Annotated in this window: 52 protein-coding genes and 1 pseudogene (1 of these 53 running past the window's edge); 33 read left to right on the top strand and 20 right to left on the bottom strand. The window is 50.7% G+C overall.

Annotated features, from left to right (window positions below; translation table 11 throughout):
• Window positions 1–669: the beginning of an arginine--tRNA ligase gene (gene argS / locus D5398_RS00265; protein ID WP_120505849.1), read on the bottom strand. Its footprint begins 1,065 nt before the window's first position; only the first 669 of its 1,734 coding nucleotides appear in the window; its start codon is at window positions 667–669; its stop codon lies beyond the left edge, outside the window.
• A 218-nt stretch (window positions 670–887) separates the two neighbouring features.
• On the opposite strand from argS, the gene D5398_RS00260 reads away from it, so the two are divergent.
• Window positions 888–1,457 carry a VOC family protein gene (locus D5398_RS00260; protein ID WP_162940695.1) on the top strand — a complete coding sequence of 190 codons (570 nt, stop codon included), beginning with the start codon at window positions 888–890 and terminating at the stop codon, window positions 1,455–1,457.
• Here the strand turns inward: D5398_RS00260 and D5398_RS00255 are convergent.
• Complete coding sequence (locus tag D5398_RS00255; protein ID WP_120505848.1) at window positions 1,454–2,602, bottom strand: MalY/PatB family protein; 1,149 nt, start codon at window positions 2,600–2,602, stop codon at window positions 1,454–1,456. The two genes, D5398_RS00260 and D5398_RS00255, sit on opposite strands and share 4 nt — an antisense overlap.
• Before the next feature lie 113 nt (window positions 2,603–2,715).
• On the opposite strand from D5398_RS00255, the gene cutC reads away from it, so the two are divergent.
• Window positions 2,716–3,474 (top strand): copper homeostasis protein CutC, encoded by a 759-nt coding sequence (gene cutC / locus D5398_RS00250; protein WP_120505847.1) that lies wholly within the window; start codon window positions 2,716–2,718, stop codon window positions 3,472–3,474.
• 399 nt (window positions 3,475–3,873) lie between these two features.
• On the opposite strand, the gene D5398_RS00245 is transcribed toward cutC, so the two are convergent.
• The 6 genes from D5398_RS00245 to D5398_RS00220 form a co-directional block, all read right to left on the bottom strand.
• Complete coding sequence (locus tag D5398_RS00245; RefSeq protein WP_120505846.1) at window positions 3,874–4,077, bottom strand: hypothetical protein; 204 nt, start codon at window positions 4,075–4,077, stop codon at window positions 3,874–3,876.
• 172 nt (window positions 4,078–4,249) lie between these two features.
• Window positions 4,250–5,221: a tRNA 5-methoxyuridine(34)/uridine 5-oxyacetic acid(34) synthase CmoB gene (gene cmoB, locus D5398_RS00240; protein WP_120505845.1), complete on the bottom strand. Its 972-nt coding sequence runs from the start codon at window positions 5,219–5,221 to the stop codon at window positions 4,250–4,252.
• Window positions 5,218–5,961 (bottom strand): carboxy-S-adenosyl-L-methionine synthase CmoA, encoded by a 744-nt coding sequence (gene cmoA, locus D5398_RS00235; RefSeq protein ID WP_120505844.1) that lies wholly within the window; start codon window positions 5,959–5,961, stop codon window positions 5,218–5,220. Before cmoA ends, cmoB begins: the two co-directional genes overlap by 4 nt.
• Window positions 5,962–6,077: 116 nt before the next feature.
• The gene (locus D5398_RS00230; protein WP_120505843.1) at window positions 6,078–6,473 is read right to left on the bottom strand and encodes an MAPEG family protein; all 396 of its coding nucleotides are present in this window, start codon (window positions 6,471–6,473) and stop codon (window positions 6,078–6,080) included.
• 108 nt (window positions 6,474–6,581) lie between these two features.
• Entirely contained in the window at window positions 6,582–7,400 is an 819-nt protein-coding gene (locus D5398_RS00225) for a DUF72 domain-containing protein (RefSeq protein WP_120505842.1), read from the bottom strand.
• A gap of 85 nt (window positions 7,401–7,485) precedes the next feature.
• Window positions 7,486–8,061: a hydrolase gene (locus D5398_RS00220; protein ID WP_120505841.1), complete on the bottom strand. Its 576-nt coding sequence runs from the start codon at window positions 8,059–8,061 to the stop codon at window positions 7,486–7,488.
• A 335-nt stretch (window positions 8,062–8,396) separates the two neighbouring features.
• Here D5398_RS00220 and aspS point away from each other — a divergent pair, with 335 nt between their 5' ends.
• The 6 genes from aspS (at window position 8,397) to ruvB (ending at window position 13,756) form a co-directional block, all read left to right on the top strand.
• Complete coding sequence (aspS, locus tag D5398_RS00215) at window positions 8,397–10,193, top strand: aspartate--tRNA ligase (protein ID WP_120505840.1); 1,797 nt, start codon at window positions 8,397–8,399, stop codon at window positions 10,191–10,193.
• Entirely contained in the window at window positions 10,193–10,639 is a 447-nt protein-coding gene (gene nudB / locus D5398_RS00210) for a dihydroneopterin triphosphate diphosphatase (protein WP_120133487.1), read from the top strand. Before aspS ends, nudB begins: the two co-directional genes overlap by 1 nt.
• A gap of 25 nt (window positions 10,640–10,664) precedes the next feature.
• A complete protein-coding gene (locus D5398_RS00205) occupies window positions 10,665–11,408 on the top strand; it encodes a YebC/PmpR family DNA-binding transcriptional regulator (RefSeq protein ID WP_120505839.1) in 744 nt (247 codons plus the stop codon).
• 108 nt (window positions 11,409–11,516) lie between these two features.
• Window positions 11,517–12,038 carry a crossover junction endodeoxyribonuclease RuvC gene (gene ruvC / locus D5398_RS00200; protein WP_120133488.1) on the top strand — a complete coding sequence of 174 codons (522 nt, stop codon included), beginning with the start codon at window positions 11,517–11,519 and terminating at the stop codon, window positions 12,036–12,038.
• A gap of 87 nt (window positions 12,039–12,125) precedes the next feature.
• Window positions 12,126–12,740, top strand: coding sequence for a Holliday junction branch migration protein RuvA (gene ruvA, locus D5398_RS00195; RefSeq protein WP_120506641.1), 615 nt, complete (start codon window positions 12,126–12,128; stop codon window positions 12,738–12,740).
• Window positions 12,741–12,748: 8 nt separating this feature from the next.
• Window positions 12,749–13,756, top strand: a complete 1,008-nt coding sequence (gene ruvB / locus D5398_RS00190; RefSeq protein WP_120505838.1) for a Holliday junction branch migration DNA helicase RuvB — start codon at window positions 12,749–12,751, stop codon at window positions 13,754–13,756.
• 63 nt (window positions 13,757–13,819) lie between these two features.
• On the opposite strand, the gene D5398_RS00185 is transcribed toward ruvB, so the two are convergent.
• Window positions 13,820–16,198 carry a glycoside hydrolase family 3 N-terminal domain-containing protein gene (locus tag D5398_RS00185; RefSeq protein WP_120505837.1) on the bottom strand — a complete coding sequence of 793 codons (2,379 nt, stop codon included), beginning with the start codon at window positions 16,196–16,198 and terminating at the stop codon, window positions 13,820–13,822.
• 261 nt (window positions 16,199–16,459) lie between these two features.
• On the opposite strand from D5398_RS00185, the gene D5398_RS00180 reads away from it, so the two are divergent.
• The 9 genes from D5398_RS00180 to D5398_RS00140 all read left to right on the top strand — a co-directional run bounded on the left by D5398_RS00180 (window position 16,460) and on the right by D5398_RS00140 (window position 26,786).
• Window positions 16,460–16,975, top strand: a complete 516-nt coding sequence (locus D5398_RS00180; protein ID WP_120505836.1) for an RrF2 family transcriptional regulator — start codon at window positions 16,460–16,462, stop codon at window positions 16,973–16,975.
• A 154-nt stretch (window positions 16,976–17,129) separates the two neighbouring features.
• Window positions 17,130–17,792, top strand: coding sequence for an FMN-dependent NADH-azoreductase (locus D5398_RS00175; protein ID WP_120505835.1), 663 nt, complete (start codon window positions 17,130–17,132; stop codon window positions 17,790–17,792).
• 307 nt (window positions 17,793–18,099) lie between these two features.
• Window positions 18,100–19,974 carry a PTS beta-glucoside transporter subunit IIABC gene (gene bglF / locus D5398_RS00170; RefSeq protein ID WP_120505834.1) on the top strand — a complete coding sequence of 625 codons (1,875 nt, stop codon included), beginning with the start codon at window positions 18,100–18,102 and terminating at the stop codon, window positions 19,972–19,974.
• A gap of 22 nt (window positions 19,975–19,996) precedes the next feature.
• Window positions 19,997–21,394 (top strand): glycoside hydrolase family 1 protein, encoded by a 1,398-nt coding sequence (locus tag D5398_RS00165; protein ID WP_120505833.1) that lies wholly within the window; start codon window positions 19,997–19,999, stop codon window positions 21,392–21,394.
• A gap of 141 nt (window positions 21,395–21,535) precedes the next feature.
• Window positions 21,536–22,942: a carbohydrate porin gene (locus D5398_RS00160; RefSeq protein ID WP_162940694.1), complete on the top strand. Its 1,407-nt coding sequence runs from the start codon at window positions 21,536–21,538 to the stop codon at window positions 22,940–22,942.
• Between the two features lie 124 nt (window positions 22,943–23,066).
• Complete coding sequence (licT, locus tag D5398_RS00155) at window positions 23,067–23,915, top strand: BglG family transcription antiterminator LicT (RefSeq protein WP_120505832.1); 849 nt, start codon at window positions 23,067–23,069, stop codon at window positions 23,913–23,915.
• 230 nt (window positions 23,916–24,145) lie between these two features.
• Window positions 24,146–25,627 carry an L-asparagine permease gene (ansP, locus tag D5398_RS00150; protein ID WP_120505831.1) on the top strand — a complete coding sequence of 494 codons (1,482 nt, stop codon included), beginning with the start codon at window positions 24,146–24,148 and terminating at the stop codon, window positions 25,625–25,627.
• A 155-nt stretch (window positions 25,628–25,782) separates the two neighbouring features.
• The gene (locus D5398_RS00145; protein ID WP_120505830.1) at window positions 25,783–25,980 is read left to right on the top strand and encodes a hypothetical protein; all 198 of its coding nucleotides are present in this window, start codon (window positions 25,783–25,785) and stop codon (window positions 25,978–25,980) included.
• Complete coding sequence (locus tag D5398_RS00140) at window positions 25,980–26,786, top strand: hypothetical protein (RefSeq protein WP_120505829.1); 807 nt, start codon at window positions 25,980–25,982, stop codon at window positions 26,784–26,786. The genes D5398_RS00145 and D5398_RS00140 overlap by 1 nt, the downstream gene beginning before the upstream one ends.
• Before the next feature lie 20 nt (window positions 26,787–26,806).
• Here the strand turns inward: D5398_RS00140 and D5398_RS00135 are convergent, their stop codons facing one another.
• Window positions 26,807–27,496, bottom strand: coding sequence for a fumarylacetoacetate hydrolase family protein (locus tag D5398_RS00135; protein WP_120505828.1), 690 nt, complete (start codon window positions 27,494–27,496; stop codon window positions 26,807–26,809).
• Between the two features lie 92 nt (window positions 27,497–27,588).
• A complete protein-coding gene (locus D5398_RS00130) occupies window positions 27,589–28,383 on the bottom strand; it encodes an SDR family NAD(P)-dependent oxidoreductase (protein ID WP_120505827.1) in 795 nt (264 codons plus the stop codon).
• A 112-nt stretch (window positions 28,384–28,495) separates the two neighbouring features.
• Between D5398_RS00130 and D5398_RS00125 the strand changes: the two genes are divergently transcribed.
• Window positions 28,496–28,942 (top strand): winged helix-turn-helix transcriptional regulator, encoded by a 447-nt coding sequence (locus tag D5398_RS00125; RefSeq protein WP_120505826.1) that lies wholly within the window; start codon window positions 28,496–28,498, stop codon window positions 28,940–28,942.
• Window positions 28,943–28,989: 47 nt separating this feature from the next.
• On the opposite strand, the gene D5398_RS00120 is transcribed toward D5398_RS00125, so the two are convergent.
• The 5 genes from D5398_RS00120 to D5398_RS00100 are packed head-to-tail and all read right to left on the bottom strand — an operon-like array spanning window position 28,990 to window position 36,024.
• Window positions 28,990–31,017, bottom strand: coding sequence for a CocE/NonD family hydrolase (locus tag D5398_RS00120; RefSeq protein WP_120505825.1), 2,028 nt, complete (start codon window positions 31,015–31,017; stop codon window positions 28,990–28,992).
• The gene (locus tag D5398_RS00115; protein WP_120505824.1) at window positions 31,014–32,657 is read right to left on the bottom strand and encodes an ABC transporter ATP-binding protein; all 1,644 of its coding nucleotides are present in this window, start codon (window positions 32,655–32,657) and stop codon (window positions 31,014–31,016) included. The genes D5398_RS00120 and D5398_RS00115 overlap by 4 nt, the downstream gene beginning before the upstream one ends.
• Window positions 32,654–33,481 carry an ABC transporter permease gene (locus D5398_RS00110; protein WP_120162685.1) on the bottom strand — a complete coding sequence of 276 codons (828 nt, stop codon included), beginning with the start codon at window positions 33,479–33,481 and terminating at the stop codon, window positions 32,654–32,656. Before D5398_RS00110 ends, D5398_RS00115 begins: the two co-directional genes overlap by 4 nt.
• 12 nt (window positions 33,482–33,493) lie before the next feature.
• On the bottom strand, window positions 33,494–34,441 hold the full coding sequence (locus tag D5398_RS00105; RefSeq protein WP_120505823.1) for an ABC transporter permease: 948 nt from the start codon (window positions 34,439–34,441) through the stop codon (window positions 33,494–33,496).
• Window positions 34,441–36,024: an ABC transporter substrate-binding protein gene (locus D5398_RS00100; protein ID WP_120505822.1), complete on the bottom strand. Its 1,584-nt coding sequence runs from the start codon at window positions 36,022–36,024 to the stop codon at window positions 34,441–34,443. Before D5398_RS00100 ends, D5398_RS00105 begins: the two co-directional genes overlap by 1 nt.
• 218 nt (window positions 36,025–36,242) lie before the next feature.
• Here D5398_RS00100 and D5398_RS00095 point away from each other — a divergent pair, with 218 nt between their 5' ends.
• The gene (locus D5398_RS00095) at window positions 36,243–36,518 is read left to right on the top strand and encodes a CBU_0592 family membrane protein (protein WP_120505821.1); all 276 of its coding nucleotides are present in this window, start codon (window positions 36,243–36,245) and stop codon (window positions 36,516–36,518) included.
• Window positions 36,519–36,578: 60 nt separating this feature from the next.
• On the opposite strand, the gene D5398_RS00090 is transcribed toward D5398_RS00095, so the two are convergent.
• Window positions 36,579–37,469, bottom strand: a complete 891-nt coding sequence (locus D5398_RS00090) for a LysR substrate-binding domain-containing protein (protein WP_120505820.1) — start codon at window positions 37,467–37,469, stop codon at window positions 36,579–36,581.
• Between the two features lie 25 nt (window positions 37,470–37,494).
• Window positions 37,495–38,913 (bottom strand): aminotransferase-like domain-containing protein, encoded by a 1,419-nt coding sequence (locus D5398_RS00085; RefSeq protein ID WP_120505819.1) that lies wholly within the window; start codon window positions 38,911–38,913, stop codon window positions 37,495–37,497.
• A 168-nt stretch (window positions 38,914–39,081) separates the two neighbouring features.
• Between D5398_RS00085 and D5398_RS00080 the strand changes: the two genes are divergently transcribed.
• A complete protein-coding gene (locus D5398_RS00080; protein ID WP_120505818.1) occupies window positions 39,082–39,354 on the top strand; it encodes a DUF1127 domain-containing protein in 273 nt (90 codons plus the stop codon).
• Window positions 39,355–39,500: 146 nt separating this feature from the next.
• On the opposite strand, the gene metG is transcribed toward D5398_RS00080, so the two are convergent.
• Window positions 39,501–41,690, bottom strand: a complete 2,190-nt coding sequence (metG, locus tag D5398_RS00075; protein WP_279634993.1) for a methionine--tRNA ligase — start codon at window positions 41,688–41,690, stop codon at window positions 39,501–39,503.
• On the opposite strand from metG, the gene apbC reads away from it, so the two are divergent.
• The 4 genes from apbC (at window position 41,684) to asmA (ending at window position 46,099) form a co-directional block, all read left to right on the top strand.
• The gene (gene apbC, locus D5398_RS00070) at window positions 41,684–42,796 is read left to right on the top strand and encodes an iron-sulfur cluster carrier protein ApbC (protein WP_120505817.1); all 1,113 of its coding nucleotides are present in this window, start codon (window positions 41,684–41,686) and stop codon (window positions 42,794–42,796) included. The genes metG and apbC overlap by 7 nt on opposite strands.
• 145 nt (window positions 42,797–42,941) lie before the next feature.
• Window positions 42,942–43,583, top strand: coding sequence for a uridine kinase (gene udk / locus D5398_RS00065; RefSeq protein WP_120506638.1), 642 nt, complete (start codon window positions 42,942–42,944; stop codon window positions 43,581–43,583).
• Window positions 43,584–43,620: 37 nt separating this feature from the next.
• On the top strand, window positions 43,621–44,202 hold the full coding sequence (dcd, locus tag D5398_RS00060) for a dCTP deaminase (RefSeq protein WP_104922419.1): 582 nt from the start codon (window positions 43,621–43,623) through the stop codon (window positions 44,200–44,202).
• Between the two features lie 43 nt (window positions 44,203–44,245).
• Entirely contained in the window at window positions 44,246–46,099 is a 1,854-nt protein-coding gene (gene asmA / locus D5398_RS00055) for an outer membrane assembly protein AsmA (RefSeq protein ID WP_120505816.1), read from the top strand.
• 102 nt (window positions 46,100–46,201) lie between these two features.
• Here the strand turns inward: asmA and D5398_RS00050 are convergent, their stop codons facing one another.
• Window positions 46,202–47,791: a TerC family protein gene (locus D5398_RS00050; protein WP_120505815.1), complete on the bottom strand. Its 1,590-nt coding sequence runs from the start codon at window positions 47,789–47,791 to the stop codon at window positions 46,202–46,204.
• Window positions 47,792–48,251: 460 nt separating this feature from the next.
• Between D5398_RS00050 and galU the strand changes: the two genes are divergently transcribed.
• From galU to D5398_RS25515, 9 genes and pseudogenes are all read left to right on the top strand, one after another.
• A complete protein-coding gene (galU, locus tag D5398_RS00045; protein WP_120505814.1) occupies window positions 48,252–49,139 on the top strand; it encodes a UTP--glucose-1-phosphate uridylyltransferase GalU in 888 nt (295 codons plus the stop codon).
• Window positions 49,140–50,131: 992 nt separating this feature from the next.
• Window positions 50,132–51,169, top strand: a complete 1,038-nt coding sequence (gene wecA, locus D5398_RS00040; protein ID WP_120505813.1) for a UDP-N-acetylglucosamine--undecaprenyl-phosphate N-acetylglucosaminephosphotransferase — start codon at window positions 50,132–50,134, stop codon at window positions 51,167–51,169.
• Window positions 51,170–51,224: 55 nt separating this feature from the next.
• The gene (rfbB, locus tag D5398_RS00035; RefSeq protein ID WP_120505812.1) at window positions 51,225–52,310 is read left to right on the top strand and encodes a dTDP-glucose 4,6-dehydratase; all 1,086 of its coding nucleotides are present in this window, start codon (window positions 51,225–51,227) and stop codon (window positions 52,308–52,310) included.
• Window positions 52,310–53,209 carry a dTDP-4-dehydrorhamnose reductase gene (gene rfbD / locus D5398_RS00030; protein WP_120505811.1) on the top strand — a complete coding sequence of 300 codons (900 nt, stop codon included), beginning with the start codon at window positions 52,310–52,312 and terminating at the stop codon, window positions 53,207–53,209. Before rfbB ends, rfbD begins: the two co-directional genes overlap by 1 nt.
• Window positions 53,210–53,253: 44 nt before the next feature.
• The gene (rfbA, locus tag D5398_RS00025; RefSeq protein ID WP_120505810.1) at window positions 53,254–54,132 is read left to right on the top strand and encodes a glucose-1-phosphate thymidylyltransferase RfbA; all 879 of its coding nucleotides are present in this window, start codon (window positions 53,254–53,256) and stop codon (window positions 54,130–54,132) included.
• 3 nt (window positions 54,133–54,135) lie between these two features.
• Window positions 54,136–54,687 carry a dTDP-4-dehydrorhamnose 3,5-epimerase gene (gene rfbC, locus D5398_RS00020; protein ID WP_120505809.1) on the top strand — a complete coding sequence of 184 codons (552 nt, stop codon included), beginning with the start codon at window positions 54,136–54,138 and terminating at the stop codon, window positions 54,685–54,687.
• A 7-nt stretch (window positions 54,688–54,694) separates the two neighbouring features.
• The gene (locus D5398_RS00015; RefSeq protein WP_120505808.1) at window positions 54,695–55,945 is read left to right on the top strand and encodes a flippase; all 1,251 of its coding nucleotides are present in this window, start codon (window positions 54,695–54,697) and stop codon (window positions 55,943–55,945) included.
• Window positions 55,932–56,843, top strand: a complete 912-nt coding sequence (locus D5398_RS00010; RefSeq protein ID WP_120505807.1) for a glycosyltransferase family 2 protein — start codon at window positions 55,932–55,934, stop codon at window positions 56,841–56,843. The genes D5398_RS00015 and D5398_RS00010 overlap by 14 nt, the downstream gene beginning before the upstream one ends.
• Window positions 56,844–57,285: 442 nt before the next feature.
• A pseudogene (locus tag D5398_RS25515) lies at window positions 57,286–57,671 on the top strand (glycosyltransferase); the annotation flags it as partial.

Below are 57,671 nucleotides of genomic sequence, written 5' to 3'. Positions count from 1 at the left end.
GTATTCGTCGCCGCCCTGTAGTTTCACCACGTAGCCACGTGCGCGTTCGGCGAAGGCTTCATCTTCGTCGTAGTTTTTCTTGGCAGCACGGTAGAATTCTTCCAGATCCGCCAGATTCATATCACCGGCATTTTCGTTCTGCACTTTTTCCAGATAGGCAATCAGCATCCCGAACTGGGTGCCCCAGTCGCCAACGTGGTTAGCGCGGATCACTTTATGACCGAGGAACTCATTGGTACGCACCGCGGCGTCGCCGATGATGGTGGAACGGATATGGCCGACGTGCATTTCTTTTGCCACGTTTGGCGCGGAATAATCGATGACGATGGTTTGTGGTTCAACCGGTGCAATGCCCAGCTTTTCGTCGTTCAGAGCGCTGTCTACGTACGCACCCACAAATGCCGGATCGAGGAAAATGTTGATGAATCCCGGACCGGCGATTTCGATTTTATTCGCGATACCGTTCAGGTCTAACAGTTCAACCACTTTCTCTGCCAGTTGTCGTGGCGGCAGACCGAGTTTTTTTGCCACAGACATAACGCCATTTGCCTGATAGTCGCCGAACTGCGCTTTGGCGGACTGACGGACTTGCGCTTCGCTGTCGGCAGATGCGCCTGCTGCGATCAGCGCCTGGCTGACTTTTTCTGAAAGAAGTGACTGAATATTCACCGAAGTACCTTTATTTAGGAATGTGGTTGTTTGCTGTTCGCCCTAATGTGGACGAACCTAAAATGATGCGTGTTTATATCATATTAGCCCCGTGACGTCAGTATCGCCGCACGCCGGAGGGCGAGGAAAACGTGATTCTGCGGCGCGTCTCTGGCAACCGGATGAAAGGCTGTGTAAATTACCCGACCCTGAAGATATGCAAACTCAAAAGAGATAGGATGCCTGCCATGAACCAAGTGCCTGAGTTACAGGATTTAGTCGAAGATATGCCGCGATTTGTCAGCGTATTGACGGCGTTTGCCGAAAAATTACAGCTCAGTCTCGGCGATTTCCATGCAGATCACATCTCAGTGCGCTGTCACCAGAATACGACCGCAGACCGCTGGCGGTCTGGGCTGGAAAAGTGCGGGCATCTGCTGAGCGAAACGCTGATTAATGGCAGGCCTATTTGCCTGTTTACCCTCAATGAGCCGCTGGTTGTCGGGCCACTGAGCATCAGTCTGGTGGAACTGCCATATCCGGGCGAGAAGCGTTATCCGCATGAAGGCTGGGAGCACATTGAGATTGTTTTACCGGGTGTCGAAGACGAATTGTATACGCGGGCGCTGGCGCTGATTGCCGATGATGCGCTGATGACGCCCGGTATAAAGCTGAAACAAAGTGCGCCCAAAGGGGAAAATGAGCGTTTGCCTAACCCGACGCTGGCGATTACTGACGGGTCAGTGACTATCAAATTTCATCCGCACAGCCTGCGCGATATTGTCGCCAGCGAGAAGGCGGAAGGTTAACGTTCGAGCGTTTGTAAGGCGGCTTCCATGCGATCCATTGCCTTTTCAAGCAGTGCACGCTGGCAGCCGAGATTGATGCGCACAAAACCGGGCGCGCCAAACTCTGCGCCACCGGAAAATCCAACACCGGCCTCGACAAAGAAACGGTAAGGATCCTGCACCGGCAGCGCGCTGGCATCAATCCAGCCGAGATAAGTGCCTTCCGGCGTCAGCATTCGCAATCCGGGCATCGCGTTGATCCGTGAAGTCACCAATTCGCGATTACCGCGTAAATAATCGAGTTGCGCACTGAGCCACTCATCTCCGTCGCGGTAAGCGGCGGTCGCGGCGACGTAAGCCAGAATATTGACGTGCGGAACAATGCCTTTGCTGGTTTCGAGGAATTTGCGGCGCAGCTGCGGATTAGGGATGATCGCCATTGACGCACCCAGACCAGCCAGGTTGAAGGTTTTCGACGGAGCCAGCAGGGTAATGGAGCGTTGTTCTGCATCGGGATTGAGCGAGGCGAACGGGATATGTTTTTGTCCCGGTTCCAGGATCAGGTCACAGTGAATTTCATCAGAGCACACCACTAAATTGTGGCGTCTGGCGAACTCCTGTTGTTCCAGCAATTCTTCGCGCTTATAGACCGTTCCGCCCGGATTGTAGGGGTTGCACAGCATCAGCAATCTTTCACTGCCATCAAGCTGGCTTTCGGCAGAGGCGAAATCGGCCGCCCAGCGCTGTTGCTTTTCAATGACATTAACCGAGGTAAACTGACGCCCTTCGGACTGCGCGGCCTGCATAAACGGCGGGTAAATCGGCATCGGCATCAGGCTGGTTTCATGCAAAGCCACGTTGGCGCGCACCGCGACGTTCAGGCCGCAAACCAGTCCGGGCAGCCAGACAATCCATTCGGGCTGAATTGCCCAGCCGTAACGATTCGCCAGGCGGCTGACCACTAAATCAATCAGTTCCGGTGGTGTGAATCCGTAGCCGAACACGCCTTCAGCGACGCGTTGCTGTAATTCTTTAATGACCTGTGGCGGAGAAGTGAAGTCGGTATCGGCGACCCAAAGCGGAATGACATCCTGATTATTGTATTTATTCCACTTAACGCTATCACTGTGACTGCGGTCTACCCATAAATCAAAATTGAGTGTCATAGTTAGCTTTCCTAAGCAAGCAGATTGGGCGGGGATGCTCATCTCAAAGCCTACGCGACATGGCCGGTTACAGACAAGTGTTGTAGCATAATGCCGTAATCAGGAGAGATCACATGACTAAATTAGAAGTGTGTTGTTACAGCGTGGACTGTGCGTTGACAGCAGAGCAAGCCGGTGCCGACCGAGTCGAATTGTGCGCAAGTCAGGCCGATGGCGGCATTACGCCGAGTTACGGCACCCTCAAACTGGCGAGGGAAAAAGTGACAATCCCGGTACATCCGATTGTACGCCCGAGGGGTGGTGACTTTTGCTATAGCCAGAGCGAATTTGATGTGCTGAAAAGTGACATCGCCTGCATTCGTGATCTCGGTTTTCCGGGGCTGGTGGTCGGTATGCTGGATGCGGAAGGGCATATTGATATGCCAAGAATGTGGGAAGTCATGGCGCTATGCGGCGATCTGGCTGTGACATTCCATCGCGCGTTCGATATGTGTCTGAACCCGAAGATTGCGTTAGAGCAGTTGACTCAGTTAGGGGTGGCGCGCATTCTGACTTCCGGCCAGCAACAAAATGCGGAAGTCGGTTTACCGATGCTTCGGGAACTCAACCAGCTGACGCGTGGTCCAATCATTATGGCGGGCGCGGGCGTGCGTCTGACGAATCTGCAAAAGTTTGTGGATATCGGGCTGACAGAATTACACAGCTCGGCAGGACGTCAGGTTCCTTCTTCAATGCGTTACCGCAAAGCCGGTGTCACGATGAGTTCTGACACGGATTTTGATGAATTCAGTCGTTATTGCGTGGACGGCGATATTGTTGCCGCAATGAAAAGCACATTGCAGTTTGACGATGAAATATCCCGCACGGCGTAATAACCCAATGATTTAACCGGGTCTCACGACCCTTATTGCGTCGCCCTGCGCAAGTACCAGGCCCCGTCACTTTGGCGGGGCTTTTTTTATTCTTATTTATTTAAAAACCAGGTGGTTAAAGCTGATATTACTGACCGGTATTAAAGCTCAACCCCAGGTCAGCAGTGCCACGCCAAGCATTCCCGCTTTTACGACCAGACACATGACAAAAAGACCTAAAACAATGACGGCGCGGTCCATGAGGAAACGAATTCTTCTGCGCATTGATTTCTCCGCGAAATAATCGCGTACTGATAAATTGGTTGGCCGAATTTATACACGAAATACTATGGGTCAATCCAATGATATAACGCCAAAACGCGAAGCTTTACAAAGGACTGTGACAGGTGGGTAACACCGCTACTTTTCGTAGAAGTTTTTTATTCTGATCGCAACGTCAATATTGGCCCAGTGTAATTCGTCTTCTTTATGTAAACTGCTGCTGCCATCTTCCCAGGAAACGAAATAGGACACGATGCCTGTTTGTGATTCGAAGGTATTCATGACGTTACCTTTGATATCTCCGGATCTGTGTTTAACGATACTGCCTTTAGGGAATTTCATGCTTCCTCCCAAAACGTTAACGACGATCTCTGTCAGAACAAACAGATAGCCTCAACAAAGGTTAGACCTTTTTACGGCGCGATGTACAGGGCTGCGTGGCTGAAAGTGGGGATAAAGTGTGAGTTTTGGCTTCCGCCAGACGCGAGGATTGTCTGGCGGAAAGGGAAGAGTGTTATGGCTTGCGGGCGATAAGCAGGGCGCGACGCGGTGCCGGATAGCCTTCGATAGTTTTGGTCGGGTCATTCGGATCGAGGAATTCAGCCAGAGATTCGCTGGTCATCCAGTCGGTGCGGCGTTGTTCTTCGAGCGTGGTGACACTGACATCTGCAATGCGCACATCGACAAATCCACACTTGATCAGCCAGTTTTTCAGTGCCGCTGCGGAAGGGATGAAATAGATATTCCCCATCTGTGCGTAACGGTCGCCAGGCACCAGCACCTGCTCGCTGTCACCTTCAACCACTAAGGTTTCCAGCACCAGTTCGCCTTCGCTGACCAGCTGGTTTTTCAGTTGCAAAAGGTGATCTAATGGCGAACGACGATGGTACAAAACACCCATCGAGAAGACGGTATCAAATGCGTTCAGCTCAGGTAACTGCTCGATGCCGAGCGGCAAAAGGTGCGCGCGCTGATCGCCGCCCAGTAATTTTCGCACGGCCTCGAACTGGCACAGGAACAACTGCATCGGGTCGATACCTACTGCCAGATGCGCGCCTGCGCCGATCATACGCCACATATGGTACCCGCTGCCGCAGCCGACATCTAAAATCGTGCGTCCTGCCAGTGAGGAGATGTGCGGAAGAACGCGATCCCATTTCCAGTCGGAACGCCATTCGGTATTGATTTCAACGTCGTACAGCGAGAAAGGTCCTTTGCGCCACGGCATCATATTGCGCAGCAGGTTTTCAATGCCTTCGCGCTGACCGGCTGGCAAAGGCATTTCCATGTTGGCGCTGACGCTGTGCAGCAAATCCAGACGTTCTGGCCGCAAAAGTGGCAGGCGGTCAACGGAGTTAAACCACAGTTTGAATTTGCCGTGCAGGGATTCTTTCTGCCATGCAGTCAGCTGGGAAGGCAGTGTATTAAGCCACGGGCTTAACGGTCCTTTGGCGATAACGCGATAAAAATCACCGAAATCAATCATTCTGCTTCTCCGGCTTTCAGCGCAATCAATGAGCCAAAGTTAAAGCACTGGAACCAGACTTCCGTATGCTGGAAACCGGCCTGATGCAGGCGGGCTTTATGCGTTTCAACGGAATCGGTCAGCATGACGTTTTCCAACATGCTGCGTTTCTGGCTGATTTCGAGTTCGCTGTAACCGTTCGCACGTTTGAAATCGTGATGCATATTGAACAGCAGCTCGCCGACGTCTTTATCTTCAAAACTGAATTTCTCAGACAGCACCAGCGCCGCGCCCGGACGCATGCCCTGATATACCTGATTCAGCAAGCGCTGACGGTCATCCGGTTCAAGGAACTGTAAGGTAAAGTTGAGCACCACCATCGAGGCATTTTTCAGCTCAATATCCAGAATATCGGATTCAATCACGGTGACCGGCGTTTCTGCGCGGAAAGCATCAATATGGCGACGGCAGCGTTCCACCATGGCGGGGGAGTTATCGACAGCAATGATTTCGCAGCCCGGAACCCTGATGTTGCGACGCATCGACAGCGTGGCAGCACCCAGCGAGCAACCCAGATCATAGACCTTAGAATCGGGCTGAACGAAGCGCTCGGCGAGCATGCCAATCATAGAAATAATGTTGGAATAGCCCGGTACAGAGCGTTGGATCATGTCAGGGAAAACTTCAGCAACGCGTTCGTCGAACGTCCAGTCGCCCAGCTTATCTATTGGTGCAGAAAACAGCGTATCTTGGTTTGCCATAGCGGTGAGTCAGGCCAAAAAGAGTGTGGGGAAAAAAGTTGAGGGCAGATTTTAGCAGATACTGGCGCAGGCAGATACCTGCGCGCTCGGGTGTTGATGCAAAACAGCGGGGCAGATCAGTCAAAGTTCAGAAATTGTGACCACGGCAAATAGATAATATTGACCACAACCATCAGCACCAGTGAGATATACGTCGCGGCCATGCCGTTACGGCGCCAGAGAAATTCACGATTTTTCAGTCCATAATAATGGAACAAGCGGCCGACGATCAGCAGGATACCGCAGGCGTGTACTGTCCAGATCGCCGCACCGTTCATTTCCATAAACAGCAACAGTAAACAGCCGATGGGCAGATATTCTACGGCATTGCCGTGTACGCGGATGGCGGTTTGTAATTCGTAGGATCCCCCGTCACCGGTGGCAATGCGGTATTGCATCCGCAGGCGGACAACATCGAACGAGAGTTTGATCAAAAGTATGGCAGCAAGCACGACGTATAACGCGCTAATCATGATGACTTCCTTGGTTAATCCCTGTTTTCCGGCGGAACACGTTCCTTCCGCTACGCGCCCATAATAACGGGGTGCCGTATCAGTGTCGTCATGAAATCATGAAAATTCTCAGAATAAGCTGTCCTGTTCCGGCCAGTCAGGTGCGGGCTGGACTGAAGGTATTCGCCGGTGTAAATCCTGCCACAGACTGCGTGCCTGCTGCGGGGCGTCGGTGCAGTCAGGTGTGTGGATAAACAGATAGGGGGCTAATCCCAGAGTTTGCCAGTCGTCGAGTTTTGTAATCCACTGACCGAACAACGGGCGGTTGGCCTCCAGGCTGTCGCCACCGATAAAACGCACAATGGGCCGCGCTGATGTCGCCAGAGCATGCAGCGGCAGTACCGGTTTTTTTCGTTTAGCGTCGAGCACTGCTTCGGTGGTGGATTTTGAGCTGTGAACAGGACGGCTGTCGAGAATGGCACGGTTTATTCCGCGCTGATGTAAGCCCTGATTCAGTGCGCGTTCTTCTTCGCCTTTATTGAAAAAATCCTGATGGCGCACTTCGACGCCGTAATCGAAACCGACGGGCAGGGCATCCAGGAATTGCCATAAGCGGTCGAGATGTACGGGCGCGAACGTGGCAGGAAGTTGCAGCCAGAGCTGGCCGATGCGTTCACCGAGCGGTTCGAGCGTGCGATAAAACAGGTCGACGTTTTCCTGACAGTTTGCCAGTGCCGCTTTGTGGCTGATATCGGAAGGGAATTTGAAACAAAAGCGGAAAGATTCCGGCGTCATATCCCGCCAGCGCATCACCACTTCTTGTTTAGGCAGCGCGTAAAAGGTGGTATTGCCTTCGACGCAATTGAAGTACCGCGCGTAATCGGCCAGATCACGCAAACCGATCTTTGCCCAGGCGTTGTGGTGCCATTGCGGTAAACCAATATACATAGTGCTGCTCCCTGTTTTCTGAGCCGGACTCCAAATAAAACGCCGCCTCAGCGGGCGGCGTTCAGGCAAGAAAATCAGGGTAACGTTACTCTGGCAGAGCGGCAAGCACTTCGGCAGTTGAACGTACGCGGCTGATACGCGGGAAGATAAACTTCACGCTGGACTGGTGATGGTCATTGTTATGCGCACTGCACGCATCTTCAGCGATCACCAGTTCATAGCCGTGTTCCCAGGCGTTGCGGGCGGTGGATTCTACGCCGATATTGGTGGAAATCCCGGCCAGCACGATGCTTTTGATACCGCGACGGCGCAGTTGCAGATCCAGATCTGTGCCGTAGAACGCGCCCCACTGGCGCTTAACGACCAGCAGATCGCTGTCAGTCACGCCCAGTTGCTCCGGGAATTCCCACCAGCTGGCCGGCAAACCGCCTTCCGGTGCTGCTGCAGGGATATCAACGGGTTGTTTCAGCGCTTCGTCGAAAGAATCCGACCAGCCCACGCGAACCATGACGACCGGCGCGCCCAGTTTACGGAAACGGGTTGCCAGTTCAGTGGCATTATCCAGCACCTGCTGCGCGCTGTGCGGGCCGCCAGCGAACGGTAAAATCCCTTTCTGTAAGTCGATCAGCACCAGTGCGGTGGTTTTTGGGTCAAGTTTCATGTGTAGCTCCCGGTTTTCAATATGGATAATGAGAGAAAGGAATCATTTACGTCGTGTACAAAGGGGATTGCGCGAGTCTATTCTAACGGGAAGACCGTAATGAGATAATTTTGTTAAATTATGTGTAGCTTGCAACACGAAAGAATTTCCGCATAAGTGTTGATGTCTTCGCACTTATCCTTCGCCGGAAATTCCTTTATAATAGCCGCCTTTTTTCGATCTGAATAAAACCCATTCCGAACGCTGCTGAGTTTTGTGGCGAGCGACCAGAGTCAATAACCGTTTCTGTGCCTGTGCGCCATGAGGCCGGGTAGTGGGATCAAAAGGATACCGTTATGCGTACTGTATATTGTGGAAAACTGAATGCGTCCAATGTGGGCCAGGAAGTAACATTGTGTGGCTGGGTTAACCGTCGCCGCGATTTGGGTGGTTTGATTTTCATCGATATGCGTGACCGCGAAGGCATCGTCCAAGTTTTCTTTGACCCGGATCAGGCGGAAGCCTACAAGCTGGCGTCTGAATTGCGTAACGAGTTCTGCATCCAGCTGACCGGTACCGTGCGTGCGCGTCCTGAAAGCCAGTTCAACAAAGACATGGCGACCGGTGAAGTGGAAGTGTTCGCCAGCAATCTGAACATTATCAACCGTTCAGAATCGTTGCCGCTGGACTCCAACCACGTCAACACCGAAGAAGCGCGTCTGAAATATCGCTATCTGGATTTGCGTCGCCCTGAAATGGCTAACCGCCTGAAAGCGCGTGCAAAAATCACCAGTTTCGTGCGTCGTTTCATGGACAGCCATGACTTCCTCGACATCGAAACTCCGATGCTCACCAAAGCCACGCCGGAAGGCGCGCGTGACTATCTGGTGCCAAGTCGTGTGCACAAAGGCAAATTCTACGCCTTGCCGCAGTCTCCTCAGCTGTTCAAACAGCTGCTGATGATGTCCGGCTTTGACCGTTACTATCAGATTGTTAAATGCTTCCGTGACGAAGATTTACGTGCTGACCGTCAGCCAGAATTCACCCAGATCGATGTGGAAACCTCCTTCATGAGCGCTGAACAAGTGCGTGAAGTGATGGAAAAACTGGCCCGCGAACTGTGGCAGGAAATCAAAGGCGTGGATCTGGGCGACTTCCCGATCATGACCTTTGCAGAAGCGATGCGTCGTTTCGGTTCTGATAAACCAGACCTGCGTAACCCGATGGAAATGGTCGACGTCGCTGACCTGATGAAAAACATCGAGTTCAAAGTGTTTGCCGATCCGGCCAACGATCCGAAAGGCCGTGTTGCTGCGCTGCGCGTGCCGGGCGGTGCTTCCCTGAGCCGTAAACAAATTGATGAATACGCGAAATTTATCGAAATCTACGGTGCGAAAGGCCTGGCTTACATCAAAGTGAATGAAGTGGCGAAAGGCCTGGAAGGTATCCAGAGCCCGGTCGCGAAATTCCTGAACGAAGCACTGTTGTCTGCGTTGATCGAACGTACCGGCGCACAAGATGGCGACATGATCTTCTTCGGCGCAGCCAGCGCGAAGATTGTCACTGACGCCATTGGCGCACTGCGCCTGAAAGTTGGCCGTGACCTGAAAATCACCAAAGAAGACATGTGGGCTCCGCTTTGGGTCATCGACTTCCCAATGTTTGAAGACACCGACGAAGGCGGCCTGAGCGCCATGCACCACCCGTTCACTGCGCCAAAAGAAATGAGCGCAGAAGAGCTGGCGGTAAATCCGGTCTCTGCTATTGCCAACGCGTACGACATGGTCATCAACGGCTATGAAGTCGGTGGTGGTTCTGTGCGTATCCACCGCAGTGAAATGCAGCAGACAGTGTTCAGCATTCTGGGGATTAACGAACACGAACAGCGCGAGAAATTCGGCTTCCTGCTCGATGCCCTGAAATACGGCACACCTCCGCACGCGGGTCTGGCATTTGGTCTGGATCGTCTGGTGATGTTGCTGACCGGTACGGACAACATCCGTGACGTCATCGCATTCCCGAAAACCACAGCAGCTGCTTGTCTGATGACAGAAGCGCCAAGCTTTGCAAATCCGGCTTCGCTGCTGGAACTGGGCATCGCGGTGGTGGCGAAAAAAGAAGTGACGCCAGACACAAATACAGAGAATAACTAATGAGCTATAAGCGTCCTGAGTCGATACTGTGCGTCATCTACGCCAGAAACACCGGCCGGGTGCTGATGCTTCAACGAAAGGATGACCCGAATTTCTGGCAGTCGGTGACCGGCAGTCTGGAAGGCGGGGAATCCCCGAATCAAACCACGCAGCGGGAAGTCATGGAAGAGGTCGGTATCGACATTGCAGGTGAAAACCTGACTCTTCAGGACTGCCACCGCTGCGAGGACTTTGAAATATTTGCGCATTTGCGCCATCGCTATGCTCCCGGCGTGACGCGTAACAAAGAACACTGGTTCTGTCTGGCGTTACCCGATGAGCGTGATGTGGAACTCACCGAACATCATGCATACCGGTGGCTCGATAAACCCGCAGCGGCAGCGTTGACGGTGTCTCCGAGTAACCAGCAGGCGATTGAAGAATTTGTAAACTATTCGGTCTGTTAAGACTTAAGACTTTTTGGAGATATTTATGGCAGGTCACAGTAAGTGGGCCAACACTAAGCACCGCAAAGCGGCGCAAGATTCTAAACGCGGCAAAATTTTCACAAAAATCATTCGCGAGCTGGTAACAGCGGCACGTTTGGGTGGCGGCGATGCGGGTTCTAACCCACGTCTGCGCGCGGCAATTGATAAAGCGCTGTCAAACAACATGACCCGCGATACTCTCAACCGCGCCATCGCACGTGGTGTGGGCGGTGACGAAGACACCAACATGGAAACCATCATTTATGAAGGTTACGGTCCGGGTGGCTCCGCCATCATGGTTGAATGTCTGAGTGATAACCGCAACCGTACTGTGGCAGAAGTGCGTCATGCCTTCACCAAAACCGGTGGCAACCTGGGTACCGACGGTTCCGTGGCTTATCTGTTCTCCAAAAAAGGCGTGATCACTTTCGCTCCAGGTCTGGATGAAGATGTGCTGATGGAAGCCGCTCTGGAAGCGGGCGCAGAAGACATCATTTCTTACGATGACGGCGCTATAGATGTATTCACAGCCTGGGAAAATCTGGGTGAAGTGAAAGATGCGCTGGAAGCGGTTGGTTACAAAGCCGATTCCGCAGAAGTCACCATGATCCCATCGACCAAAGCCGATATGGATGCAGAAACTGCACCTAAACTGTTGCGCCTGATCGACATGCTGGAAGATTGTGACGATGTGCAGGAGGTTTACCACAACGGTGAAATCTCCGACGAGATCGCAGAAACTCTGTAATCTCAGTGCCGCCGGTGGTCACCACCGGCCGGCTATCCTGTTGTCCCTCAGCAGTTTATACTCTCCCCAACTTTCCAAAAAAACGACAACACAAGGCGTTGACTGGCTATGGCTATTATTCTGGGGATCGACCCCGGTTCGCGTATTACCGGCTATGGCATTATCCGCCAGACAGGGCGTCAGCTCAGCTATCTCGGCAGCGGCTGTATCCGCACCGTAGTGGATGATATGCCGGGGCGTCTGAAACTGATTTATGCCGGTGTGTCGGAAATCATTACCCAATTTCAGCCTGATTTTTTTGCCATCGAATCCGTTTTTATGGCGAAGAATGCTGACTCGGCTTTAAAGCTCGGACAGGCTCGCGGTGCGGCTATTGTCGCGGCAGTGAATCAGGATTTGCCGGTGTTCGAATATGCGGCAAGACAGGTCAAACAGACCGTTGTAGGCACCGGCGCGGCTGAAAAAACGCAGGTTCAGCATATGGTGCGCTCTATACTGAAATTACCTGCCAATCCGCAGGCTGATGCTGCCGATGCGCTGGCGATTGCGATCACGCATTGCCACATGAGTCAGAACGCAATTCGACTTAGCTCAGACAAACTACAAATGGCGCGCGGACGTATGCGATAGCCGCCGCAACTCCATTAGGCTGGATATCCATCCAGCCTTTTTTATGATATAAACATCGCTGCTTTTGACCTGATAAGGAAAATGAACGTGATAGGCAGATTACGAGGCATTATTCTGGAAAAACAGCCCCCTTTGGTGCTGCTTGAAACCAACGGTGTGGGCTATGAAGTGCATATGCCGATGACCTGTTTTTACGAATTGCCGGAACTGGGTCAGGAAGCTATCATCTTCACGCAATTTATCGTCCGTGAAGATGCCCAGTTGCTCTACGGATTTAACGATAAACAAGAGCGCGCGCTGTTCCGTGAACTGATTAAAGTCAACGGCGTGGGGCCAAAGCTGGCACTGGCAATTCTGTCAGGCATGTCGGCACAGCAGTTTGTCAGTGCGGTAGAAAAGGAAGAAATCACCGCATTAATCAAGTTACCTGGCGTCGGTAAGAAAACCGCAGAACGCCTGGTCGTCGAAATGAAAGACCGCTTTAAAGGATTAAACGGTGATCTATTTAACAATCATACTGATATCTCGCTACCTGCATCGGCGTCGAAAGCAAAAGAATCTGACGCTGAAGGCGAAGCCGTCGCAGCCCTGATATCCCTCGGATACAAACCGCCGGAAGCCAGCCGCATGATCAGCAAAGTGGCGAAGCCGGGTGCAGAATCTGAAACGCTGATTAGAGAAGCGCTGCGCGCAGCGCTGTGAGGTAAACGATGATTGAAGCCGACCGCCTGATTTCTTCTGAGGTTTTTAGTGAAGAAGAAGTCATTGACCGTGCAATCCGCCCGAAACTGCTCAGCGAATACGTTGGGCAGCCGCACGTGCGCTCGCAAATGGAAATCTTTATTCAGGCGGCCAGACAACGTAAAGATGCGCTCGATCACCTGTTGATTTTCGGACCTCCGGGGCTGGGTAAAACCACGCTGGCTAACATTGTAGCCAACGAAATGGGCGTGAATCTGCGTACCACTTCCGGGCCCGTGCTGGAAAAGGCCGGCGATCTGGCTGCGATGCTGACCAATCTTGAGCCGCACGATGTGCTGTTCATTGATGAAATCCATCGTCTGTCGCCAGTCGTTGAGGAAATTCTGTATCCGGCGATGGAAGATTATCAGCTGGATATCATGATTGGCGAAGGGCCGGCAGCGCGTTCCATCAAACTCGATTTGCCTCCGTTTACCCTGATTGGTGCGACTACCCGCGCCGGTTCCCTGACGTCTCCCTTGCGTGATCGTTTCGGTATCGTGCAGCGTCTGGAGTTCTATCAGGTAGCAGATTTACAGCACATCGTCGGACGCAGTGCGACCTGCCTCGGTCTGGAGTTATCGGAAGAGGGCGCACATCAGATTGCCCGCCGTTCACGTGGTACACCGCGTATCGCAAACCGTCTGTTGCGCCGCGTGCGTGACTTCGCGGAAGTGAAAGGTGACGGCACCATCAATGGTGACGTTGCGAATGGCGCGCTGGATATGCTGGATGTCGATGCTGAAGGTTTCGATTATATGGACCGCAAATTGCTGCTGGCAATTATCGACAAGTTTACCGGCGGGCCGGTCGGACTGGATAACTTAGCTGCGGCGATTGGTGAAGAGCGCGAGACGATTGAAGATGTTATCGAACCGTTCCTGATCCAGCAGGGCTTTATTCAGCGCACACCGCGCGGTCGCATGGCGACCAATCATGCGTACAAGCACTTCGGGATAACCAGAGAATCTGAGTAACGGGTTTGCAGCGCATAAAAAACGGACGCCTTGTGCGTCCGTTTTGCATTTTTTAATCAGAAATTACCGGCTCACTTCACAACGACTGGTCATCCGCCAGTTGCGCGGTAACTCACGGATTTCACCTGCCAGAATCACTTTGCCCGTTGCACGAATATCCGCGCTCGATGATCCCACCTGAACTTCAACATAACCGGGCTCGACAATGCGCTTACCCGCGTGACTGGTGAAATTCAGCATGTCGGTGGGAATGCTGAAGCTGAGCGTTGCGGTTTGACCGGGTTCCAGCTCAACGCGCTCAAAAGCTTTCAGTTCCTGCACCGGACGCACCAGCGTCGCCACGCAGTCACGCAGGTAAACCTGCACCACTTCGCTGCCCGCCTGCGGTCCGGTATTGGTCACGTTGATTTTAACCGTGATATCGCCGTTTTTGATGATGACGGGCTGCTGATCGACTTGTAAATCGTGATAGTGGAACGTGGTGCCGCTCAGCCCGTAGCCAAATGGATACTTGGCACCAAAGTGGAAAGCAATCGGCGTGCCGCCACTTTTCAGTTTGTGATTGTAATAATACGGCATAGCACCGGCACTTTTCGGCACGGAGACCACCAGCCTGCCGGACGGTGCCTCTTTGCCGCTGATAAGGTCGGCAATAGCCCGCCCGCCTTCCTGACCGGGTGCAAACGCCATCAGGAACCCGGCGATTTTTTCTTCCAGTCCGCCGAGAGAATACGGGCGACCACCAGTCATGACAACAATGATCGGCTTGCCTGTCGCGACTATCTCCTCCAGTAACTGCTGCTGAACCCCCGGCAATACAAGGCTGTCCGTATCAGAGCCTTCACCGACGGTTCCGCTCTGGAATAATCCCGCCAGATCGCCGACGAACACCAGAGCGACATCACTTTCCTGTGCCAGTTTCACGGCCTGTGGGATAAGCGCGGTATTGAGTGACACTGGCGAGTTTTGCATCGGTGTCGCGGCATCACCGGGGAAGACCGGCGCACCCGCCGTGCGTTTTTCGAGAATATGACAGCCTTTGGCATAACGAATATTTTGTTCGCCATATGCAGTACGTAAGGCCTGTAACGGCGTAATGACCTGTTCCGTCTGTGCTTGCATTTCGCTGATGATCAGATGTACCGGAAAACTGTAACCGCTGAGCAAGGCCAGCGGATCGTCTGCCGTCGGGCCGATCACTGCAATTTTCTGACCGGATTTTGGTTTCAGCGGCAGGATGCCGTTATTTTCCAGCAGGGTGATGGAACGCACCGCGGCTTTCCAGGCCAGTTTAAGCGTGGCGGGTTGTTGCAGTTGAGGTTGCGGTTCGCAGGCGTAAGGCTGTTCAAACAGGCCGAGACGGAATTTTTCGGTCAGCACACGTGTAACAATTTCATCAATTTTTACCATGTCGATCAGACCACGAGATACCGCATCAGCCAGATGCTGTGCGCAATCGCCTTTCGGTAGCTCGATATCCAGCCCGGCATTGAACGACAACGCTGCGGATTCGGCGTCATCATGGCTGACCCCATGATGCTGATGCAGCAAGCTGACACCGCCGTAATCGGCAACAATCAGGCCATCGAATCCCCACTGTTCGCGCAATATTTTAGTCAGCAGGAAGTGATCGCTGTGACATGGCTGGCCGTCAATATCATGATACGCAGGCATCACTGAACCGGCATTCGCCAGCTTCACTGCCATTTCAAAAGGCAGCAGGAATGTGTCATTCAGCTCACGAAAACCCAGATGAACCGGCGCATGATTACGCGCCCCTTCGCTGAATGAATGTCCGACATAATGCTTAAGCGTGGCCAGAAGATCCCGTTTTTCGCCCTGCAAACCGCGCACATAAGCGGTTGCCATCACGCCAACCAGATAAGGGTCTTCGCCAAATGTTTCTTCGGTACGCCCCCAGCGGACATCGCGGGAAACGTCCAGTACCGGCGCCAATCCCTGATGACAACCGACGCTTTGTGCTTCATCGCGGATAGCGCCTGCAATTTGTTCCATCAGTTGCGGATCCCACGTAGAGGCGTAGCTCAGGGAAGAGGGGAAAAGCGTCGCGTCTTTGCAAAGCAGACCCACCAGGCATTCTTCATGGAACATCGCAGGAATGCCGAGCCGCGTTTCTTCCACCAGCATTTTTTGCAGCCGGTTCAGCGCCCGCACGCCTTCTGCCGGGCTGACCACGTGCGTTCCAAGCGGTCGCGTGATTTGTCCTGCGCCCAGTGCCAGCTGCTCCTCCAGCGCCAAAGTTTGTTTATGTCCGGCAAAATCATCGCTCAGATCGGACCGTTCTCGGTGTTTGCCGTTGCCGTCGAGGATCAGCCAGAACGCGTGCATCTGGGCGTATTTCTCGGCAGGCGTCATACGGGCGAGCAGATCGGCGACGCGGGTAGCGACGGGTTGTGAGGCATCCTGATACAGGTGAGTCATCTTACATCTCCTTGTTTTACCAGACGGGAACGCAGGAATAACGCGCGTGAAAACGAAATATAAACAGAAGTATTGAGAATGGACTGTGGGTAAACAATTGAGGAAACGAATATGCATTTTACGTTTTTTAATTTTGTTTCCGGTTTGTGAGCACGATCAGATTGAGGCATATCCTGCCTGATACCTGCTTTTAGTGTTATTTGGCAGGCATCTGGTGTTTAATTAGGTGTCATCTGGTCTTAGTTTGGAGCACAACCTCGTATGTCTCATATCAGCGCCGGCGTCGAATACGCCCTGCATTGCCTGTTATTTATCGCCGATCCGCAGGGAAAGGTGACGGATGCCAGTGTGCGCGATTTGTCAGAACTTCAGGGGGTGCCGTTCGATTACGTCGCTAAACTGTTCACCAAACTGCACAAAGCAAAACTTATCATCGCGACAGAAGGCGCGAAGGGCGGTATCCGACTGGCGAAACCGTCGCAGGAAATCAGCGTGCTGGAAGTGGTAGATGCCATCGATGGGCGCAAAAAGCTCTTCGACTGCAAGGAAATCCGCAACCGCTGCGCGGTGTTTGAAGACAATCCTCCGTCCTGGGCGAGTTCCGGGCTGTGTGCAATACACGCGCTGATGATTGAAGCCGATGACAAAATGCGTGAAGTGCTTGCGGCGCAAACACTCGCCGGACTGGCCTCGCAGTTTGGTCGCAAAGCCCCGCCGGAGTTCAGTCAGCAGGTGACCCGCTGGCTGGGAGATCGCGGTTCCCGTCGAATAATCTGATCCATTCTTTCAGACTTTTTTCTCACTGGCACTTGCCAGCGGGGTATCTTTGGGCGTATTTTTAACTACGACAAATACAGTCCTAGTTAATCAGTGCTGGTCAAAACAGCCTCAGTTAAAAGCGCCGATGATCATCCACGGCAAAAGGAAAAACATGAAAATTCTACACGTTGATGCAAGTTCTAAATTTCACCAGTGGTCTAATTCCCGTGCGCTGGGGCGCTATTTCATTGAACAGTTGCAACATAAGGGCGTTGAACTCGAGATTGATTATCTGGATGTCACCGAAGATGTGCAGCCACACATTTCGGCAGAATTTGTGCAGGCCACGTATACGCCTGAAGCGCAACGTACTGACCGTATGCGCGAAGTGCTGGCAGAATCTGATGCGCTGTGTCAGCGCGTGATGGAAGCGGATGCGCTGGTTTGCGCCATGCCAATGTATAACTGGACGATTCCTTCCACGTTCAAAACATTCATCGACAATATTATCCGTACCAATGTCACTTATGATCTGCATGATGACGGCAGCATTACCGGTAATCTGGGCGATAAGAAAGTGCTGTTTGTGACCACGCGCGGCGCTGATCTCGGTGAAGGCAGTCCGTTTGCTAACATGGATGCGATGACGCCGGTGCTGAAAAACGCTTTTGGATTTATCGGGGTAGAAAACCCGTGGTTTGTGGATGCTCAGCCTTTGCAATTCTCCGATGAAGCAGCGCGCGAAGCGGGGCTGAAAAAAGCACGTGAGGAGCTGGATACGGTATCCGAAGAGTGGGCGCTGAGCCTGGTTTCTGCGGATGTCACCGCAGCCTGATATAGAGTAAATCGTGTGACTGGCGCTCAGGAAAGAGCGTCAGTTAACACAAAATCTGAAGCCGATCACAGTTTCATCATCCGGCAGATATTACGACTTGTTTCTGGCTGCGATTCGCCGGAGAATTCATTCGAAAAGCAGGATTGTTACTGTCTGACAGGCAAAACCTAAACTTCTCGTTTTTTCGCATATTGCGAAAAGGCCGGAAGTTTAGGTTTTTTTTTGGCCTGAATTCAGGGGCAGGCCGCCCCTTTGAAATACAACGGCAATGTCGTGCACGACGCCATTACTCTGATGAGATAACACCATGGAATACAGTACATTAGCCGATGAAATTCTCCGCGGAGTGGGCGGAAAGGAAAACGTAGTCAGCGTGGTTCATTGCGTGACCCGTTTACGTTTCAAACTGAAAAACACCAGTAAGGCCGATGCCGCCGGACTGAAAGAAAATCCGGGCGTGATCATGGTCGTGGAAAGCGGAGGCCAGTTTCAGGTGGTGATCGGCAACCACGTCGGCGCGGTATATGACGCACTGGTAAAAGGCAGTACGCTTTCCGACAGCGACGATGATGGCACCGGTGAAAAAGGCAGTTTACTTGCCCGTGCGATTGACGTTATTTCAGGTATTTTTACACCGTTCATCGGCATCATGGCGGCATCGGGGATCCTGAAAGGATTTCTTGCACTGGCGCTGGCCTGCGGCTGGCTAAACCCTGAGAGCGGAACTTATAAAGTCTGGTTCGCTGCCAGCGATGCAATGTTCTACTTCTTCCCACTGGTGATTGGTTACACAGCCGGTAAGAAATTTGGCGGTAATCCGTTTGTCACCATGGTGATTGGCGGCGCAATGGTTCATCCGCTGATGATTGCCGCTTTCCAGGCGCAACAGACGGGGGTGCAAGGGGATTCTTTCTTCGGTATCCCTCTGGTTTTTATCAATTATGCTTCATCAGTTATCCCGGTGATTCTGGCCGCATGGGTTTCCTGCTGGCTGGAAAAGAGAGCAATGAAACTCCTGCCTTCTTCGCTGCGTAACTTCATCACGCCGCTTATCTGCCTGATGGTGGTGGTGCCGCTGACTTTCCTGATTATCGGGCCGGTCGCGACCTGGGCCAGTCAGCAACTGGCTAACGGCTACCAGTTTGTTTATCACGTCAGCCCGATGATTGCCGGTGCCTTTATGGGGGCACTGTGGCAGGTGTGTGTGATTTTCGGTCTGCACTGGGGACTGGTGCCGCTGATGATCAACAACTTCAGTATTCTCGGTCACGACACCATGATGCCACTGTTGCTGCCAGCCGTGATGGGGCAGGTCGGCGCGGTCATCGGCGTGATGCTGCGTGCTAAAGATGCGCGAACCAAAGCGCTGGCAGGTTCAGCTATCAGTGCCGGTATTTTTGGGATCACAGAACCCGCCGTTTACGGTATTAACCTGCCGCGTCGTCGTCCGTTTATCTTCGGTTGCGTCGGTGGTGCAATAGGCGCGGCGATCCTCGGGTATTTCCAGACGACGGCGTATTCCTTCGGTTTCGCCAATATCTTCACCTTCACCCAGATTATTCCTCCGACCGGTTTTGATAAAACCGTCACGGCTGCGATTGTCGGCACACTGATTGCGCTGGTGTTCGCTGCACTGGCGACCTATTTCTTCGGTATCAAAGAAGAAGCGGCAACGCCGGAAATCACTGAAAAGGCGAAAGCAGAGGCTGTTCAGGCGCCACGCGGAAAGACGCTGATCGCCAGCCCGATGACCGGTTCCTGCATAGCTCTCGATCAGGTAAAAGACCCGACATTTGCCAGCGGTCTGCTGGGAAAAGGTGTGGCGATCGTCCCGACGACAGGCCGCGTGGTTTCACCGGTTAACGGCACCATTGCTTCGCTGTTCAAAACTCATCACGCCATCGGGATTGAGTCCGACGAGGGGGCAGAAATTCTGATCCACGTCGGCATCGATACGGTGAAGCTGGACGGCAAATTCTTTACGCCACACGTTGCGGTTGACGCGGTGGTGAAGCAGGGCGATTTGTTGCTGGAATTCGATATGCAGGCCATTTCCGATGCCGGTTACGACCTGACGACGCCGGTGCTGGTCACCAACAGCGATGACTATCTTGACGTCATCCCGGCAGGTGTCGGCCAGGACGCCAGCGAACAAACGCCATTACTGACTTTATTACGATAACGGCCAGAGCCAGGAGGTTCACATGAACAAGCAATTCCCAGACGGTTTCTTATGGGGCGGCGCAGTCGCAGCCAATCAGGTGGAAGGTGCATATCTGACTGACGGAAAAGGGTTATCGACATCTGACCTGCAACCGCAAGGCGTTTTTGGTCCGGTGCAGGAACGTGCGGAAGGTGATTTCGGCGTCAAAGATGTGGCGATTGATTTCTATCATCGCTATCCGCAAGACATGAAATTGTTCGCCGAAATGGGTTTCACCGTGCTGCGTACTTCCATCGCCTGGACGCGTATTTTCCCGCAGGGTGATGAATTGCAGCCAAACGAAGCCGGTCTGGCATTTTACGACCGTCTGTTTGATGAAATGGCAAAATACGGGATCACACCGCTGGTGACGCTTTCGCATTACGAAATGCCCTATGGCATCGTGAAAAATCACGGTGGATGGGGTAGCCGCGATACCATCGGTTTCTTTGAAAATTACGCCCGTACTGTGTTCAGCCGTTATAAAGATAAAGTGAAACACTGGCTGACGTTCAACGAAATCAACATGTCATTGCACGCGCCGTTCACCGGTGTTGGGCTGCCGGAAGACAGCAGCAAGCAGGAAATTTATCAGGCGATCCATCATCAGCTGGTGGCCAGCGCCAAAGCGGTCAAAGCCTGCCATGAAATTATTCCGGATGGCAAAATCGGTAATATGCTGCTCGGCGGAATGCTGTATCCGCTGACCTGCAAACCGGCCGATATGATGGAAACATTGCAACAAAACCGCGACTGGTTATTCTTCGGCGATGTTCAGGTACGTGGCGCATATCCGGCTTATATGACGCGTTTCTTTAAAGATCGCGGCATGAAAATTAATATTACCGCTGAAGATAAAGTGACGCTAAAAGAAACCGTCGACTTTATTTCATTCAGTTACTATATGACCGGTTGTGTAACTACCGACGAAGAACAAAATATTAAAGCGCGTGCCAATATATTAAATATGGTGCCGAATCCGCATTTACAAAGTTCCGAATGGGGCTGGCAGATTGATCCGGAAGGTTTGCGTTTCTTAATGAATGAACTGTATGACCGTTACCAGAAGCCATTATTTATTGTGGAAAACGGATTAGGTGCTCGCGATAAAGTCGAAGCGGATGGCAGCATCAACGACGATTATCGTATTGAGTACATCAACGACCATCTGGTTCAGGTACGCGAAGCCATTGAAGACGGCGTAGAAGTCATGGGTTACACCAGCTGGGGACCAATCGATCTGGTCAGCGCTTCAAAAGCAGAATTCTCCAAACGCTACGGATATATCTATGTTGACCGTGATGACCAGGGGAATGGCACACTGGAACGCCGTCGTAAGAAAAGTTTCTTCTGGTATAAAGAAGTCATTGGTTCTAATGGTGCAGCGTTAAAATCCTGATCTGCTTTTTTGATTTTTATAATCAACATTTTCTAAATAGCAAATAACCTCTGCGGCTTATAACTCTATAAGCTGCAGTCTCGCCCTGTATTGCCCGATAATAATAATGATGATTTAAAATAATAAAACGGAAATATCAAGATGAAACGTTTTCAGAATTCTGTTACACCTACCTGTAAATTAATAAATAATAACCGACTACTGAAAGGCAGTGTTCTGGCACTGTGTTTTTTAACTGCAGGCATTCATTCGGCGCACGCAGCGGATAGCTGGAATGGCACTGTTTTAGGATTTGAGGCGCCCGGCGCAGGCATGCTCGGCGATATGATGGGCATCCGACCGATTATCGAAGATCACGGTTTTCATTATCAGCTCGGCTATCTGAGTGAATCGTCTTATAACGCGGGTGGTGGTTATAACCATGATAAACATCTGGCATATATCGATCAGTTCTCGCTGACGTTTACCCAGGATCTGGAGATGTACACCGGCATTCCTGACGCTGCCATTGAAGGAAATATTGTTAACCGTAACCATAACGACAGCCTGACGTCAGAACGTACGCAGGATCCACGCGTCGGATTTAACGATATCGCGCAGGAAAGCTGGGGCGGACAGTCGATTACCCGTCTGGGCTGGCTGACGTTTGGCCGCAGTTTCGATGACCGCAAATTGCACTGGCGCATCGGTATGATGAACAAAAATCAGGATTTTGATCAGATTATCCCGTGCGATTTCCAGTTGCTCAGCCAGTGCGGCGGCAAATCGGCTAACTCGATGACCTGGTATAACTGGAATAAACACTACTGGGGAACCACAATCCAGTACAAGCTGACGCCGGAACTGACGCTGAAAACCGGCATTATGGAACAAAACCCGGATGCGTCGGACCGTAAATACGCCTGGAGCGGTTCGCTTAAAGGTGCGCGCGGTATTCTGCTGCCGATGGAGGCGGAACTGAAAACCAAAGTGAATGGTTTACCGGGGATTTATAACTTCGGTTTGCTGTATACCAACTCACCACAAACTGATTTGTCGGAAGGGAAAACGCAGAGCGTCGGCGCAACGGACCCTGAAGGATACCGCAAACACAGTAGCACCTGGTTTATGTATACCGGTTTCAATCAACAGGTGACGCAGCGCGGGGACGATCCGAACCGGGGGATGAGTGTGTCCTACAGTCTCGGGCTGGGCGATCAGCGCAGTAATGCAATTCATTACACCCAGGCCGCTTCTATGCGCTATCGCGGGCTGTTTGATGCGCGCCCCGACGACTGGCTGGGCTTTGGGATGACCTACCTTAAAATGAGCAACCATTACCGCCAGAATCAGGAAAATCTGAACACTATTTATCAGGTGGATGACTACGGTAATCCGCTGTATACGCCGTTGTCCGGGCATTCGGTAAACGCCGATCTGTATTATCAGGTTAAAGTCCGCTCCTGGCTGATTCTGCAACCGGATTTGCAATACTGGTACCGACCGGGTGGAGTGAAGGAAACGCAGGATGCCTGGGTGACCGGACTTAAGGCCATCGTCACGTTCTGAGTGCAAAATTTACGTCTGACTGAGGATCGTATCTGGTAAAATTATCCGGCAGATCCGCAGACTGCGGCCGATAAAACCTGATCATCCATAAGGACGATCGGGTTTTTCTTTTCAGGGAATAACAATGAAAATCGCCAAAATACTTAATAATAACGTGGTGGTTGTCGTCAACGTTCAGCAGCGGGAACAGGTCGTCATGGGCTGCGGGCTGGCGTTTATGAAGAAAACCGGAGATGAACTCGATGAAAGTAAAATCGAGAAAATCTTCGAATTACAGAGCGACGAACTGGTCGCGCATCTGACCGAACTGCTTTCGCATATTCCGATGGAAGTGATGACCACCTGCGACCAGATCATCACGCTGGCGCGCGGACGGCTTGGGAAATTGCAGGAAAATTTATACATCGCCCTCACCGATCACTGTAATTTTGCCATCGAACGACAGAAAAAGGGCGTACCGATCAGCAACGCTTTGCTTTGGGAAACCCGTCGTCTGTATCCGAAAGAATACGCGCTCGGGCTGGAAGCGCTGGAAATTATTCATTCGCGCCTCGGTGTGCGTCTACCGGTGGATGAAGCCGGTTTTATCGCCCTGCATTTGGTGAACGCTCAGCTCAATGGCGAAATGCCGGAAGTGCAACAAATCACCCGCGTTATGCAAGAAATCCTCAATCTGGTGAAATATCAGCTGCGCATTGAATATGACGAAGAATCACTGAGCTATCAGCGTTTCGTCACCCATCTGAAATTTTTCGCACAGCGCATGCTCAGCCGCACTGTGGTGGCCGATGACGACATGACGTTGCATGTGGCCGTGAAAGAGAACTATCCGCAAGCCTGGCAATGCTCGGAAAAAATCGGTGATTACCTTTCCGCTCAATATCAGCGGGAACTGACAACAGAAGAGATCATGTATCTGTCGATCAATATTGAGCGGGTCAGAAAAGAGTGCCTGCCGAAAGAATCTCCGTAGCGCACGCAAACGCAAAATTCGTTGTGCGAAATATGACTGCTCACAATTTTTTATGACGGTTTTTTTTGCCACGGTTAATGAGAACAGGTAGCATCCTTCGCCGTTATTGCACCAAAACAGTTCCGGCTAAAAAAACTACAGTGGGTAAACCCCATAAACGTTGAGGCTTGCAATCGTTTGCTTGCAGCACCCGACGTCAGGTGAAGGTTATTTTTGGAGAACAAGATCGAATGAAGTCTCATAAGAAATCGGCAGAGGCGAAGCAGGCGGCGAAAAGACGCTGGCTGGACTCGCACGAACACGGGTATCACAAAAGTATGGGCAATCGTCAGGTACAGATGATTGCCATTGGTGGTTCTATCGGCACCGGTCTGTTTCTCGGCGCGGGCGCGCGTTTACAGATGGCTGGCCCGGCGCTGGCCATCGTGTATGCGGTGTGCGGTATTTTCTCATTCTTTATTTTACGTGCGTTGGGCGAACTGGTTTTACACCGTCCGACCAGCGGCAGTTTCGTCTCTTATGCCCGTGAGTTCCTGGGCGAAAAAGCTTCTTACGTTGCAGGCTGGATGTATTTCCTTAACTGGGCGATGACCGGCATTGTCGATATCACCGCAGTGGCTCTTTACATGCACTATTGGGGAACCTTCGGTGATGTTCCGCAGTGGATGTTTGCGCTGGGCGCGCTGGCGATTGTTGCCACGATGAACATGATCGGCGTGAAGTGGTTCGCTGAAATGGAATTCTGGTTTGCGCTGATCAAGGTGGCGGCAATTGCCCTGTTCCTGATTGTGGGTGTGGTGTTCCTCGGCACCGGCAAACAGCTGGACGGCAATACCACCGGTTTACATCTGATAACCGACAACGGCGGTATCTTCCCGCACGGCCTATTACCGGCGCTGGTTCTGGTGCAGGGCGTGGTCTTCGCGTTCGCGGCCATTGAACTGGTCGGGACCGCGGCTGGCGAAACCAAAAATCCTGAAAAAGTATTGCCGAAAGCCATTAACAGTGTTATCTGGCGTATCGCATTATTCTACGTGGGTTCTGTGGTGCTGCTGGTTCTGTTATTACCGTGGAATGCGTATCAGGCCGGCCAGAGCCCGTTTGTGACCTTCTTCAGTAAGCTTGGCGTACCTTATATCGGCACCATCATGAACATCGTGGTGCTGACTGCGGCGCTGTCGAGCCTGAACTCCGGGCTGTATTCCACCGGTCGTATTTTGCGTTCCCTGTCGATGGGCGGTTCTGCGCCGAAATTCATGTCGAAAATGAGCGCGCAGCAGGTGCCTTACGCGGGCATTCTGGTGACCGTGGGTATTTATGTGATCGGCGTGGTACTCAACTACTACGTGCCTTCGCAGGTGTTTGAAATTGTCCTGAACGTCGCTTCACTCGGCATCCTCAGTTCATGGGCTTTCATCATCGTTTGCCAGATGAAGCTGCGTACAGCCATCAAAGAAGGTCGCGCGAAAGACGTTTCCTTCAAAATGCCGTGGGCACCGGTCACTTCGTGGCTGACGCTGGCTTTCCTGGCAAGCGTACTGGTCCTGATGGCATTTGATTACCCGAACGGCACGTATACCGTGGCGACGATTCCGGTGCTGATCATCCTGCTGGTTCTGGGCTGGATTGGCCTGCGCAAACGTGCGGCTGAAGTTCATGCCGAACAGGCCGCGCATGAAGAAGCACATCATGAAGGTCAGGACGTCAGGTAATTCATTGACGTCTGAGATTTTCAGCAAAGGGCTGCCGCAAGGTGGCCCTTTTTTATATCTGCTGGCGTAAAAACAGATCCCGTAAAAAATCCGAAACAGCCACAGCCCCTCTCTCCTTTGACTAGGCTTACTCTTTAGTTTTGAGAGGTAAACCTATGATCAAGATTGTGTTGCAGATTTTCTCCAGCCCGGAAAAATTCCTCGGGTTATTCAGTGCCGCAGATATGGAAAACACGCTCGAAGAGGGCGAGCGTATTCTGATTGATGAAAACGGTACGGCGTCCGTGAATCCGGCCAATCAGGATATGCAGGAAGATTTCGCCCGTCATGTCAAACGCATGAGCGTGCTGTAATGGCCACAGCGGTATTCATGGTGTTAATGGTCTGCGGGTACTGGTATACCACCCGCGACATCTCATCGCGTTTTAAACTTAAACGAACTTTCGGCTGGGACGTGCATTTCCTGGTGGCGCTGTACGGCTGTATTTTTGTGCTACAGGGCGTGCTGGTGATTGCGCTGGTGTATCTGGCGCTGTGGGGGATTTCAGAAGTCGTTAACTGGCTGCCCGCGATCCCGCATCTGCATCAGGATGTGCATTATCACCGTGATTTTATTAACTGGAGTTTCTTAGGGATCCAGGCGCCTGTGGTCATTATGCTTGGTGTCTCCGTGATGCTGTGTCTGGTACGCACCACCTGGTCGCCGGGCCTGCGGCTCAATACCGCCGGACGCAAGCAACTTTATAAGCAACTCACCCGCGCCAATGGCGTGGAAGGATTGCTGTATCAGTGCATGGAAGAGGGCGATATGGTGTTTATTACGCTTCAGTCGCGACGCGTCTATATCGGCATGGTGCATACGGCGCGCTGTGAAACCAGTTCGTCGGATAATGTGGTGGTGATCCCCATGGTCAGTGGTTATCGCGATAAAGACACGCTGGAACTGCGCGTCGAGCATAACTACGCCCGTTATTATCAGGAACACGGAATTACGCCGGTGTCTTCGCCAGCGAATGTGCTGAAATTTCGCAAAGTGATTTTACTGAGCCAGATTGAAACGCTTTCGCTGTTTGACCCGTCCAGCGCCTGTGCGTTTGAGAAGCTAATCCCGATTATTGAAGAAGAGAATCAGAGAAAAATTGGGGAGAAGGACGCCTGAGGTCAGACGTCCTGGATGAATCACACGATGGTAAAGCTGAAATCGCTCAGACCTTCGATGCCACCGGTAATCACATCACCGCGCACCACCGCACCGACGCCCGCTGGTGTGCCGGTGTAAATCAGGTCACCCGGTTTGAGTTCCACGGCCTGCGACAGATAACTGATCACATCTGCGACCTGCCAGATCTGGTCGCTCAAATCGCCGCGCTGACGTTTTTCACCGTTCACATCCAGCCAGATTTTACCGCTGGCAGGATGACCTGTCTGGCTGACCGGCAATAGCGGATTGGCGGGTGCGGAATCATCAAAACCTTTAGCGAAATCCCACGGACGCCCCTGTTTCTTGGCCTGTGCCTGGATATCGCGACGGGTTAAATCCACGCCCACGGTATAACCCCACACGTGTGAAAGCGCATCTTCAGGGGAGATATTCTTGCCGACTTTGGCAATCGCCACGACCAGTTCGACTTCGTAATGCAGGTCTTCGGTCAGGGTCGGATAGGGCACGTTACCGCTGGCAGGAATAACCGCATCAGCCGGTTTACCGAAGAAAAATGGCGGTTCGCGATCCGGGTCATGCCCCATTTCACGAGCATGTTCGGAATAGTTACGTCCCACGCAGTACACGCGGCGCAGGGGAAAACGTTCGCTCTGGCCTTCGACAGCCAGAGAGGGAGTCTGTGGAGCAGCAATCACATATTCAGTCATCGTATTCACTTCACAAAGTTGTCGAATTAACATATTTGCAAAGCAAATCAACATTGACCAGTAAATTTATGTTACTGGCCAATGTCTCACTGTCAGGCTTTGTAACGTGGTGCCGCGTGGGATTGCAGGAAATTCGGTACCATCGCCGAGCGCAGCGCGTCAAATTCGTCCCACTGTTTTTCATCCTGCAATGGTGGAATGGTGACTTTTTCTTTACGGTCAAAGCCCAGCAGCGCGGCGTCCACCAGTTCACCGACTTCCATCACACCCGGCACTTCATCGATATTTTTACCCGAGCGCGCCCAGATTTCCGTACGCGTTGCGGCAGGCAATACGGCCTGAACGTACAAACCGCGTGCGGCCATTTCAAATTGCAACGTCTGGCTGAAGGTCAGCACAAAGGCTTTTGTGGCGGAATACACCGCAGATTGCAGCTCCGGCGTCAGGGCCATCACCGAGGCGATATTGATAATCGCGCCGTCTTTATGTTTGATCAGACCGTCGAACGCCACGCGGGAAAGGCGCGCCACAGAGGTGACATTCAGTGTGATCAGATTCTCGATAGCATCGGCATCGCTGTTCTCAAAACCGGCTTTCAGCGAAGCACCCGCATTATTCACCAGCAGTGAAATTTGCGGATTGGCGCGGATGAAATCTTCTACGCGGGCGAGATCTTCGCTACGGGTCAGGTCAGCAGGCAGCACGGTGATATTAACGCCGGATTCCTGTTGCAGGCGGTCTGACAGCGCATTAAGGCGGTCAGCGTCACGGGCCACGAGGATTAAATCGTAGCCGCGTTTCGCCAGACGGTCGGCATACGTCGCGCCAATACCAGTGGATGCGCCGGTGATTAGAGCAACAGATTTGGAGCGAATTGAATCTGACATGGGAGAACCTCTGCGTTGATAAAGTGGTTTAATTATAAAACCAGATGATTTTTAGCATCAGTGGTTTTATAATGCAACCAGATTCTTTAAAACGCGTTGAACAGGAAGTGCCATGAAACGAACCCGTCTGGAAAACACGCCTTGTCCGGCAGGCCGTGCGCTCGATTTAATTGGCGACTGGTGGACGCTGCTGATCGTGCGCGACGCCATGCGAGGAATTTCACGCTTTAGTGAATTTCAGCGCAGCCTGGGCGCGGCAAAAAACATTCTCAGTACCCGGCTGAAAGCGCTGGTAGCTGAGGAGATTTTGAAGGTAGAACCGGCTGCCGATGGTTCGGCGTATCAGGATTACGTGCTGACAGAAAAAGGGCTGGCGCTGCAACCGGTGCTGGTCGCGCTGGGGCAGTGGGGCAGTGAATACCTGTTTGAGGAAGGCGAAGCCTGTACGTTGCTGGTGGATATCGAAAACCGCCAGCCGCTGCGTAAACTGGAAATCCGTGCGCAGGACGGGCGGGTGCTGGAAAGTCAGGATATTACGGCGATAATTCCTGAAATCTGATACAAATTTGGAGCCGCTCCCTCCCCTGCGAAGGGGAGGGTTTTAGATTATCGCGCAATTCTCTCGTGCCAGTACTTGGTGAACTCTTCCTCACCGTTCAGGCTAACCACCATATCGCCACTGACGATAAAATGCGTCAGGTCGCTGCGCAGTTCGAGGGTGATCTCCGCTTCCATCCACCAGCCTTCACGCCCCATTTTCATGGTCTGGGTCAGCAGATAACGCGCGGAAAGCGGATCGCTGTTGCTGACGGTCAGCTCCCGCCGCAGATTATGGTCGACGGTCGTATCAATATCATCAAAACGGTAAACGCCTTCGCCGAAGACACCGCCCACGCCGTTGGTTACGCTGGTCCAGCTGTCGGTAAGAAAATCGTAGGTGATGTTGCGGTCGACGCGTCCCGGTGACAGCACAGTTTGCGGAGTAAGCGGTGCGCTTTGCGGCTCTTTGATCGGGCCGTCGATAGAAACGGGTTGCTCGCATACCGGCAGACTGAGCTGCGCACTGTGCAAATCTAAGGTCAGCGTTGTCGCTTCTGCCATCGGCCAGATCATCGGCCAGAAGGTGGTCGCCAGTGAAATGCGCATCCGGTGTCCGGTGGCAAAGCGATGCGCGATACCGTCCAGCTGTACCGGTACTTTGACTTTCTGGCCGGGGATCAGCGGTACAGATTTATCATGACCATGCAGATGCGAAAGATTCAGCCAGCCGTGTGTAACGCGATTCACCGAACCGTCCGGCGCAACATCTGAAAGCCTGACATATAGCATTGCAGCCGGTTTATCACTGCTGAGTTCGACGGTAAATTCCGGGAAGCCGAAAATAGTCAGCGGTTCGGCCAGCGGTTCGCCGTCGAAGATTTCCGCCATGCCGTCATCGACACGCTGGTCCGGCGGCATTTCGCCCGGCACGCCTGCGCCCATCCATTCACCCGCCATCAGACCGTGGTTCTGCGGCGAGCAGATATTAAGTACACCTGCGTCAACGTCCGGCTGGGTATTAAGCTGGCCGCGTGTCAGCCAGCGCGGGCTGTGATTAATATTACTGGCGGTGCCGCGGTCAAATCCCACCCATTCGCCGGGGCTTACCGGACGCATCGCCGATGGCGGCTGACTGTCCTGCAACCAGGTCTGGATCATCGGGCCTTCCATCGCACCGTTGTCTTCGCCTTTTAGCCAGTGATCCCACCAGCGCACGGCTTCCTGTAAGAAGCCAATTGCCGGTTCCGGCGTGCCGTCCTGCGGATAGATATGCGCCCACGGGCCAAGAATGGCGCGGCGCGGGACTTTCAGATTGTCCATCAGACGGAAAACAGCGTTGCTGTAAGCGTCAGCCCAGCCGCCAATCGCCATCACCGGGCACTGGATTGCCGACCAGTCTTCGCACACCGAACCGTGCTGCCAGTATTCATCGCGCAGCGGATGCTCCATCCACAGCGCCGGAAAGAACGGCATGTTTTCCAGACGGTTGAGCCAGTCTTTGTACCAGCTTTCACCGACCAGCGCAGGGTCGGAAGGGCGGCTCTGGTACGCCAGCATGATGCCGCCCCACCAGAGATTGTCGTTAAGCAGACAGCCGCCTTTGTAGTGGATGTCATCGCGGTAGCGGTCGTCGGTAGAACAGACAGTGATGATGGCTTTCAGCGCCGGAGGGCGGCGGGCGGCGACCTGCAGGCCGTTGAAGCCACCCCAGGATTTACCCATCATGCCGACGTTGCCGCTGCACCAGCGTTGTCCGGTTATCCACTGAATAACTTCCAGCGCGTCTTCCTGTTCCTGCAACAGATATTCATCAGCCAGCAAGCCGTCAGACTCGCCGCTGCCGCGCATATCCACACGCACTACGGCATAGCCGTTTCCGGCGAAGAAACCGTGCATCGGTTCGTCGCGGGTACGGGTTCCGTCGCGCTTGCGGTAGGGAATGTATTCGAGAATGGCGGGCACCGGATGGCGTTCGGCGTCGTCCGGCAGCCACAGGCGGGCAGCGAGGCGCGTGCCATCGTTCAGCGGGATCCACAAATGTTCAGTCACGGTGACGGCGTGAGGGAATTCGGTCACGATGCGTTTGGTGCTCATAAGACTCCTGTCGAAGGAATAGCTGCCGCCGGAAGCGCCGTGCCGCGCAGGGCGAGAACATCGTCCAGCCAGCTGGTGCGCATTTCTGGTACGGAGGTCAGCAGTTTTTCGGTATAGCTGTGCATTGGCGCGCTGAAGACCACGTCGGTATCGCCGCTGGCGACCACCTGACCCTGATACATCACCGCCACCTGATGGGCGATACGTTTTACCGTGCCGAGATCATGGGTGATAAAAAGATACGACAGCCCGAGCTGTTGCTGTAACCGGCGCAGCAGATTCAGTACTTCTTCTGCTACCAGCGGATCGAGCGCTGACGTGGCTTCATCGCAGATAATCAGTTCCGGTTGCGCGGCAAGTGCACGGGCGATACAAACACGTTGTTTCTGCCCGCCAGAAAGCTCACCGGGACGACGGTCAATCAGTTTGACCGGCAGTTCGGTCAGGCGCAGTAATTCTTCCACGCGCTCGCGCACCTGCATTTTGTTCATCCCAAAATAGAAGGTCAGCGGGCGGCCGATGATATCCAGCAGCGTCTGGCGCGGGTTCAGCGCCACGTCAGGCAGCTGATAAATCATCTGCATGCGGCGCAGCGTTTCTTTGTTGCGCTTATGGAAATTGTGCGAAAGCTGAATGCCATCGAAATCCACGCTGCCTTCGGTGTCAGGCAGCAGGCCGACCAATGCGCGTGCCAGCGTACTTTTACCACTACCTGATTCGCCGATAATCGCCAGCGTTTTGCCGCGCGGCAGTTGCAGGCTGACATCGTGAACCACCCGTTTCCCGTTGTAGCCGGTGCTCAGTTTACGCATCGTCAGCAGCGGCTGTCCGGCGGATTCATGACTTTCCGACAGCGGCGTCAGTGCCTGTTCACGCTCAGCCACCAGCCTGCGGGTGTATTCCTGCTGCGGATTTTCCAGAATGGTTTGGGTATCGCCGGTTTCCACTTCTTTGCCGTGACGCAGCACCATAATGCGGTCGGCAAGTTGCGCGACAACGGCCAGGTCATGTGTGATATACAGCGCTGCTGTGTTGAATTCGCGCACCAGTTTGCGCAGCATGACCAGCACTTCAATCTGCGTGGTAACGTCCAGCGCGGTGGTTGGCTCATCCATAATCAGCAAATCGGGTTTACAGGACATCGCCATCGCGGCCATCGCGCGCTGAAGTTGCCCGCCGGAAAGCTGATGCGGATAGCGTTTGCCGATGTTTTCCGGATCCGGTAAATCCAGCGAGCGGAACAACGAAATCGCCCACTGGCGGCTTTCTTCTTTACTCATCAGACCGTGGCGGATCGGGCCTTCGCAGACCTGTTTTTCAATGGTCAGCGCCGGATTAAACGAGGCCGCCGCACTTTGCGCCACATAGGCTACCCGTTTGCCGCGCCATTCGCGTTTGACGCTGGAAGGCTGAGAAACGATATCCGTGCCATCGAGAATGACTTCGCCACCGGCAATCCGGCAGCCCTGACGTGCGTAACCCAGTGCCGCCAGCCCGATGGTGGATTTCCCTGCACCGGATTCGCCAATCAGACCGAGCACTTCGCCCGCCGCCAGTTTGAGTGAAATATCCTGCACCAGCGGCGAGCCATCGAGGGTTTCGATGCGCAGGCCGCGCATTTCTAAAATCGTGCGTGTCATGCTTCATCTCCATGCGGCAGGCTGTTGCGCGCCAGAAGCCAGTCAACCACCAGATTGACACCAATCGTCAGCAGGGCAATCGCCGCCGCCGGATACAATGGCGCGAACTGACCAAAGTTAATCGCCTGCGCGTTGTCGCGCACCATGCTGCCCCAGTCGGCATACGGCGGCTGAATGCCCAGACCTAAGAAGCTCAGGCCCGCGATAAACAGGAAGGTAAAGCAGAAGCGCATACCAAACTCCGCCAGCAGCGGCGGCAGGGCGTTCGGCAGGATTTCTTTAAACAGCACCCAGCGCAGCCCTTCGCCACGCAAACGCGCTGCTTCCACATATTCCTGACAGACAATGGCCTGGGCGACCAGGCGTGCCAGCCGGAAAACGCGGGTGGCATCGAGCAGGGCGATGGTCAGCACCAGTACCGGAATGGACGTGCCCATCACGGACAACACGATCAGCGCGAAAATCAGCACCGGAATCGACATCACGGTATCAACGATGCGCGACAGCACCACATCCACCCATTTGCCGTAAATCGCTGCCGTAAAGCCGGTGACAATGCCAATGATGAATGAGCTGAAGGTGATAGTCAGTGCGATAGCAATCGTGGTGCGTGCACCAAACAAAATGCGTGAAAGCATATCTCGCCCGAGGCTGTCGGTGCCAAATGGCGTGGCGGCGGAGGGCAGCAACCAGATGTCGCCGACCTGTTCGGTTTCGCTGTGCGGCGCGAGCCACGGCGCAAAAATAGCCGCCAGCAGATTCACCGCAATAATCACAATACCAATCCAGGCCGACAGCGGGATGTTAATGAAATACCGGTTCATGAGTTCCCTCTTTTAGCGCGCATGGCGCAGGCGTGGATTGCACCAAATCGCCAGCAAATCGGCGGTGGTGTTGAGGAAAATATAAGTGCCGCCAAACAGCAGACCGCAGGCCTGAACCACCGGCAGGTCGCGCTTGGTCACCGCATCCACCATGTACTGCCCGATGCCAGGATAGACAAACACGACTTCCACCAGGATCACGCCGACCACCAGATACGCGAGGTTAAACGCCACCACGTTGATGATAGGCGCAAGGGCATTTGGCAGCGCGTGAGCGACCACAATGCGCCAGCGCGGTATGCCTTTGAGCACCGCGCTTTCGATGTACGGACTGGCCATCACCGCGGTGACCGACGCGCGCGTCATGCGCAGCATATGTGCCAGCACCACCAGCGTCAGAGTGAGCATCGGCAGGGTGCAGACATAAAGACGGTCGAAGAACGAAGAGCTGCTGTCGACCATCGCCAGACTCGGAAACCAGGTCAGGCGGATAGCGAAGGCGATCACCAGAATGTAGCCAACGAAAAACTCCGGTACTGAAATACTGATCAGTGTCAGCGTATTTGCCAGCCGGTCGAAGACCGAACCGCGCCAGATGGCGGAGGCGATGCCTAAACCCACCGCCAGCGGAATGGCGATCACCGCGGCATATCCGGCGAGGAACAGCGTATTCGCCAAACGCGGCAGCAGTTCGTCGCTGATGGCGCGACCGTTGGCCAGTGAATGACCTAAATCACCGTGCATAATGCCCGCCAGCCAGTGCAGATAACGCAGTACTGACGGCTCATCCAGCCCGAGTTGCAGACGCAACGCGGCAACGGTTTCAGGCGTAGCGCTCTGGCCCAGAATAGCCGTTGCAACGTCACCGGGCAGCATTTCTGTGCCGATGAAAATCAGCACAGAAACCAGCCACAGCGTGATAATGCCCAACAGGACCCGCTGTAAAATCCGTTTTTTCATCATGCCTCCAGCCAGACGCGCTCGGCCAGACGACCACCCATGAAGTTAAACATCGGATGTGGCTTGATGCCGCCGACTTTTTTACTGGCCGCATCAAGATAATCGCCGAACAGCGGGATCATCGCGCCACCGTTGTCGCGCACGATGCTTTGCAGTTCGCCATAGATTTCAGCACGTTTGCCCTCATCAAGCAGTGAACGGGCCTGCAACAGTAATGCGTCAAACTTCTCATCTTTCCAGTGCGTGTCGTTCCATTTTGCGGTGGACTGATAGGCAGTGGAGAACATCTGGTCCGCCGTCGGACGTCCGCCCCAGTAACCCATGCTGAAGGGCGCTTTCATCCACACGTCGTCCCAGTAACTGTCGGCGGGCTGGCGTTTGATGTTGACCTGAATGCCGCCTTTTTGCGCCTGTCCCTGGAACAGGGCCGCGGCGTCGAGCGCACCGGCAAAGGCAGCGTCAGAAGAGGACAGTTCGATTTTGAGATCTGTCAGACCGGCTTTTTTCAGGTAGAACTTCGATTTGTCCGGATCGTAAGCGCGTTGTTCCAGACTGTGATTGAAGAAACGGTCTGTTTTCGGGATAGGGTGATCGTTACCCAGCGAGCCGTAACCGCGCAGCACGGTGTCGAGGATTTTCTGGCGGTCGATGCCGTGTTTAATCGCCATGCGCACGTCGTTGTTGTTGTACGGTGCGACGCTGCAATCCATCAGGAACGTAAAGTGCTGGCCACCGGAGGAACGCACAATATTGAGCGCCGGGCTGCGTTTGAGGAAATCGACCGTTTTGAAATCGACGCGGTTAATCGCATGCACCTGACCGGAAATCAGGGCGTTGGTGCGTGCGGTCGGATCGTTGATGACCAGCACTTCCACAGCATCGACAAAGGCGCGATCCGGCTTCCAGTAATTCGGGTTACGTTTGAACAGTGAGCGTACGCCCGGTTCGTACTGATCAAAGATAAACCCGCCGGTGCCAATCGGGTGTGACCAGTCAGTGAAGCCGTTGGGAACGACCACCAGATGGTAATCCGCCAGTAGATACGGCAGGTCGGCGTTGCCGCTGTCGAGGGTAATGAGGATCTGATTATCGCCCTGTTTGGTCAGGCCGGTAATCGGTGCCAGCTGGGTTTTGATGGCGCTTTTGGATTTGTCGCCGCGATGCAGGTTGATGGAGTAGAGGATGTCTTCGGCATCAAGCTTTTTGCCGTTATGAAAGGTGACGCCATCGCGAACGGTAAATACCCATTCGGCCGCACCCGGTTTGGCTTCCCATGCGGAGAACAGTTCCGGCGTAGCTTTGTTATTTTCATCAATTTCCACCAGGCCGTTCATCAGCATATATGCCTGATTTAATGGCACCCAGTCGCTGAATAATGTCGGGTCCAGCGTATCACTGGTATTTCCCCCTGACATACCCAGTTTTAATACGCCGCCTTTTTTCGGCTCTGCGGCAAACGCAGAGAAAGGTGAAAATCCTAAGGCACTGGTAATACCCACAGCGGAAGCGCTGGTAATAAAGCCGCGACGGCTAAGTTGTGCATCCTGCATTAATTTCGTCAAAGGGGAATTATTATCTTTCATTAATTTTCTCCATAGTACGTGCTGGAATTTTATAGGTGCAGGCGAAATACCCCAGGTGTTTCTAATTGGCGCAATGGATTGCCTTGATGATTTATATCAAAACCCCCTGTTGAACTTGCATGAGAATTTATCATGAGGGTATGCGAAAAATGCGCGGCAGAACACCCTGAAAAGCTTTATTTTTCTGATCTATCAATATCTGGAAAGGGAAGTGGCCGGTGGAAATGCATACGGTTGTCGGCTTAATTGGCGTGTTTTGCTATCTTCTGGCTTATGCGCTGGTTCAAATGCGCAGGCTAGCGGTTGATGCTAATAGTTACGCCTATCTTAATATAATCGGCGGTGTGTTTGGCCTGTATTCGTTAAGCCATGATTTTAACCTTGCATCCTGTATTTCACAGTCATGCTGGCTGTTGTTTACGTTAATTGGTATGAATTCTGCGAGAAAACGCAGATATCTGGAAAGGAATAAAATCCCGCCGACGGATATATAAATAACATATAAGAACATTATTATTTTTTAACTCTCTCCCCTTCGCAGGGGAAAGAGTTTATTAAGGCTGTTTCAGCCAGTTAATCACTTTATGCACCACAGGTTTCAGGAACCGGTCCTGCGGCGTCAGCATGTAGCATTTTCCGGCGGCGGCCAGTTTGCCGGGATGTGCCGCCACCAGCTGGCCGCTGTTGACGTAATCCTGCACCAGTCCTTCCCACCCCAGTAAGATTCCGTCCCCCAGCACTGCCGACTGCACCAGAAACGGATAGTTATTGGCGCGCCATGTTCTGCGCGGCGTCACGAAACTGACATCCTGTGAGGCAAACCAGTCACGCCAGCCGGTCCATTCACGTTGCGGGTCGTCCTGGATAAGCAATGTTTGCTCGAGCAAATCAGCAGCGCTGGTATCGGCCGGCAGGCGACTGAGAAATTCAGGCGAGCACATCGGATAGCAGACTTCATCGAACAGTGCCTGCACGTGATAACCAGGCGGCGGCTCGCGCAGATAGAAAATAGCCAGGTCAAATTCTGATGATTTGAGATCCGAAAAACTGTCGGAGATTTTCATGCGGATTTGCAAGTCTGGCAGCAGCTGGCGCAATGAGGAAAGACGTGACGAAAGCCACAGGCCGCTCATCGCACTGGTGCAGGCCAGCGTAACCTGCGGTAAACCGTTCCAGCCCATGACTTCTGCCGTGGACTGCGAAATATCTCCCAGCAATTTACGCACCTGTTGCGCGTAAGTTTCGCCGCGGGGTGTCAGCGTAGTTTTACGCTGGGCGCGCTGAAAAAGCTTACAGCCGAGCATTTCTTCCAGCTGGATAATCTGGCGGCTGATGGCGCTTTGGGTCAGATTAAGCTCGTCGGCTGCCCGGGAAAAACTGCAATAACGTGCCACGCATTCAAAAGCCACCAGCGTGTTCAGTGGCGGTAACGGTTCGATTTGCACGATAAAAGTCTCTCCGGATGGGCGTTTAGCAATTTTCCAGCATCTGTGAAATGGTCACGCCAACCTGCTGGACGGCGCGTTCGGTTTTCGCCGTCAGCGACTGGGCGTAGTTGATGCGCAGACAGTTGCGGTATTTGCCTGATGCAGAGAATATCGAACCTATGGCAATTTGCACTAAATGTTCTTCCAGCAACCGGTTCAGACGTTGTGTATCCACGCGTTCGTCGAGTTCAATCCACAGCAGAAAGCCTCCCTGCGGGCGGCTGACGCGCGTACCGCACGGGAAATATTTCATTACCCAGTCAGTCATGATGCACAGGTTTCGCTGGTACTGATTTCGCATCCGGCGCATATGTTGCAGGTAATGCCCCTGTTTGATGAAGTCCGCGATAGCGATTTGCGGCAGCGTGGCGGAAGCGCCAGTGGTGATGTATTTCATGTGCAGGGCGCGGTCATGATAACGGCCCGGTGCAATCCATCCCACGCGTAAACCGGGTGCCAGCGTTTTGGAAAACGAACTGCACAACAGCACACGGCCATCTTCATCGAACGAGGTAATAGTGGCCGGGCGCGGATACTGATACGCCAGTTCGCCATAAACATCATCTTCGATAATCGCGATATCGTAGCGTTGCGCCAGACGCAGCAGACTTTTCTTGCGGTCATCCGGCATGTTGTAACCGAGCGGATTATTGCAGTTGGGCGTCAGCTGTATGGCTTTGACCGGCCACTGTTCCAGCGCCATTTCGAGGGCTTCCAGGCTGATGCCGGTAACGGGATCGGTCGGAATTTCCAGCGCTTTCATGCCAAAGCCTTTCAGCGTTTGCATCGCACCATGAAAACTGGGGGAATCCACCGCCACAATATCCCCTTGTTCGCAAACGGAACGGATCGCGATAGACAGCGCCTCATGGCAGCCGGTCGTGATCAGAATATTGCTGGCATCCATGTGACTGCCGCTGTCGATCATCAGGCGGGCGATTTGCTCGCGTAAATCCTCTGAACCGTAAATGCTGTCGTAATGAAACGCGCTGAGATTCTGATGCTGCCCTGCGCGCCCCATCAGACGGCTGAGTGGTTTGAGCGTGGCGGCGGTCACATCCGGCGAGCCACGACCCAGCTGCACCACGCCGGGACGGTGCGGGGAAGTGATCAGCTCAAGCACCTGATCCCACTGGGAGATATCCACCGGACGCTGCGTTGGGCGGCATACTGCCGGAAGGGCCGCCTGAATGCGCGCATCTTTCACGAAGTAACCCGATTTTGGCCTCGCCTCTACCAGCTGTTTTTCTTCCAGCACGCGATACGCCTGCTGAACCGTGCTGACGCTGACGCCGTGTTCACTGCTTAAAACCCGTACCGAGGGTAGACGAATACCCGCCGGATACAGCCCTTGTTCAATACGGTCACTCAACACATTTGCCAGATTTTCGTAACGATTCATTATCTTTTCCTCAACGCCTGCGCAAAGAAAGCAGTACAGATGGACACAATCTAACGCTGAATCTGTCATCAGATCCAGATCTGTATGGTTGAAATACAAAAAAACTGAATCTGTAATGTTTTACCCGTTTGTAAGATCCTGATGTCAGGTCGTCAACGGGAGCAGAATATGAAAAATATCATTGAAGAACGGCAGTTTGCCGGTTGTGAGACAAGGGTTAACGCAGAAATCGAAATGCCTGAGCGGGCAGTACAGATGCAGGTACAAAAGGGCGGTTGGTTAAAACAGATTTACGCAGGGGTGTACAGCTGGAATGAGCGCCGTGTCAGCCGCAAAATTTTGCATTCGCTCAGTGCAGATCAGTTGAAAGATATCGGGCTGGCGAAATCGGATATCGACAGAGAGTATCCACGCAGCGTATGGCCGAACTGGCCGAAATGATTTTACTCCCTCCCCTGCGAAGGGGAGGGTTGGGGTGGGGTATTAAGGTCAAAAAAAATAAGCTGAAGTTTTCTCCAACTCTTTATTTTGTCTGTAAAACCCCCTCCCAACCTCCCCCTTCGCAGGGGGAGGAGCAGTCATGAGTTTTACTTCACCTGCATACCAGGCTGTGCGCCGGAATCCGGGCTGAGCAGGAAGATGTCTTTTCCGCCAGGTCCCGCCGCCATCACCATCCCTTCAGAGATGCCGAAGCGCATTTTACGCGGTGCGAGGTTAGCGACCATGATTGTCAGGCGGCCTTCCAGCGCTTTCGGATCAGGATACGCTGAGCGGATGCCGGAGAAAATCTGACGGGTTTCACCGCCCAGATCCAGTTGCAGGCGCAACAGTTTATCCGAACCTTCCACAAAATCAGCGCTTTTGATCAGCGCGATACGCATATCCACTTTGGCGAAATCATCAAAAGTGATGGTTTCCTGAATCGGGGAGTCAGCCAGCGGACCGGTAGCCGGTGCTTTTGCAGCCGCAATGTCTTCTTTCGATGCATCAACCATCGCGGTCACTTTATCCAGTTCGATACGGTTAAACAGCGCTTTGAAAGGATTCACCTGATGCGACAGCAGCGGTTGGGCAATAGTGTCCCAGTCCAGAGTGGTATTCAGGAACGCTTCGGTGCGCTCTGTCAGCGAAGGCAGCACCGGCTTAAGATAGGTCATCAGTACGCGGAACAGGTTGATGCCCATTGAGCAGATGGCCTGCAGATCGGCGTCGCGGCCTTCCTGTTTCGCCACAACCCACGGAGCCTGTTCGTCAACATAACGGTTAGCCAGGTCAGCCAGCGCCATGATTTCACGAATTGCGCGGCCTGATTCACGGCTGTCATACGCCTGAGCGATGCTTTCTGCGGCATCGGTGAACGTTTTATACAGCGCTTCATCGGCCAGTTTGTCAGCCAGTTTGCCGTCAAAACGTTTGGCGATAAAACCGGCATTACGCGAAGCCAGGTTTACCACTTTATTCACGATGTCGGCATTAACGCGCTGCACGAAATCTTCCAGGTTCAGGTCGATATCGTCGATGCGTGAAGACAACTTCGCGGTGTAGTAGTAACGCAGGCAATCCGCATCCAGATGGTTCAGATAGGTGCTGGCCTTGATGAACGTACCGCGCGATTTGGACATCTTCGCGCCATTGACGGTGACATAACCGTGCACGAACAGGTTGGTTGGCTTGCGGAAACCGCTGCCTTCCAGCATGGCCGGCCAGAACAGACTGTGGAAATAAACGATGTCTTTACCGATGAAGTGATACAGCTCGGTAGTGGAATCCTTTTTCCAGAACTCGTCGAAGTTCAGGTCGCTGCGGCGGTCACACAGGTTTTTGAATGAACCCATGTAGCCGATTGGTGCGTCCAGCCAGACGTAGAAATACTTGCCTGGTGCATCAGGAATTTCAAAGCCGAAATACGGAGCATCGCGGGAGATATCCCACTGTTGCAAACCGTGCTCGAACCACTCCTGCATTTTGTTCGCTACCTGTTCCTGCAATGCGCCTGAACGGGTCCATGCCTGTAACATCGCGCTGAACTCAGGCAGATCAAAGAAGTAGTGCTCGGAATCACGCAGCACCGGCGTGGCACCTGAGACCACAGATTTCGGGTCGATCAGTTCAGTCGGGCTGTAGGTAGCGCCACAGACTTCGCAGTTATCACCGTATTGATCGGGTGATTTACATTTCGGGCAGGTGCCTTTGACGAAACGATCAGGCAGGAACATGCCTTTCTCCGGATCGTACAGCTGAGAAATGGTGCGGTTCTTGATGAAGCCATTTTCTTTCAGACGACCATAAATCAGCTCGGACAGCTCACGGTTTTCGTCGCTGTGCGTGGAGTGATAATTGTCGTAGCTGATACCGAAGCCGGCGAAATCTTTCTGATGCTCCTGGCTCATTTCGGCAATCATCTCTTCCGGCTTGATACCGAGCTGCTGCGCTTTGAGCATGATCGGTGTGCCGTGCGCATCGTCCGCACAGATGAAATGCACTTCATTGCCGCGCATTCGCTGGTAACGGACCCAGACGTCAGCCTGGATGTGCTCGAGCATGTGACCGAGATGGATGGATCCGTTGGCGTACGGAAGTGCACAGGTTACCAAAATTTTTTTCGCGACTTGAGCCATAGTAAGAGCTTGCTTTCTGTAGTTGAAATCAGGGGCATTGATGTTAACCGAAAGCGCCTCCCCGCGTAAACAAACGGGGGGATCTCCTTGCGTGTGTTCTGTTATGCTTATGTATAGATAAATAGTCTGATAACCAGTTTCAAGGAGCCGGGATGACATCTCAATCCCCACAGCAGACCACACCCGCAGGGCTGCGCGCACTAGTGACCGGCGTACTGGCCACCTTCCGCCATTCCACATTACAAAAAGATTTGCCCGCCATTAAAGCATTGCATCACTGCGTGCTGATGGACGATGTTTTACATATTGACCTGACGCTGCCGTTTGCCTGGAACAGTGGTTTCGATGTGCTCAAGGATGAAACCAGCGGAGAATTGCTGCGGGTCACCGGCGCTTCGGCTATTCAGTGGAATCTGCGTCACGATATCGCCACCCTGAAACGCGCGAACGATCAGCCGGGTATTAAAGGTGTGCGCAATATTCTGGCTGTCAGCTCGGGTAAAGGCGGGGTAGGGAAGTCGACTACCGCCGTGAATCTGGCGCTGGCATTGGCCGCTGAGGGTGGAAAGGTCGGTATTCTCGATGCCGATATTTACGGCCCGTCCGTGCCAAATATGCTGGGCACTGAAGAAGAGCGTCCGACATCGCCGGATGGCGTACATATGTCGCCGATTATGGCGCACGGACTGGCGACCAACTCCATCGGTTATCTGGTCACCGATGAAAATGCGATGGTGTGGCGCGGTCCGATGGCCAGTAAAGCGCTGATGCAGATGCTTTCGGACACCCTGTGGCCAGACCTCGATTATCTGGTCATCGACCTTCCGCCGGGCACCGGTGATATTCAGCTGACGTTGTCGCAGAATATTCCGGTAACAGCCGCAGTGGTGGTGACGACGCCACAGGACATCGCGCTGCTGGATGCCATGAAGGGCATTGTCATGTTTGAAAAAGTCCATGTGCCGGTACTGGGCATTGTCGAAAACATGAGTATGCACGTATGCAGTAATTGCGGACATCATGAACCGATTTTCGGCACCGGAGGCGCACAGCGTCTGGCCGAGAAATACCGTTGCGAACTGCTGGCTCAATTGCCGCTGCATATTTCGCTGCGGGAAGATTTAGATCGCGGTGAACCGACAGTTGTCTCTAATCCGGACAGTGAATTCACTGTCATTTATCGGGAACTGGCGGCAAAAATTGCATCACAATTGTTCTGGAGGGGGGACGCTATCCCGACAGAAATTGCATTCCGGGCCGTTTAATCTCCCAACTCCGCGATTTATTGCCTGATGTCAGCGATTACACCGCCTTAACGCTGGCATCAGGTAGTGCTTGTACTTATAATTGGCGCGTTCAAAGCACATGTCTGTGCTTGCCTTCCAACTTCCAAATCAGGTCTTTAATTTTATGTCTGACAAATTCCATCAGTGTGTCATCGTGGGTATCGCTGGCGCATCTGCTTCGGGAAAAAGCCTCATCGCCAGTACGTTATACCGTGAACTTCGTGATCAGGTCGGTGATGAGCACATCGGGGTAATCCCGGAAGATTGCTACTATAAAGACCAAAGCCACATGACCATGGAAGAGCGGGTCAAAACCAACTACGACCATCCAAGTGCGATGGATCACAATTTACTTTTCCAGCATTTGCAGGCAATGAAGTCAGGCCAGGCGATTGAATTGCCGAGCTACAGCTTCATTGAACATACCCGTCTGGCTGAAACCGTGACGCTTAAGCCGAAGAAAGTGATCATTCTGGAAGGGATCCTTCTTCTGACTGACGTGCGTCTGCGCCAGGAAATGAATTTCTCCATCTTCGTCGATACACCGCTGGATATCTGTCTGATGCGCCGCATGAAGCGTGACGTCAACGAACGTGGCCGTTCAATGGATTCTGTGATGGCGCAATATCAGAAGACAGTCCGTCCGATGTTCCTGCAATTTATCGAACCATCAAAACAATACGCAGACATCATTGTGCCGCGCGGCGGCAAAAACCGGATTGCGATTGATATTCTCAAGGCGAAAATCAGTCAGTTCTTCAATTAATCGCGGAACAATCCGTAAAAACCATACCGGAGATACGATGAGACTTTGCGACCGAGATATAGAAGCCTGGCTCGACAGCGGCAAACTGGGCATTTCACCCCGTCCGCCGGTTGAACGGATTAACGGTGCGACGGTAGATGTGCGTCTGGGTAACGGTTTTCGCGTTTTCCTCGGCCATAACGCCGGTTATATCGACCTGAGTGGCCCGAAGGATGAAGTCAGCGCCGCGCTGGATAAAGTGATGAGTGATGAGATTGTTTTGCCGGAAGGCGAAGCATTTTTCCTGCATCCTGGCGAACTGGCGCTGGCAGTGACGTTTGAGTCTGTGACCATTCCTGATGATTTAGTCGGCTGGCTGGACGGACGTTCTTCACTGGCGCGTCTCGGGTTGATGGTGCATGTCACCGCACATCGTATCGATCCGGGCTGGAAGGGGCGAATCGTTCTCGAGTTCTATAATTCAGGTAAGCTCCCGCTGGCACTTCGTCCGGGAATGCTGATTGGTGCGCTGAGCTTCGAGCCGTTGTCCGGTTCCGCTGCACGCCCTTATAACAGCCGTCAGGATGCGAAATACCGCGACCAGCAAAGCGCAATTGCCAGTCGTATTGATAAAGACTGATTCTGTTTTTTATCCGCGTAACGGATAAAAACGTGAGGAAGGCATGAGAAGACTACTGACAACACTGGTGATCCTACTGGTGGTTATCATTGCCGGCATGACTTCGCTGGTATTTCTGATCAACCCGAATGATTTTCGCCAGTACATGGTGGAACGGGTTGAGGTGAAAAGCGGATATCAGCTGGCCATCAACGGCTCGTTGCGCTGGCACGTCTGGCCACAGCTGAGCATTATTGCCGGTCAGACGTCGCTCACCGCGCCGGGTGCTAACGTGCCGGTTGTCAGTGCCGAAAACATGCGGCTGGACGTCAAACTCTGGCCTCTTATTTCTCATCAGCTGGCGGTAAAGCAGGTACTGCTGAAAAACGCCGTAATACGTTTGACGCCAGAAACTGAAGAGAGCCAGCCGGATGCGCCGGTTGCGCCTTCTACGCCAACGCCAGTCGCGCCGGGAGCCTCTGAACTTGAGGCGGGCTGGAAGTTTGATATCGATAAAGTCAGCATTGCTGACAGTCTGCTTATCTGGCAGCGCGGCGATGACGAACAGATAAATGTGCGTGATATCAATATGGAAATTGATAAAAACGACAACCGTCAGGCTACCATTCAACTTTCGAGCCGTATAAACCGCAATCAGCGTGACCTGGCATTCACAATGAATGCCGAAGTGGATATGCAGCATTATCCGCAGGCTGTTTCGGCCAATATCAGTAAATTTACTTATCAGCTGAGCGGCGCTGACATTCCGGTTAAAGGCGTTGAGGGTACGGGGTCGATGCAGGCCAGCTATCAGCGTGATAATGATTCACTGGCGCTCACTCAGCTGGCGCTGACGGCAAATGATAATCAGATTTCTGGTACTGCGTCTGCCACGATGGGCGATGATATCGGTAATTATCAGCTCAATTTAAACGCTGACAAACTCGATCTGGATGCGCTTTCGGGCTGGCAGCCTAAAACTGACGAGCAGGCGGCTCAGAGTATTCAGTCAATCACTTCCGCTCCGGTTATTGCGCGTGATGTTGATGAGCAGCCGAACGGTTTGAGTAATTTGCAGACATTCAACGCCCATCTGGCATTGAAAGTGGCTGACTTAACCTATCGCGGGATGAAGATCCAAAATCTGGCACTGAATGCCGATAACCGGCAGGGCAAAGTCACGCTGCCGACCTTCAGTGGCAATCTCGGTGCGGGACGTTTTTCTCTGCCTGGCGATATGGATGTCACCGGTAAAAGCATTCAGGTTCACATGACGCCGGATGTTAAGAATATTGAACTGGCCGACCTGCTCACGGCTTACGGATTGCCGAAAGCGCTGACCGGCAGCTTCTCTATGAAAGGAGATATGAGCGGAAAAGGGCTGTCGGCTGAAGATTTCGCACATAACTGGCATGGCAATGCTCAGCTTGCGATGACTAACGCACATCTTAACGGTCTCAATATCCAGCAGCTGATCCAGCAGGCAGTCAGTCGTAATACCGGTAACGTTCAGGGACTTGATAAATATGAGCATTACAGCCAGATAGATACGCTGAAAGCGCAGGGGCAGCTGGAAAATGGCACGCTGAAACTTAATGATCTGGAAGGTCAGTCGCCAATGGTTTATGCAAAAGGTGATGGCTTGGTTGATCTCGCCGGAGAGAAGGTTGACATGAATTTGTTGGTCCGTGTCACCGGCGGCTGGAAGGGCGACAGTAATTTGATTAACACGCTGAAAACCACGGAGATCCCGCTGCGCGTTTACGGGCCGTGGGCGCAACTGGGTTATCAGTTACAGGTTGATCAAATTCTGCGCCGGACACTGGAACAAAGTGCCCGCAGCGCTATCCAGAACTGGGTAGATAAACGTAAAGACAGCAAAGAAAAAGAAGATGTGCAGAAGTTATTGAATAAATAATCCTTCTGTACCTCAATGTGTACTGCTCAATAAAAACGGGACGCCTCATCAGCGTCCCGTTTTTGTTTTCATCAAAACTTCAACTGTAAGCCGGAAGGCAGATTACACTTCGTAATCATCATCCATTTCAGTTTTAAGCGGCGTGATTTTTACCTTCAGAATGCGGTGGCTGCTGACCTCAAGAGGCTCAAACAAATAGTCATCAATGTGAATTTGGGCACCGACCTGCGGAATGCTCTGAGTATGTTCCATCAGTAAACCCGCCAGCGTGTGGTATTCCCGCCTCTCATCAACCGGCAGGGCGATGTACATCACCAGATCCTCCAGCGGCATATAACCATTGGCAATCCAGGTACCGTCTTCCTGCTGGGAAATATCATGGCGCGCATCCGGCGTTTCATCTGATTCCGGCAGATTACCGGCGATAGTTTCCATCACGTCAGTCAGGGTCACAATGCCCTCAACCGAACCGAATTCATCAACGACAAAGGCAAAATGAGTTTTGGCCAGGCGGAACTGTTCAAGTGCCATCAGCAGGGAAAGCTGCTCCGGGAAAATCAACGGCTGTCGGATCAGCGCCTTAAGGTCTAACTCATTTTGCAAAAGCTGTTGTTTAAGCAAATCGACGACATGCACCACGCCTAACGGCTCATCGGTAGAGCTGTCTTCAGTCACCAGAATGCGCGTGTGCTGATTTTCGGCTATTTGCTGTTTGAGCAATTCAATCGGGTCATTGAGTTCAAGATTATCGACGTCGTGGCGGGAGGTCATCACGCTGCTGACGGTACGTTGTCCGAGCCCCAGTACACGCTCAATCATATGGCGTTCTTGCTGGTTGAAGATGGCATCTTCTTCGCCCGCACTGTCAGCAATCATATTAGAGGAATGTGCATCCAGTTCGGCTTCTTCATGTTTGCCACGAAGAACGCGTAAAACAGTCTCTGCAGTGCGTTCACGTAAAGAGCGACGTGAGGACAAAAAGCGCTTACGGTTGAACTGCGCCAGCTGATTCAGCCCTTCGATAATGACGGAGAAGCCGATTGCGGCGTACAAATATCCTTTCGGGATTGCATAACCAAAGCCTTCAGCCACCAGGCTGAAACCAATCATCAGCAGGAAACTAAGACACAGGATGACGATTGTCGGATGCGCGTTGACGAAACGGGTCAGGGGTTTACTGGCCAGCAACATCAGACCGATAGCAATACAAACAGCAGCCATCATGACGGCAAGGTGATCAACCATACCCACGGCAGTAATCACCGAGTCGAGAGAAAATACCGCATCCAGCACGACTATCTGCGCGACAACAGGCCAGAATCTGGCGCCACGTTGCTGCTGGCTTTGCTCCTCATCCTTACCTTCAAGGCGTTCATTCAACTCCATCGTTGCTTTGAACAAGAGGAATATCCCGCCGACGAGCATAATCATGTCACGCGCGCTAAACGGGTGACCCAGCACCGTAATGAGCGGGCGGATGAGCGTCGATAACCATGAAATAGAAGCCAGAAGCAGCAAACGCATGATGAGCGCCAGCATAAGTCCGGTGACGCGAGCCTTATCACGTTGGCTGCGCGGAAGTTTCTCCGCCAGAATGGCGATAAAGATGAGATTGTCTATCCCCAGAACAATTTCGAGAATTACCAGGGTAGCCAGCCCGGCCCAAATCGACGGATCGGCGATCCATTCCATATAGCGTTTTCACCTTTAGTTACGCGGCGTTTGCCGCACGTTGAATAATGGGCGTCAGGAGATGAAATTTCAAATCTAAAACAGTGAGGTAGATAAAACCGTGCGGAGGGGCAGCGCTGATCCGGGGCAATGTTTACCGGAAAGACACGGATGTTTTCGAAAGCAGCAATTTATGATTATAAAATCGCCGAATAGGTTTAACATTCCTAAAAAGAGGTCTTTACCTTACCGTTTCGTGTTGCTTACTGGTATCGTAATCAAATACAGACAATCGTACTGGAGTCCTAAAGTCAGCAGTTTGGTCTCCCTAAACTAAATGACAGGGACTATACTCAGGGAAGAAATATCGTAGCGGGAAATAATTTGTATTTACAATTTCAGTCCGGTGAATTCCCTGACATGTTTGAATTCTAACTGACTGGATTTACACACCAATAGGTTTCAAGGAGTATCCTTTACAATGTTAAAAGCTGTTATCCCTGTTGCCGGTCTGGGCACACGTATGTTGCCAGCGACGAAAGCCATTCCAAAAGAAATGCTGCCTATCGTCGATAAGCCTTTGATCCAGTACATCGTTAACGAATGTGCTGCAGCGGGCATCAAAGAAATCATTCTGGTCACGCATTCTTCCAAAAATGCGATTGAAAACCACTTCGATACTTCGTTCGAACTGGAAAGCATGCTGGAGTCTCGCGTTAAGCGCCAGTTGCTGGAAGAAGTGCAGTCTATCTGTCCGAAAGGCGTGACCATCATGAACGTGCGTCAGGGCCAGTCAAAAGGTCTGGGTCACGCTGTTCTGTGCGCAAAACCTCTGATCGGCAATTCGCCGTTCGCGGTTATTCTGCCTGACGTTTTAATGGATGATTCCACCAGCGATCTGCGTAAAGATAACCTTGCTGCGATGCTTCGTCGTTTCCAGGATACAGGCAACAGCCAGGTTATGGTTGAAGAAGTGCCGGAAAAAGACGTTTCAAAATACGGTATCGTTAACTGCAACGGTGTGGAAGTTGAGCCGGGCGAAAGCGCACCAATGACTGCTATCGTCGAAAAACCCGATCTGAAAGATGCACCTTCCAACCTCGCGGTTGTGGGTCGTTATGTTCTTTCCGAAGCGATCTGGCCGCTGCTGGCAGTGACACCATACGGTGCTGGCAACGAAATCCAGCTGACCGATGCCATCGCAATGCTGATGAAAAAGCAAACCGTAGAAGCGTTCTCTATGACCGGTCGTTCACATGACTGTGGCGACAAGCTCGGTTACATGAAAGCCTTCGTAGAATACGGTATTCGCCATAACTCACAGGGTGAGGCGTTCAAGGCGTGGCTGAAAGAGTTTGCTGAAGAGTAATTCTTGAATCAGCTCTAAAAAAGCACCTGCTATGGTGCTTTTTTATTTAATAAAAATAGATGGTTACATATTTATCAGCCCTGGAAGCATTCATCAATTCTGGTCGGATTGGCAAATAAAGCCTTTAACGCCATGTCTTAGGACATTTAACCGAGATCTCTAAGCTGTAACCTGGACATGCAAAGTAATAATGATTATTGCACTTTATCGAATGGTTAAAGTCTGGTTGATATCTAATCATTCAAGGGCATGGATCAGAATTTCACCGATAAAAGTTTAGGATTAATGCTGCGTTGTCATACACATTGCGCTAGGCTATATAACTCAAGATTGCTCGTCGTTTTACATATTAATATTGATTGTTTTAAGAGGGTTAGCCTTAATCAATTTTCAGCTTATTAAAGCGTCGTTGAGTTAGGGTTCAAGGCAAAATTTAACCGTGATGGCTGAGCAAGTTACAAGCTAGCGTGGCTGTTTTTTGGTCTAACCATCAGCATCAGGCGCATTTTTGAAGTTTTTCGGATAATGCAATCTTGTCGGGCACCCTGAATAGGGTAAAAATTCTTTCAGTAAAAACGGCAAGAAGAACGAAATCCTTTAGAAGGACATGCAGTAAGCAAGCCTTCTTGAGTCAGAGATGAGATAAGTGTATTGGTAGCTTCTGAGCCAGGGGCGGTAGCGTGGTCGTTTGTCACAGAGAGTACCAGATGCCTCAGTGAAGGCCATAAAATAGTGACGATTACTACCGGCGCTTATCAGTAAACTCAGCTTCGAATAGATATTCTTTGAAAGTGAAACTGCTCATGAATGTTATTTATCAAATGGTAATCAATAACAAGTCAGGGAAATATAAAATTAAAATGAAGTACAATTCAAAGGAAATGAAATATGACCGTTATAAAGAGTGCCGGTTAATTACAGAACAACATTAACATGTCACTTGTAAAATGAATTAGCAGTCTTTATATCAATTTATAGAATATGGTGCAGTCATGCAAGAATATATTATAATATTTTTCAGTGCTTTAGCTTCGTTATTTATTGCACGTAAGGTTGCGCGACGGGTGGGTTTGGTTGATAAGCCAAATGCAAGAAAACACCATAATGGTCATATTCCGCTGGTTGGCGGTGTATCAATCTACATTTCTATTTGGGTTATTTATTTCTTACAACCGGCATGGTTTCCTGATTTCTATTACTACATTACGTCGGTGAGTTTACTTCTTTTCGTTGGTGTACTGGATGACAGATATGATTTGCCAGTGACTCCGCGCATCGTATTACAGGCATTTGTAGCGATAGTTATGATGGTTAGCGGACTACATCTATCCTCATTAGGTGATATTTTCCTGGGTTATGCAGTGGGACTGGGCATCCTCGGTTATGTAATTACTATCTTTGCAGTTATGTGTGCAATCAATGCTTTTAATATGGTTGACGGTATTGATGGTTTATTAGGTGCGTTATCTTGCGTTAGTTTTGCTTCTTTAGGCATTGCTTTTAGTTTGCATGGAAAAAATGAACTTGCTCAATGGTGCTATTGTTTAACAATTGCCTGCATTCCATATATTCTTCTCAATCTGGGAATTCCCTGGGGAAGAAAGTTCAAAGTATTCATGGGTGATGCCGGAAGTACCTTGATTGGTTTTACGGTGATCTGGTTGATCATTCTAGCAACACAGGGTGCATCAGCGATATTACACCCAGTGACTGCATTATGGATTATTGCGGTGCCACTGATGGATATGATTCGGGTGATGGTTTCCAGAGTCCGCAGGGGAGATAGTCCTTTTAAACCCGATCGTGAGCACTTGCACCACATTCTATTAAAATATGGGTTTAGGCATTCAACTGCGTTGACTATTGTATTGGCTATAGCAACTTCATTTTCTTTGATTGGGATTGTTGCAGATGTGAAAAATTACAATCAGTTAGCAGTACTAGGTTTATTTATTCTGTGTTTTGCAGGGTTTGTGTTGTTCATTAATAAACTCGCCAGAATAGGTGCGCTTAAAGAAAATAATTGCTAAGCCAAAGTGGCAGATGTTTAATTTAAGATAATAATTATTAACGAGAAACTTTGAAATGAAAATTTTAGTTACTGGTGGTGCTGGTTTTATAGGCTCTGCGGTTGTTCGTCATATCATCAATAATACTAATGATAGCATTATCAATGTTGATAAACTTACTTACGCGGGGAACCTTGAATCAGTCGAGATAGTATCTAAAAGCGAACGCTACGCTTTTGTTCAGGCTGATATTTGCGATCAAAGAACTCTTAGTCAAATTTTTACAACGCATCAACCTGATGCAGTAATGCATCTCGCGGCAGAAAGTCACGTTGATCGTTCTATTACTGGTCCTGCTGATTTCATCGAGACTAATATTGTAGGGACTTATACACTGCTGGAAGCCACTCGGGCGTATTGGTCGCAATTGAGTCAGGAAAGAAAAGATGTTTTCCGCTTTCATCATATTTCTACCGATGAAGTCTATGGTGATTTGCCCCATCCTGATGAGTGGCAAAGCCAGAAGGCACTTCCTCTGTTCACAGAAAAGACGCCTTATGCGCCAAGTAGTCCCTATTCCGCATCTAAAGCCTCAAGCGACCACCTTGTTCGTGCGTGGCAGCGAACGTACGGCCTTCCTTGTATTGTGACTAACTGTTCAAACAACTATGGTCCGTTCCATTTTCCTGAAAAACTCATACCTTTAGTAATCCTAAATGCTCTGGAAGGTAAAAATCTGCCGATTTACGGTAAGGGCGATCAGATCCGTGACTGGTTGTACGTTGAGGATCATGCACGCGCGCTATATACCGTCGTCACCGAAGGTGTTATTGGTGAGACCTATAATATTGGCGGACACAATGAGAAGAAAAATCTTGATGTAGTGCTAACCATTTGCGATTTGCTTGATGAGATCCTTCCAAAGGACGTTTCCTATCGTGAACAAATCACTTATGTTGCCGACCGCCCTGGACATGATCGTCGTTATGCCATAGATGCTGATAAAATTAATCAGGAATTAAACTGGAAACCACTGGAAACGTTTGAAAGTGGTATTCGTAAAACAGTTCAATGGTATTTAGATAATCAAAAGTGGGTTGATAACATCAAAAGTGGTGCATATAAATCGTGGGTCGAGCAGAATTATGGAGATCGTAAATAATGGTTATACTTCTGTTTGGCAAAACGGGTCAGGTTGGTTGGGAATTACAGAGGGCATTAGCTCCTTTGGGCAATGTGATAGCACTGGATGTTCGCTCTAAAGAATATTGTGGAGATTTTAGTAACCCAGAAGGTGTGGCTGAAACGGTTCGTCGTATCAAACCTGATGTGATCGTTAATGCCGCAGCGCACACCGCTGTTGATAAAGCTGAATCAGAACGAGATTTTGCACAATTATTAAATGCAACGAGTGTGGAAGCTATCGCAAAAGAGGCTGCTACCCTTGGTGCATGGTTAGTTCATTATTCCACAGATTATGTCTTCCCAGGGAATGGCGTCAATCCATGGAATGAGGATGATGCAACCGGCCCGCTGAATACTTATGGCGAGACCAAACTAGCCGGTGAACTTGCCGTACAGAAGCATTGCCCAAAACATTTGATTTTTCGTACAAGTTGGGTTTATGCAGGCAAAGGTAATAACTTCGCAAAAACAATGCTTCGTCTTGCGAAAGATCGCGAAGAACTCTCAGTCATCAATGATCAGTTTGGCGCGCCAACGGGTGCCGAGCTGCTTGCAGATTGTACCGCTCATGCCATCAGAACAGCGCTTTGTAAGCCTGAAGTTGCGGGGCTCTACCATCTGGTCGCTTCCGGAACAACAACCTGGTTTGACTATGCTAATCTGGTCTTCACTGAAGCGCAGAATAATTCATTTGAGCTGGCATTAAAGAAAACGCATCCTGTTGCAACAAGTGCCTATCCAACACCCGCGCGGCGTCCAAATAATTCCAGGCTTGATAATCGCAAATTCCAGGACACCTTTGATTTAACTTTGCCATCATGGGATATCGGGGTTAAGCGTATGCTTGCAGAATTATTTACCCCGTCAGGTCTCTAATATTTTCAGGTTACTCTCAGGCAGCATTAAAAAGAGATTTTAATATGGCTACTCGCAAAGGCATTATTCTTGCAGGCGGATCTGGTACTCGCCTTTATCCTGTAACTATGGCAGTCAGTAAGCAATTGCTGCCGATCTATGATAAACCGATGATCTACTACCCTCTAAGCACACTTATGCTGGCCGGGATAAAGGACATTTTAATTATCAGTACGCCTCAGGATACTCCTCGCTTTGAGCAATTACTTGGTGACGGTAAACAATGGGGGCTAAATTTACAGTACAAAGTACAGGCAAGCCCCGATGGCCTGGCTCAGGCTTTTGTTATCGGCGAAGAGTTTATTGGCGATGATGATTGTGCTCTGGTACTGGGCGACAATATTTTCTACGGACATGATCTTCAAAAACAATTAGAAACGGCGGTGGCTAAAGAGTCTGGTGCAACGGTATTTGCATACCATGTTCATGATCCAGAGCGCTACGGTGTTGTGGAGTTTGATAAAGCAGGAGTAGCAATATCATTAGAAGAGAAACCTGTAGAACCTAAAAGTAATTATGCAGTTACGGGTTTATATTTTTATGACAACAGCGTTATCAAAATGGCAAAAGGATTAAAACCGTCTAAGCGTGGCGAGTATGAAATTACCGATATCAATCGTATCTATATGGAAGAAGGCCGACTTCAGGTTGCGATGATGGGAAGGGGCTATGCATGGTTGGATACCGGCACTCATCAGAGTCTTATTGAGGCGAGTAACTTTATTCAAACAATAGAAATGCGACAAGGATTGAAGGTTGCTTGCCCCGAGGAAATAGCTTTTCGCAAAGGTTTCATAACAGCTGAGCAGGTCAGGGTACTAGCCGAACCACTATCAAAAAATAACTATGGTCAGTATTTGCTGAAAATGGTCAAGGGTCATTGATTTATGAACGTCATAAAAACTGAAATTCCAGATGTATTGATTTTCGAACCAAAAGTATTTGGTGATGATCGTGGGTTCTTCTTTGAAAGTTTTAACCAGAAGATATTTGAAGAATCTGTTGGATATAAAGTGAATTTTGTCCAGGACAACCATTCGAAATCTTCTAAGGGTGTTCTCAGAGGGTTGCATTACCAACGTTCACCCCACGCACAAGGAAAACTTGTCCGTTGCGTTCAAGGTGAGGTGTATGACGTAGCCGTTGATATCAGGGAATGCTCCCCGACATTTGGAAAGTGGGTAGGTGTTTATTTATCCGCTGAAAATAAACGTCAACTTTGGATACCTGAAGGTTTTGCCCATGGTTTTTACGCGATAACTGATAATACAGAGTTTTTATATAAAACGACGGATTATTATTCACCTAAAAATGAATCATGCATTGCCTGGGATGACCCATCACTGGCAATAAAATGGCCGTTAGAAAATTCAATACCTGAGTTATCCGCAAAAGACCTCTTAGGTAATAAGTTAGCAGATTTAAACGTAAAATCCTAAGGCAGATATGAGCCTAATCAAACATAGTATATATAACCTGGCTGGTTTTGTTATTCCTACGATTGTAGCAATTCCTAGTTTAGGTATATTGGCTCGAACGCTTGGTACAGAAAATTTTGGTTTATTCACCCTCGCGTTTGCTGTAGTGGGATATGCGAGCATATTCGATGCGGGTCTTACAAGAGCAGTGATTAGGGAAATCTCTATTTTTAGGGATGATGTTGAAGAGAGAAACAATATAATTTCGACTTCAACTATCACTGTAGCAGTCCTTGGATTGTTTGCAGCAATGCTGATATTTTTCTCAGTAGAAAAGATAGGCGCATTCCTTAACGTTTCAAGTAATTTACTTCCCGGATTCGAGAAATCATTTAAGTTATTATCATTAGCAGTACCTATTTTTTTAATAAACCAAATATGGCTCGCTTCGCTGGAGGGAATGGAGCGGTTTGGGAATATTAATATTCAAAGAACCATCACCAGTTCGTGCCTGGCAATTTTCCCAGCCTTATTTGCATATTTTGGGAATGACCTATATTCGGCAATACTAGGGTTACTGATTGGCAGAATAGGGTCGTTAGTAGTAAGTTTTATTTTCTCACGAAAATTGGTAATAGCTGCCGGTCTGCACTTTAATTTTAAAACTATACGGCGCTTAATCATGTTTGGTGGCTGGATAACTGTCAGTAATGTCATTAGTCCAGTTATGGTTTATTTTGATAGGTTTGTGATTTCTCACGTTTTAGGAGCGAGCAAGGTTGCCTTTTACACGGCACCCTCAGAAGCGGTGGCTAGACTTTTAAACATACCAGCAGCGTTATCCAGGGCATTGTTTCCAAAATTAAGCAGTAATACTGCAACAGCGGATAAAAACAAACTAGAGCGAATGAGTTATCTGTTAATGTTCGGTGCCTGTTTGCCTATTGTTATTATTGGTTTTATTTTTGCAAATAAAATCATGATTGTCTGGATGGGACCAGCTTATGCGGGACAACCTGCAACCATTTTGAGAATCCTCTTGATTGGGTTTATATTCAATGCATTAGCACAGATACCCTTTTCTAAAATACAGGCTGCTGGTTATGCCAAAATTACTGCTACTCTTCATTTATGTGAACTGGTTCCATACTTAATCGCTCTCTATTATCTTACTATTCATTTCTCACTAATTGGTACGGCTGTTGCCTGGACCCTAAGAGTTAGTTTAGATTTTTTAGTATTGTACATTCTGTCTAGGAAAAAATATGTCGCACGTTGATATAGCTATGGCTACCTATAATGGGGAGGCTTACATTGAAGAGCAGATATGTTCTATAATAAACCAAACACATAATGACTGGACACTTTATATCAGCGATGATGGCTCATCAGATCTTACAACTAGTATAATAGAAAAGTATGTGTTGCTAGATGCTAGAATAAAGTTGATTAATAAAAGTAAACAAGGCGGGGTTGTAAGGAATTTTAATAAAGCCCTGGAAGCAACAACTGCTGATTATATTATGTTAAGCGATCAGGATGATTTTTGGTACGAGAGTAAAATAGAATTACTGGTGAATAAGATATCTGAAGTAGAAAGTCAATCCAATTCAGCCGTTTTAATATTCAGTGATCTTGAGTTGGTCGACGAGAAGCTTAAGACGATCTCACATAGTTTCTATGAAGCTAATAGAATTAATCCATTAAATAATCTGGATTTTAATAATTTGCTATGGAGTAGTAGTGTTTATGGTTGTAGTACTATCTTCAATAGAAAATTGTTGAATAAATCGCTTCCTTTCCCTTCATCTCTGCCTATGCATGATAATTGGTTAGCATTAAACTCCGCTACTGAATCTGGAATATATTATTATGATATCCAGACGATTAAGTACAGACAGCATGGGAGAAATGTTGTTGGGGGTGGACATAAAAATATATTTGGAAAAATTAAAAACTTCAAGAAATCCTTTATAAATATTTTGATAGCGACCAAAAAGTATAAGAGCATGTTAGAAAGTGCAAAAAAAATCAAAGGAAATGAGTGTTTATTAAATATTTCATTTTCAGGAGTAAAAAAAATATCGTTTTGCTTTAAGAAGATTTTTCCGAAAATAATTTACGGGAATAAAAGAATTCTTACGTTTTGTATGTTTGTGGGAATGCTTTTGAAGTGACAATTTTCGGTAGTAAATCATTACCAAAATTTATGAATCAATATTACTTTTGGAACAACATCTTTATCTGTAATGGATGTTCTTGCTAATCCAGCGTTAAATGATTGGATTGGATGTCATAGTGACTATTATCACCAAACTAATATTATTAAACCTGTGGATGTGCCTAAGATTGAAGTGGGGTATCAAATATTGGATATTATATTTGAGCAAAGTGCTTAACAAATCACAATGGTTTGAATTTAAATATTATTGCGCGCAATCTCGAATATCTAAATAAGGATAGATATTTTTTAGTTATCTAATGTTAGCAGCATTATTTTTAGCAATGATATTAATCATATTGATGGAAATCATGCATTATATTTATCCTCGATCAGTTATTCGGTTTTCGTGTGCTGAGACTTTATGCATTTACATTCAACGAACGACAGTGAGTAATATGGATAGTGCAAAATTAGTTATTTTAAATGCCACATCGCTGGCTTCCAGCGGTGGTTTGACGATACTTGAGCAGTTTATATCTAATGCGTCACTTCAGAAGCAACTGAAATTCCTATGCTTTGTGCCAGATGGCCTGGAATTTCCTACCAGTCAAAATATCGTCTATGTAAAGGTAAAAAAACAATCTTTCCTGATGCGTATCTATTGGGATATGGTAGGCCTTTCTCGTTACATTAATAAGAATAAACTTTCTCCATCAAAAATTATTTCTCTTCAAAATACATCCGTAGTCAGTAAATTTCCACAGATAATATATGTTCATCAATCTATCCCATTTAGCAACATACCTATAAAGTTTAAACTATCGAATTTGAAATTTATTTT

Origin of the sequence: Rahnella bruchi (genome assembly GCF_003614975.1) — a bacterium.
In the GTDB taxonomy this organism is placed as follows: domain Bacteria; phylum Pseudomonadota; class Gammaproteobacteria; order Enterobacterales; family Enterobacteriaceae; genus Rahnella; species Rahnella bruchi.
Note: the sequence above shows the minus strand (reverse complement) of the source record. Positions and strands in the feature narration are given on the sequence as shown.

Excerpts from the sequence above, each read along its gene's own strand:
- D5398_RS00260 (WP_162940695.1), top strand. The coding sequence starts at position 888 with ATGCCTGCCATGAACCAAGTGCCTGAGTTACAGGATTTAGTCGAAGAT.
- D5398_RS00255 (WP_120505848.1), bottom strand. The coding sequence starts at position 2,602 with ATGACACTCAATTTTGATTTATGGGTAGACCGCAGTCACAGTGATAGC.
- cutC (WP_120505847.1), top strand. The coding sequence starts at position 2,716 with ATGACTAAATTAGAAGTGTGTTGTTACAGCGTGGACTGTGCGTTGACA.
- D5398_RS00245 (WP_120505846.1), bottom strand. The coding sequence starts at position 4,077 with ATGAAATTCCCTAAAGGCAGTATCGTTAAACACAGATCCGGAGATATC.
- cmoB (WP_120505845.1), bottom strand. The coding sequence starts at position 5,221 with ATGATTGATTTCGGTGATTTTTATCGCGTTATCGCCAAAGGACCGTTA.
- cmoA (WP_120505844.1), bottom strand. The coding sequence starts at position 5,961 with ATGGCAAACCAAGATACGCTGTTTTCTGCACCAATAGATAAGCTGGGC.
- D5398_RS00230 (WP_120505843.1), bottom strand. The coding sequence starts at position 6,473 with ATGATTAGCGCGTTATACGTCGTGCTTGCTGCCATACTTTTGATCAAA.
- D5398_RS00225 (WP_120505842.1), bottom strand. The coding sequence starts at position 7,400 with ATGTATATTGGTTTACCGCAATGGCACCACAACGCCTGGGCAAAGATC.
- D5398_RS00220 (WP_120505841.1), bottom strand. The coding sequence starts at position 8,061 with ATGAAACTTGACCCAAAAACCACCGCACTGGTGCTGATCGACTTACAG.
- aspS (WP_120505840.1), top strand. The coding sequence starts at position 8,397 with ATGCGTACTGTATATTGTGGAAAACTGAATGCGTCCAATGTGGGCCAG.
- nudB (WP_120133487.1), top strand. The coding sequence starts at position 10,193 with ATGAGCTATAAGCGTCCTGAGTCGATACTGTGCGTCATCTACGCCAGA.
- D5398_RS00205 (WP_120505839.1), top strand. The coding sequence starts at position 10,665 with ATGGCAGGTCACAGTAAGTGGGCCAACACTAAGCACCGCAAAGCGGCG.
- ruvC (WP_120133488.1), top strand. The coding sequence starts at position 11,517 with ATGGCTATTATTCTGGGGATCGACCCCGGTTCGCGTATTACCGGCTAT.
- ruvB (WP_120505838.1), top strand. The coding sequence starts at position 12,749 with ATGATTGAAGCCGACCGCCTGATTTCTTCTGAGGTTTTTAGTGAAGAA.
- D5398_RS00185 (WP_120505837.1), bottom strand. The coding sequence starts at position 16,198 with ATGACTCACCTGTATCAGGATGCCTCACAACCCGTCGCTACCCGCGTC.
- D5398_RS00180 (WP_120505836.1), top strand. The coding sequence starts at position 16,460 with ATGTCTCATATCAGCGCCGGCGTCGAATACGCCCTGCATTGCCTGTTA.
- D5398_RS00175 (WP_120505835.1), top strand. The coding sequence starts at position 17,130 with ATGAAAATTCTACACGTTGATGCAAGTTCTAAATTTCACCAGTGGTCT.
- bglF (WP_120505834.1), top strand. The coding sequence starts at position 18,100 with ATGGAATACAGTACATTAGCCGATGAAATTCTCCGCGGAGTGGGCGGA.
- D5398_RS00165 (WP_120505833.1), top strand. The coding sequence starts at position 19,997 with ATGAACAAGCAATTCCCAGACGGTTTCTTATGGGGCGGCGCAGTCGCA.
- D5398_RS00160 (WP_162940694.1), top strand. The coding sequence starts at position 21,536 with ATGAAACGTTTTCAGAATTCTGTTACACCTACCTGTAAATTAATAAAT.
- licT (WP_120505832.1), top strand. The coding sequence starts at position 23,067 with ATGAAAATCGCCAAAATACTTAATAATAACGTGGTGGTTGTCGTCAAC.
- ansP (WP_120505831.1), top strand. The coding sequence starts at position 24,146 with ATGAAGTCTCATAAGAAATCGGCAGAGGCGAAGCAGGCGGCGAAAAGA.
- D5398_RS00145 (WP_120505830.1), top strand. The coding sequence starts at position 25,783 with ATGATCAAGATTGTGTTGCAGATTTTCTCCAGCCCGGAAAAATTCCTC.
- D5398_RS00140 (WP_120505829.1), top strand. The coding sequence starts at position 25,980 with ATGGCCACAGCGGTATTCATGGTGTTAATGGTCTGCGGGTACTGGTAT.
- D5398_RS00135 (WP_120505828.1), bottom strand. The coding sequence starts at position 27,496 with ATGACTGAATATGTGATTGCTGCTCCACAGACTCCCTCTCTGGCTGTC.
- D5398_RS00130 (WP_120505827.1), bottom strand. The coding sequence starts at position 28,383 with ATGTCAGATTCAATTCGCTCCAAATCTGTTGCTCTAATCACCGGCGCA.
- D5398_RS00125 (WP_120505826.1), top strand. The coding sequence starts at position 28,496 with ATGAAACGAACCCGTCTGGAAAACACGCCTTGTCCGGCAGGCCGTGCG.
- D5398_RS00120 (WP_120505825.1), bottom strand. The coding sequence starts at position 31,017 with ATGAGCACCAAACGCATCGTGACCGAATTCCCTCACGCCGTCACCGTG.
- D5398_RS00115 (WP_120505824.1), bottom strand. The coding sequence starts at position 32,657 with ATGACACGCACGATTTTAGAAATGCGCGGCCTGCGCATCGAAACCCTC.
- D5398_RS00110 (WP_120162685.1), bottom strand. The coding sequence starts at position 33,481 with ATGAACCGGTATTTCATTAACATCCCGCTGTCGGCCTGGATTGGTATT.
- D5398_RS00105 (WP_120505823.1), bottom strand. The coding sequence starts at position 34,441 with ATGAAAAAACGGATTTTACAGCGGGTCCTGTTGGGCATTATCACGCTG.
- D5398_RS00100 (WP_120505822.1), bottom strand. The coding sequence starts at position 36,024 with ATGAAAGATAATAATTCCCCTTTGACGAAATTAATGCAGGATGCACAA.
- D5398_RS00085 (WP_120505819.1), bottom strand. The coding sequence starts at position 38,913 with ATGAATCGTTACGAAAATCTGGCAAATGTGTTGAGTGACCGTATTGAA.
- D5398_RS00080 (WP_120505818.1), top strand. The coding sequence starts at position 39,082 with ATGAAAAATATCATTGAAGAACGGCAGTTTGCCGGTTGTGAGACAAGG.
- apbC (WP_120505817.1), top strand. The coding sequence starts at position 41,684 with ATGACATCTCAATCCCCACAGCAGACCACACCCGCAGGGCTGCGCGCA.
- metG (WP_279634993.1), bottom strand. The coding sequence starts at position 41,690 with ATGTCATCCCGGCTCCTTGAAACTGGTTATCAGACTATTTATCTATAC.
- udk (WP_120506638.1), top strand. The coding sequence starts at position 42,942 with ATGTCTGACAAATTCCATCAGTGTGTCATCGTGGGTATCGCTGGCGCA.
- dcd (WP_104922419.1), top strand. The coding sequence starts at position 43,621 with ATGAGACTTTGCGACCGAGATATAGAAGCCTGGCTCGACAGCGGCAAA.
- asmA (WP_120505816.1), top strand. The coding sequence starts at position 44,246 with ATGAGAAGACTACTGACAACACTGGTGATCCTACTGGTGGTTATCATT.
- D5398_RS00050 (WP_120505815.1), bottom strand. The coding sequence starts at position 47,791 with ATGGAATGGATCGCCGATCCGTCGATTTGGGCCGGGCTGGCTACCCTG.
- galU (WP_120505814.1), top strand. The coding sequence starts at position 48,252 with ATGTTAAAAGCTGTTATCCCTGTTGCCGGTCTGGGCACACGTATGTTG.
- wecA (WP_120505813.1), top strand. The coding sequence starts at position 50,132 with ATGCAAGAATATATTATAATATTTTTCAGTGCTTTAGCTTCGTTATTT.
- rfbB (WP_120505812.1), top strand. The coding sequence starts at position 51,225 with ATGAAAATTTTAGTTACTGGTGGTGCTGGTTTTATAGGCTCTGCGGTT.
- rfbD (WP_120505811.1), top strand. The coding sequence starts at position 52,310 with ATGGTTATACTTCTGTTTGGCAAAACGGGTCAGGTTGGTTGGGAATTA.
- rfbA (WP_120505810.1), top strand. The coding sequence starts at position 53,254 with ATGGCTACTCGCAAAGGCATTATTCTTGCAGGCGGATCTGGTACTCGC.
- rfbC (WP_120505809.1), top strand. The coding sequence starts at position 54,136 with ATGAACGTCATAAAAACTGAAATTCCAGATGTATTGATTTTCGAACCA.
- D5398_RS00015 (WP_120505808.1), top strand. The coding sequence starts at position 54,695 with ATGAGCCTAATCAAACATAGTATATATAACCTGGCTGGTTTTGTTATT.
- D5398_RS00010 (WP_120505807.1), top strand. The coding sequence starts at position 55,932 with ATGTCGCACGTTGATATAGCTATGGCTACCTATAATGGGGAGGCTTAC.